Source organism: Micromonospora sp. DT43 (assembly GCF_049841645.1).
In the GTDB taxonomy this organism is placed as follows: Bacteria; Actinomycetota; Actinomycetes; order Mycobacteriales; family Micromonosporaceae; genus Micromonospora.
Map to the genome: position 1 here is coordinate 169,770 of NZ_JBNCKR010000007.1, position 57,671 is coordinate 227,440.

Annotated in this window: 50 protein-coding genes (2 of these 50 cut by a window edge); 18 read left to right on the forward strand and 32 right to left on the reverse strand. The window is 71.7% G+C overall.

Going from position 1 to position 57,671, the window contains the following annotated elements:
* Positions 1-272, forward strand: partial view of a nuclear transport factor 2 family protein gene (locus tag ACLQ26_RS18900; protein ID WP_425745655.1) — the 3' portion only. It extends 196 nt beyond the left edge of the window; the window shows 272 of its 468 coding nt (coding positions 197-468); its start codon lies off the left edge, out of view; it ends in the stop codon at positions 270-272.
* Between the two features lie 143 nt (positions 273-415).
* Here ACLQ26_RS18900 and ACLQ26_RS18905 read toward each other — a convergent pair whose 3' ends face one another.
* The 3 genes from ACLQ26_RS18905 to ACLQ26_RS18915 all read right to left on the reverse strand — a co-directional run bounded on the left by ACLQ26_RS18905 (position 416) and on the right by ACLQ26_RS18915 (position 2,415).
* Positions 416-1,057, reverse strand: a complete 642-nt coding sequence (locus ACLQ26_RS18905) for a DUF7003 family protein (protein ID WP_425745656.1) — start codon at positions 1,055-1,057, stop codon at positions 416-418.
* Positions 1,058-1,121: 64 nt separating this feature from the next.
* The gene (locus ACLQ26_RS18910; RefSeq protein WP_425745657.1) at positions 1,122-1,991 is read right to left on the reverse strand and encodes a maleylpyruvate isomerase family mycothiol-dependent enzyme; all 870 of its coding nucleotides are present in this window, start codon (positions 1,989-1,991) and stop codon (positions 1,122-1,124) included.
* An 85-nt stretch (positions 1,992-2,076) separates the two neighbouring features.
* A complete protein-coding gene (locus ACLQ26_RS18915; protein WP_425745658.1) occupies positions 2,077-2,415 on the reverse strand; it encodes a winged helix-turn-helix transcriptional regulator in 339 nt (112 codons plus the stop codon).
* 85 nt (positions 2,416-2,500) lie between these two features.
* On the opposite strand from ACLQ26_RS18915, the gene ACLQ26_RS18920 reads away from it, so the two are divergent.
* The gene (locus ACLQ26_RS18920; protein WP_425745659.1) at positions 2,501-3,277 is read left to right on the forward strand and encodes a group II truncated hemoglobin; all 777 of its coding nucleotides are present in this window, start codon (positions 2,501-2,503) and stop codon (positions 3,275-3,277) included.
* Between the two features lie 158 nt (positions 3,278-3,435).
* On the opposite strand, the gene ACLQ26_RS18925 is transcribed toward ACLQ26_RS18920, so the two are convergent.
* The 4 genes from ACLQ26_RS18925 to ACLQ26_RS18940 all read right to left on the reverse strand — a co-directional run bounded on the left by ACLQ26_RS18925 (position 3,436) and on the right by ACLQ26_RS18940 (position 7,653).
* On the reverse strand, positions 3,436-4,686 hold the full coding sequence (locus tag ACLQ26_RS18925; protein ID WP_425745660.1) for a cellulose binding domain-containing protein: 1,251 nt from the start codon (positions 4,684-4,686) through the stop codon (positions 3,436-3,438).
* 201 nt (positions 4,687-4,887) lie between these two features.
* A complete protein-coding gene (locus ACLQ26_RS18930) occupies positions 4,888-6,141 on the reverse strand; it encodes an RNA polymerase sigma factor (RefSeq protein WP_425745661.1) in 1,254 nt (417 codons plus the stop codon).
* A complete protein-coding gene (locus ACLQ26_RS18935) occupies positions 6,141-6,515 on the reverse strand; it encodes a YciI family protein (protein ID WP_425745662.1) in 375 nt (124 codons plus the stop codon). Before ACLQ26_RS18935 ends, ACLQ26_RS18930 begins: the two co-directional genes overlap by 1 nt.
* Before the next feature lie 205 nt (positions 6,516-6,720).
* Positions 6,721-7,653: a LysR family transcriptional regulator gene (locus tag ACLQ26_RS18940; RefSeq protein ID WP_425745663.1), complete on the reverse strand. Its 933-nt coding sequence runs from the start codon at positions 7,651-7,653 to the stop codon at positions 6,721-6,723.
* A 122-nt stretch (positions 7,654-7,775) separates the two neighbouring features.
* Between ACLQ26_RS18940 and ACLQ26_RS18945 the strand changes: the two genes are divergently transcribed.
* From ACLQ26_RS18945 to ACLQ26_RS18960, 4 genes are all read left to right on the forward strand, one after another.
* Positions 7,776-9,017 carry an MFS transporter gene (locus ACLQ26_RS18945; protein ID WP_425745664.1) on the forward strand — a complete coding sequence of 414 codons (1,242 nt, stop codon included), beginning with the start codon at positions 7,776-7,778 and terminating at the stop codon, positions 9,015-9,017.
* Positions 9,018-9,145: 128 nt separating this feature from the next.
* A complete protein-coding gene (locus ACLQ26_RS18950) occupies positions 9,146-10,177 on the forward strand; it encodes a pectinesterase family protein (RefSeq protein ID WP_425745665.1) in 1,032 nt (343 codons plus the stop codon).
* The gene (locus tag ACLQ26_RS18955) at positions 10,174-11,652 is read left to right on the forward strand and encodes a cellulose binding domain-containing protein (RefSeq protein ID WP_425745666.1); all 1,479 of its coding nucleotides are present in this window, start codon (positions 10,174-10,176) and stop codon (positions 11,650-11,652) included. Before ACLQ26_RS18950 ends, ACLQ26_RS18955 begins: the two co-directional genes overlap by 4 nt.
* A gap of 35 nt (positions 11,653-11,687) precedes the next feature.
* On the forward strand, positions 11,688-12,947 hold the full coding sequence (locus ACLQ26_RS18960; protein ID WP_425745667.1) for a cellulose binding domain-containing protein: 1,260 nt from the start codon (positions 11,688-11,690) through the stop codon (positions 12,945-12,947).
* A gap of 87 nt (positions 12,948-13,034) precedes the next feature.
* Here the strand turns inward: ACLQ26_RS18960 and ACLQ26_RS18965 are convergent, their stop codons facing one another.
* Entirely contained in the window at positions 13,035-13,988 is a 954-nt protein-coding gene (locus ACLQ26_RS18965; protein WP_425745668.1) for a hypothetical protein, read from the reverse strand.
* A gap of 68 nt (positions 13,989-14,056) precedes the next feature.
* On the opposite strand from ACLQ26_RS18965, the gene ACLQ26_RS18970 reads away from it, so the two are divergent.
* Complete coding sequence (locus ACLQ26_RS18970; protein WP_425745669.1) at positions 14,057-14,521, forward strand: hypothetical protein; 465 nt, start codon at positions 14,057-14,059, stop codon at positions 14,519-14,521.
* Here the strand turns inward: ACLQ26_RS18970 and ACLQ26_RS18975 are convergent.
* The gene (locus ACLQ26_RS18975) at positions 14,500-15,063 is read right to left on the reverse strand and encodes a GNAT family N-acetyltransferase (RefSeq protein ID WP_425745670.1); all 564 of its coding nucleotides are present in this window, start codon (positions 15,061-15,063) and stop codon (positions 14,500-14,502) included. The genes ACLQ26_RS18970 and ACLQ26_RS18975 overlap by 22 nt on opposite strands.
* A gap of 70 nt (positions 15,064-15,133) precedes the next feature.
* Positions 15,134-16,690, reverse strand: a complete 1,557-nt coding sequence (locus tag ACLQ26_RS18980; protein WP_425745671.1) for an NAD(P)/FAD-dependent oxidoreductase — start codon at positions 16,688-16,690, stop codon at positions 15,134-15,136.
* Positions 16,691-16,855: 165 nt separating this feature from the next.
* Between ACLQ26_RS18980 and ACLQ26_RS18985 the strand changes: the two genes are divergently transcribed.
* The 4 genes from ACLQ26_RS18985 to ACLQ26_RS19000 all read left to right on the forward strand — a co-directional run bounded on the left by ACLQ26_RS18985 (position 16,856) and on the right by ACLQ26_RS19000 (position 19,783).
* Positions 16,856-18,217 (forward strand): hypothetical protein, encoded by a 1,362-nt coding sequence (locus ACLQ26_RS18985; RefSeq protein WP_425745672.1) that lies wholly within the window; start codon positions 16,856-16,858, stop codon positions 18,215-18,217.
* A gap of 33 nt (positions 18,218-18,250) precedes the next feature.
* On the forward strand, positions 18,251-18,691 hold the full coding sequence (locus ACLQ26_RS18990; protein ID WP_425745673.1) for a hypothetical protein: 441 nt from the start codon (positions 18,251-18,253) through the stop codon (positions 18,689-18,691).
* 76 nt (positions 18,692-18,767) lie between these two features.
* Positions 18,768-19,340 carry a GNAT family N-acetyltransferase gene (locus ACLQ26_RS18995; protein WP_425745674.1) on the forward strand — a complete coding sequence of 191 codons (573 nt, stop codon included), beginning with the start codon at positions 18,768-18,770 and terminating at the stop codon, positions 19,338-19,340.
* Between the two features lie 29 nt (positions 19,341-19,369).
* The gene (locus ACLQ26_RS19000; RefSeq protein ID WP_425745675.1) at positions 19,370-19,783 is read left to right on the forward strand and encodes a type II toxin-antitoxin system Phd/YefM family antitoxin; all 414 of its coding nucleotides are present in this window, start codon (positions 19,370-19,372) and stop codon (positions 19,781-19,783) included.
* A gap of 99 nt (positions 19,784-19,882) precedes the next feature.
* Here the strand turns inward: ACLQ26_RS19000 and ACLQ26_RS19005 are convergent, their stop codons facing one another.
* The 6 genes from ACLQ26_RS19005 to ACLQ26_RS19030 form a co-directional block, all read right to left on the reverse strand.
* Positions 19,883-20,950: an ABC transporter ATP-binding protein gene (locus ACLQ26_RS19005; RefSeq protein ID WP_425745676.1), complete on the reverse strand. Its 1,068-nt coding sequence runs from the start codon at positions 20,948-20,950 to the stop codon at positions 19,883-19,885.
* On the reverse strand, positions 20,947-21,762 hold the full coding sequence (locus tag ACLQ26_RS19010) for an ABC transporter permease (protein ID WP_425745677.1): 816 nt from the start codon (positions 21,760-21,762) through the stop codon (positions 20,947-20,949). The genes ACLQ26_RS19005 and ACLQ26_RS19010 overlap by 4 nt, the downstream gene beginning before the upstream one ends.
* Positions 21,759-22,547 carry a molybdate ABC transporter substrate-binding protein gene (gene modA, locus ACLQ26_RS19015; RefSeq protein WP_425745678.1) on the reverse strand — a complete coding sequence of 263 codons (789 nt, stop codon included), beginning with the start codon at positions 22,545-22,547 and terminating at the stop codon, positions 21,759-21,761. The genes ACLQ26_RS19010 and modA overlap by 4 nt, the downstream gene beginning before the upstream one ends.
* The gene (locus ACLQ26_RS19020; protein WP_363681724.1) at positions 22,544-22,969 is read right to left on the reverse strand and encodes a TOBE domain-containing protein; all 426 of its coding nucleotides are present in this window, start codon (positions 22,967-22,969) and stop codon (positions 22,544-22,546) included. The genes modA and ACLQ26_RS19020 overlap by 4 nt, the downstream gene beginning before the upstream one ends.
* A gap of 91 nt (positions 22,970-23,060) precedes the next feature.
* Positions 23,061-23,552 carry an SsrA-binding protein SmpB gene (gene smpB, locus ACLQ26_RS19025; protein ID WP_266243180.1) on the reverse strand — a complete coding sequence of 164 codons (492 nt, stop codon included), beginning with the start codon at positions 23,550-23,552 and terminating at the stop codon, positions 23,061-23,063.
* 25 nt (positions 23,553-23,577) lie between these two features.
* Positions 23,578-25,833, reverse strand: a complete 2,256-nt coding sequence (locus ACLQ26_RS19030; protein WP_425745679.1) for a hypothetical protein — start codon at positions 25,831-25,833, stop codon at positions 23,578-23,580.
* A gap of 149 nt (positions 25,834-25,982) precedes the next feature.
* Here ACLQ26_RS19030 and ACLQ26_RS19035 point away from each other — a divergent pair, with 149 nt between their 5' ends.
* The 3 genes from ACLQ26_RS19035 to ACLQ26_RS19045 all read left to right on the forward strand — a co-directional run bounded on the left by ACLQ26_RS19035 (position 25,983) and on the right by ACLQ26_RS19045 (position 31,130).
* A complete protein-coding gene (locus tag ACLQ26_RS19035) occupies positions 25,983-27,641 on the forward strand; it encodes an FAD-dependent oxidoreductase (protein ID WP_425745680.1) in 1,659 nt (552 codons plus the stop codon).
* Positions 27,638-29,077 (forward strand): ATP-binding protein, encoded by a 1,440-nt coding sequence (locus tag ACLQ26_RS19040; RefSeq protein ID WP_425745681.1) that lies wholly within the window; start codon positions 27,638-27,640, stop codon positions 29,075-29,077. The genes ACLQ26_RS19035 and ACLQ26_RS19040 overlap by 4 nt, the downstream gene beginning before the upstream one ends.
* A 106-nt stretch (positions 29,078-29,183) precedes the next feature.
* Positions 29,184-31,130: an ABC transporter ATP-binding protein gene (locus ACLQ26_RS19045; RefSeq protein ID WP_425745825.1), complete on the forward strand. Its 1,947-nt coding sequence runs from the start codon at positions 29,184-29,186 to the stop codon at positions 31,128-31,130.
* A gap of 38 nt (positions 31,131-31,168) precedes the next feature.
* Here ACLQ26_RS19045 and ACLQ26_RS19050 read toward each other — a convergent pair whose 3' ends face one another.
* The 12 genes from ACLQ26_RS19050 to ACLQ26_RS19105 all read right to left on the reverse strand — a co-directional run bounded on the left by ACLQ26_RS19050 (position 31,169) and on the right by ACLQ26_RS19105 (position 43,802).
* Positions 31,169-31,684: an NUDIX domain-containing protein gene (locus ACLQ26_RS19050; protein ID WP_425745682.1), complete on the reverse strand. Its 516-nt coding sequence runs from the start codon at positions 31,682-31,684 to the stop codon at positions 31,169-31,171.
* A 48-nt stretch (positions 31,685-31,732) separates the two neighbouring features.
* The gene (locus tag ACLQ26_RS19055) at positions 31,733-32,056 is read right to left on the reverse strand and encodes a hypothetical protein (protein WP_425745683.1); all 324 of its coding nucleotides are present in this window, start codon (positions 32,054-32,056) and stop codon (positions 31,733-31,735) included.
* Entirely contained in the window at positions 32,049-34,235 is a 2,187-nt protein-coding gene (locus ACLQ26_RS19060; protein WP_425745684.1) for an EAL domain-containing protein, read from the reverse strand. Before ACLQ26_RS19060 ends, ACLQ26_RS19055 begins: the two co-directional genes overlap by 8 nt.
* Before the next feature lie 200 nt (positions 34,236-34,435).
* The gene (locus ACLQ26_RS19065) at positions 34,436-35,077 is read right to left on the reverse strand and encodes an SRPBCC family protein (RefSeq protein WP_358100147.1); all 642 of its coding nucleotides are present in this window, start codon (positions 35,075-35,077) and stop codon (positions 34,436-34,438) included.
* Positions 35,077-35,442 (reverse strand): ArsR/SmtB family transcription factor, encoded by a 366-nt coding sequence (locus ACLQ26_RS19070; RefSeq protein WP_007460905.1) that lies wholly within the window; start codon positions 35,440-35,442, stop codon positions 35,077-35,079. Before ACLQ26_RS19070 ends, ACLQ26_RS19065 begins: the two co-directional genes overlap by 1 nt.
* 28 nt (positions 35,443-35,470) lie before the next feature.
* Positions 35,471-37,561: a xanthine dehydrogenase family protein molybdopterin-binding subunit gene (locus ACLQ26_RS19075; protein ID WP_425745685.1), complete on the reverse strand. Its 2,091-nt coding sequence runs from the start codon at positions 37,559-37,561 to the stop codon at positions 35,471-35,473.
* A complete protein-coding gene (locus tag ACLQ26_RS19080) occupies positions 37,558-38,541 on the reverse strand; it encodes an FAD binding domain-containing protein (protein WP_425745686.1) in 984 nt (327 codons plus the stop codon). Before ACLQ26_RS19080 ends, ACLQ26_RS19075 begins: the two co-directional genes overlap by 4 nt.
* Entirely contained in the window at positions 38,538-39,062 is a 525-nt protein-coding gene (locus tag ACLQ26_RS19085) for a 2Fe-2S iron-sulfur cluster-binding protein (RefSeq protein WP_425745826.1), read from the reverse strand. The genes ACLQ26_RS19080 and ACLQ26_RS19085 overlap by 4 nt, the downstream gene beginning before the upstream one ends.
* A 140-nt stretch (positions 39,063-39,202) precedes the next feature.
* Positions 39,203-40,579, reverse strand: a complete 1,377-nt coding sequence (locus ACLQ26_RS19090; protein WP_425745687.1) for a GH1 family beta-glucosidase — start codon at positions 40,577-40,579, stop codon at positions 39,203-39,205.
* Positions 40,580-40,608: 29 nt separating this feature from the next.
* Complete coding sequence (locus ACLQ26_RS19095) at positions 40,609-41,448, reverse strand: carbohydrate ABC transporter permease (RefSeq protein WP_363681702.1); 840 nt, start codon at positions 41,446-41,448, stop codon at positions 40,609-40,611.
* On the reverse strand, positions 41,441-42,433 hold the full coding sequence (locus tag ACLQ26_RS19100; protein WP_425745688.1) for a carbohydrate ABC transporter permease: 993 nt from the start codon (positions 42,431-42,433) through the stop codon (positions 41,441-41,443). The genes ACLQ26_RS19095 and ACLQ26_RS19100 overlap by 8 nt, the downstream gene beginning before the upstream one ends.
* 70 nt (positions 42,434-42,503) lie before the next feature.
* On the reverse strand, positions 42,504-43,802 hold the full coding sequence (locus ACLQ26_RS19105) for an extracellular solute-binding protein (protein ID WP_425745689.1): 1,299 nt from the start codon (positions 43,800-43,802) through the stop codon (positions 42,504-42,506).
* A gap of 235 nt (positions 43,803-44,037) precedes the next feature.
* Between ACLQ26_RS19105 and ACLQ26_RS19110 the strand changes: the two genes are divergently transcribed.
* Both ACLQ26_RS19110 and ACLQ26_RS19115 read left to right on the forward strand, forming a co-directional pair.
* Entirely contained in the window at positions 44,038-45,237 is a 1,200-nt protein-coding gene (locus ACLQ26_RS19110; protein ID WP_425745690.1) for an ROK family protein, read from the forward strand.
* Between the two features lie 228 nt (positions 45,238-45,465).
* Entirely contained in the window at positions 45,466-48,102 is a 2,637-nt protein-coding gene (locus ACLQ26_RS19115; protein WP_425745691.1) for a discoidin domain-containing protein, read from the forward strand.
* Positions 48,103-48,215: 113 nt separating this feature from the next.
* Here ACLQ26_RS19115 and ACLQ26_RS19120 read toward each other — a convergent pair whose 3' ends face one another.
* Positions 48,216-49,538 carry a flavin monoamine oxidase family protein gene (locus ACLQ26_RS19120; RefSeq protein WP_425745692.1) on the reverse strand — a complete coding sequence of 441 codons (1,323 nt, stop codon included), beginning with the start codon at positions 49,536-49,538 and terminating at the stop codon, positions 48,216-48,218.
* A 133-nt stretch (positions 49,539-49,671) separates the two neighbouring features.
* On the opposite strand from ACLQ26_RS19120, the gene ACLQ26_RS19125 reads away from it, so the two are divergent.
* Both ACLQ26_RS19125 and fxsT read left to right on the forward strand, forming a co-directional pair.
* A complete protein-coding gene (locus tag ACLQ26_RS19125; protein WP_425745693.1) occupies positions 49,672-50,913 on the forward strand; it encodes a TIR-like protein FxsC in 1,242 nt (413 codons plus the stop codon).
* A gap of 12 nt (positions 50,914-50,925) precedes the next feature.
* The gene (gene fxsT, locus ACLQ26_RS19130; RefSeq protein ID WP_425745694.1) at positions 50,926-54,837 is read left to right on the forward strand and encodes an FxSxx-COOH system tetratricopeptide repeat protein; all 3,912 of its coding nucleotides are present in this window, start codon (positions 50,926-50,928) and stop codon (positions 54,835-54,837) included.
* Positions 54,838-54,990: 153 nt separating this feature from the next.
* Here fxsT and ACLQ26_RS19135 read toward each other — a convergent pair whose 3' ends face one another.
* The 3 genes from ACLQ26_RS19135 to ACLQ26_RS19145 form a co-directional block, all read right to left on the reverse strand.
* A complete protein-coding gene (locus tag ACLQ26_RS19135; RefSeq protein ID WP_425745695.1) occupies positions 54,991-55,479 on the reverse strand; it encodes a hypothetical protein in 489 nt (162 codons plus the stop codon).
* Between the two features lie 140 nt (positions 55,480-55,619).
* Positions 55,620-57,335 carry an aKG-HExxH-type peptide beta-hydroxylase gene (locus tag ACLQ26_RS19140; RefSeq protein WP_425745696.1) on the reverse strand — a complete coding sequence of 572 codons (1,716 nt, stop codon included), beginning with the start codon at positions 57,333-57,335 and terminating at the stop codon, positions 55,620-55,622.
* A protein-coding gene (locus tag ACLQ26_RS19145) for an FxsB family cyclophane-forming radical SAM/SPASM peptide maturase (protein WP_425745697.1) crosses the window boundary here: on the reverse strand, positions 57,332-57,671 show its end. It continues 890 nt past the right edge of the window; the window shows 340 of its 1,230 coding nt (coding positions 891-1,230); its start codon lies off the right edge, out of view; it ends in the stop codon at positions 57,332-57,334. Before ACLQ26_RS19145 ends, ACLQ26_RS19140 begins: the two co-directional genes overlap by 4 nt.

Here is a 57,671-nt window from a genome sequence, read left to right on the forward strand (position 1 = left end):
ACCGTAAGCCGGTCGGCGTGACGATTCACGAAACGGCGGACCCGGAGGTGATTGTCGCCGAGTTCGCCTATCAGGGGCGGGTCGCCGAGACGGGTGAGGAGTTCACGGTGCCATGCGTCTTCGTGATGCGTATCCGCGATGGGCTCATCATCGAGTCCCGCGACTACATCGACCACGTCGCCAGCGCGCGGGCCTGGGGCCAACTCGACAGTCTGTTGACCGCGCTCCGTCCGCAGGAGAGCACCACCAGCGGGGGCGCGGCCCGACCCTGATGTCACGCCCGACGCCCCGCACACTCATCCACCGGCGACAGCGGGTCGACTCAGTCGCCCCAGTCGAGTTGGTGTGGGGGCACGCCGGCACATGACGGCATGATGGGACCGAGGTCCGACAGTCTGCCGGTCGAGGCGGGCGCTTACAGGCTCCCGGACTCCGGCCAGTGGGACCAGTGCGTGTTGGGTGGCAGGTGTGGTGCGTACCGACTCGCATCTCCCGTCGTCAGCACATCGGCGAGCTGGCGGAAGGTCACTGATTGACTGGGCAGGGCGTCCTGGGCGGGGTCCGGGTGGTGCCACTGATCCAACCGCAGGATCTCCGGGAGGTCGGCCGGGATGCGCCGCCGCAGCTCGACCTCGTCGGCCAAGAGCAACTCCCGGTGCTCCGGAACGAGCCGGCGAAGCACGTCGACCAGTTCCTCGCCCGCCTCGGCTGCTACCGGCATTCGCCGACCTCGTACGACAATCGGGTTTCCGCAGTAGATCTCGGGCTCGTCGATGTCCTCGATATCGTTCCAGTTGTCGACACGATCGAGGAAGTCCACGTTGCCGTGGCCTGGCTGCCCCTCGGTGAGACAGTTGCCGAAGACATACAGGACGTCGACGAGGTTGCCGGCCCTGGGCGAGTAGCCCACCGCCTCGACGACGAGCGCCCACCGGTCCGCGTCGCGGTAGGCGTGCAGCCGTGCATCCACCGCGTAGGAGTAGCCGTTGCCCAGGTCCGGGAACCTGAAGTCACCGGCCGCGGCGTCGAGCTGGTCGAGGATCTCGCCGGAGCGCATGGTCGCGCAGTCTAGCCGCGGACTCTCCAGCATGATCAGGTGCACGCTCTGACGCGACGCAAGATCATGTCTTCGGCGCGAGCCGACCGTTGGGCATGTGCACCACCCGGAGGAAGGCGGGGAGCCGCCACGGCCTCGGCCCGCCGATGACGACGTCGCGCCGCAGCACCGCCTGAGCGATGCTGATCCGGCCGAACATCATCAGGTTGAACCGGGCGGGCCGGAACCGCACGCGCACGTCGAACGGGTCGTCGGGCGGTGCGATCCACACCCTGCGGTCGCCAAGCGTCAGCGTCGTGGTCGCTGTGAACCCCGATTGGAACTGCACCGACACGTGGTGGCGAGGCATCGGCAGCGCGGTGTTGAGCAGCACCCCGTACGAGTCACGCAGCATGTCGAACATGAACAGGTCCCAGTAGAGCGCGGCGTGCGCGTCCGGCATCGGCCACGGCCGGCGCAGCGCCCGCGCGATGTCCCAGCCGTGTACGAGTAGCTCGTTTGTCAGATGGGCGAACAGGCCGCCGACCGTCACCCGTGCGTTGCCCAGCCAACTCACCGTCGACCGCGGATCGGCGGTCGTGGCCAGGAGGCGGGCGACCGCGGTGTTGAGCTGCGACAGCAGTACCTCCGGATCGCGCTCGGTGAAGTGGGCGAGCACGTGGTTGTTGACGTCGGCGACGGTGTCGACGTTCGTGACGGCGAGCATGTCCTCCAGGCCCGGCACCGGGATGGCGACCTCGGGGCCCTCCAGTCTGGACACGTACAGCATCGCGATCGACACCACGTGCGCGACGGTGTCGGCCAGGGTCCAGTCGGCGGTGACCTTGACCGTTGACGAGGGTGCCGTGCCCACCATGGCGGTGAACCGGTCGGTAGCCGTCCGCAGTGCCGTGTTGGCCAGACTCCAGCGGTCCGGGCCCGCCGTCTCACTCACGTCGAGCAGTATCGAGCATTCGCTCCGCCGGAGACTTCTTCCAACGTGCGCTCATTCGGCACGGCAGCAGAGCCGGTGGAACCGCTCACCCGGGTTCCTCGATGGTGGTGCCGGTACGTGCCGCCCGCGCGGCGCCCCAGTCGTAGAGGGCCTGCAACACCGGGACCAGGCTGAGGCCCTCCTCGGTGAGCCGGTACTCCACGTGCGGTGGCGTGGTTTCGTGGTCGTGTCGCAGGATCAGCCCGTCGGCCTCCAGCTCGCGCAGCCGCTGGGTCAGCATCTTCTCGCTGACGTCGGGCATCCGGCGGCGCAGCTCGCCATAACGGTGCACGCCCTCCTTGAGGTGGGCCAGGATCACCGGTCGCCACTTGCCGCCGATGACGTCGACGGCGAACTCCACCGGGCAGTGGTAACGCTTGGCCATCGTGGCCCCCTTCGGTACACACCGAATGGTACGCACCAGATGGTGCGTACTTGATCATCGTCGCCGCGGGTGTTGGGCTGTACCCATGGTCATCGAGTACATCAGGTACCGCGTGCCGCCGGCGCGGCTGGAGGGGTTCGAGGCGGCGTACGAGCGGGCCGCTGCCGCGCTGCGGGCGGCGCCGGAATGCGTGGACTACGAGTTGAGCCGTTGCCTGGACGACACCGCCTGTCACATGCTGCGCATCACCTGGACTTCGGTCGACGGGCACCTGCAGGGGCTCCGGGGCGGCCCGGTGTTCGGGCAGTTCTTCGCCGCGATCAGGCCGTACGTCGAGGACATCGAGGAGATGCGGCACTACGCCCGAACCTCGGTCGCTGGCCCCGGTGGCGCCGCCCCGCCGAGCCTGTACGAGTGGGCCGGTGGCGCCGACGCGTTCACGAAGCTGTGCGACGCGTTCTATCGTCTGGTCCGCTCGGACGACCTCCTCGCCCCGATGTTCGCCCGCATGGATCCCGACCACGCCCGGTACGTGGCGGTCTGGCTCGCCGAGGTCTTCGGGGGGCCGGCTGCCTACACCACCGGTCGCGGTGGCTACCGCCACATGGTCGGCAAGCACCTGGGCAGGGCGATCAGCGAGGCGCAGCGTCGACGGTGGGTCAACCTGATGATGGACGCCGCCGACGAGGTCTGCCTGCCCGACGATCCGGAGTTCCGGGCCGCCTTCACGAGCTACCTCGAGTGGGGCACCCGGCTGGCCGTACACAATTCGCAGCCGGACGCGGACCCGGTCCGGCAGGCGCCCGTACCGCGTTGGGGTTGGGGTGTGGCCCCGCCTTACCAGGCCCCGAAGCCCTCCTGAGTGCGTGCCAGCCCCGCTGGCGGGTGGCAGCCTCCGCCGCGTGATCCACTCGGCTTCCGTGAAACCGGTCTATCCCCGGTCAGCGGACACCCCGACTTCCTGGAAGCCGAGTGGATCTCGGCGGGCCGGCGCGGAGGCGGCGGCCCGCCGAGCTGGTGTCAGCTGCCGGTGCAGGTGGCGGTGGTGCCGCTGCCGTTGCCGGTGCCCTGGAACCCGAAACTCGTGGTCTGGCCCGCCGCCAGTCGTCCGTTGTAGCTCTGGTTGGCGACGGTGATGGTGCCGCTGCTACCGCTGGCGACGCCGTTCCACAGCGAGCTGACCGACGCCCCGCTCGGCAGGGTGAGGGTGACCCGCCAGCCGGTGAGCGCGGAGGTTCCCGCGGTGACGGTCACGGTGGCGACGAATCCGCCGTTCCACTGGTCCTGCACGGCATAGACCGCGGTGCAGGCCGGGGTGCCGCTGGGCGGAGGCGTGGTCGGCGGGGGTGTGGTCGGCGGCGGCGTCGTGGGTGGTGGCGTGGTCGGCGGGGGAGTGGTGGGTGGTGGCGTGGTGGGCGGGGTGCCGTCGTCGAGCGTCAGGTTCTTCTGTTGGACGGTCCACTGGCTGTGGCACAGCCCGCAGTTCGAGCCGACGAAGTTCGCGCCAGCCGTGGTGTCACCCTTGAGGCGCCACTTGAGGTAGAGCACCGCGACGCGGCCGAACTCGCCGCCGTTGGGCTGGTCGTAGGTGCCGCCGTGGCCGACGTTGAGGTTGCCCATGAAGGCGGGCAGCCCGGCCGGCAGTTTGCCCCAGTCGTCGATGGCGTTCGGGTAGGCGATGTCGCTGGGCCCGCCGACGAAGTAGGCGATCGGCTTGGTCAGCCTCCTGAGCTGGTAGTCGTCGGCGTCGTTCAGCAGGCCGCTGCTGAAGATGCCTGTCGTGGTGACGCGCGGGTCACCGGAGACCGCGTACGCCTCCAGCCCTCCGCAGGAGAAGCCCGCGACGGCGAGCTTTGTCGTGTCGAGCTTGTTGAAGTACTTGCTGCCCTGCCGGGAGTTCTCCGCGACGGCCCAGTCGATGGACTGGGTGAGCATCTGGGAGGTGGTGGAGCCGGACCCGTTCGGGGCGCCGTTGGCGATGGCCAGGAAGCCGTGCGAGGCGATCTCGCGCAGGAAATTACCCTGGGACAGACCGTTGGCCGAGCACCCGCCGTTGCCCCAGACGACGATGGGCAGGCGCTCGGACGGGAGCGTCTGCGGCCGGAAGATGGTGTGGTTGGCCAGGCTGGCAGAGGTCTCGTAGTCGGCCGGATAGGGTCCGGAACCGCCGACGGCGGCATCAGCCGGCGTCGCGCCGAGCGCCATGATCACCGAGGCGACCGGGACGACGACTGCCACCAGCCCGGCGTAGATCTTCGATCTCCTTCTCATGCACCCTCCAACGGATGTCACGGGGGCTCCCTGCGGCGGCGGTGGCGGCTGGTCGTTCGCGCTGTGACCGCAGGGGTCAGCGCAGGCCACGGGCCAGGTCGAGGCGAACGCGTCGACCACCCGGCGGGGTCCCCACAGGCGATCCGATGGGAGCGGTACGCAGTTACTATCACCGCCGTAACGAAAAGTGTCAATATAACGTCAACCCAGCGTGGCCGCCTTGCGCAGGAGCACCGAGCGTTCGGGCTGGTTGGCGCACAGTCGGGCGGCCAGCTCCAGCTCGGCGCGCGCCTCCGGTCGCCGTCCGAGCCGGGCCAGCAGTTCGCCGCGTACGGTCGGGACCAGGTGGGATCCGGGGAGCCGGTTCGCGGCGATCAGCTCGTCCACGATGGCCAGAGCCGGCGCCGGGCCCGAGGCCATGGCCACGGCGACGGCCCGGTTGAGGTCGACGACCGGGGAGGGCGCGACCCGGCCGAGCGCCTCGTAGAGCACGACGATCCGGTCCCAGTCGGTCGCCTCGACCGACGGCGCCGACGCGTGGGTGGCGGCGATCGCGGCCTGCAGGCCGTAGGGGCCGAGCCCGCGTGTCGACGCCGCCCTGCCCAGCGCGGCCAGCCCGCGACGGATCGCGGAGATGTCCCATCGCCGCCGGTCCTGGTCCTCCAGCAGGACCGGCGAGCCGTCCGGGCCGGTCCGGGCAGGGAAGCGCGCGGCCGTCAGCTCGCACAACGCGAGCAGACCGTGCGCCTCCGGCTCGTCCGGCGCGAGCGCGGCAAGCGTACGGGCAAGCCGGATCGCCTCGTACGCGACGTCGGGGCGGACCAACCGGTCGCCCGACGTGGCCGTCGACCCCTCGGTGAAGATCACGTACAGGACGCTGAGCACGCCTGCCAGCCGTTCCCGACGCTCGGCGGCCGGTGGCAGCTCGAACGGCACCTGGGCCGCCGCGATGGTCTTCTTGGCGCGGGTGATGCGGGCCTGCACCGTCGGCACGGGCACGAGGAACGCGCGGGCGATCTCCTCGCTGGACAGGCCGGCGACCACGCGCAGGGTCAGCGCCACCCGGGCCTCGGGGGAGAGCACCGGGTGGCAGCTCACGAACATCAGCGCCAACACGTCGTCGTCGATCCGGTCGGGGTCGATGTCCTCGTCGAGCACCGAGCCCGCCGCCCAACCGACCGCCGAGTCGACCGCCGCGTCCACCGCCAGCAGGGCGTACCGCTCCCGGAGCGCGCTTCGGCGGCGGATCGCGTCGATGGCCCGCCGTCGGGCCGTGGCCATCAACCAACCGGCCGGATTGTCCGGCACGGCACGCCGCCACGACACCAGCGCCTCGGCCACCGCCTCCTGGGCGGCGTCCTCGGCCAGCCCGAAATCGCCTGTGAACCGGGTCAGCGCGGCGACGATCCGCGCCGACTCGATCCGCCAGACGGCCTCGACGTCGGCCGTGCCCATCAGGGCCGACCGTCGCCCGGGACCTCGTCGGCCCCGGCGACCCGGCGGACCTCGATCTTGGATCCGCGGACCGCCGGGAACCTCCTGGCCCACTCGACCGCCTCCTCCTTCGAGGCGACATCGAGCAGGAAGTAGCCCCCGAACAGTTCCTTGGTCTCGCCGTACGGCCCGTCCGTGACCACCGGGACCTCGCCGCCGAAGTCGACAACGACGCCCCGGGCCGGATCGTCAAGCCCCTCGGCCGCGAGGAGGACGCCGGCCTTCACCATCTCCTCGATGAACGTGCGGGTCGTGGCCATCGCCTCGTCGATCGAGGCCATCATGGCGGCGTTCGACTCGTCGGTGCCTCGCATGATCAGCATGTACGTCGACATCGCGTTCTCCTCATCCGGCCGGGCCGCCTCTCGACCCGCGCACCCACCTGTCGAACGGGCGGCCGGCGTATCGACACGGCCCCGGAAGATCTTTTGTCGCCGCCACCGAGACGAGCCCCGCTGCGTGGGCCCGAACGCGCATTGTCGCAGCTAGGCAGTGGGCGGAGTCCACACCGACCGGCACCGGATCTGCCAGCGCGCCGGTTCACCGCGTCGGCGCCCAGGACGGTCGCCAGGTCGTCGCGGGCAGCGGCGCCAGGCTCGCGCAGTGGTCGATGACCGCCCGCAACCCCGGGTGCGGGTTCGCTCGCGGCAGGATGAGCGAGAGCGGGTACGCGAGCGTCGGCTCCACGATCGGGATGCGACGCAGGTCGTGGTGCGTCGGCCAGACGTACCTGTCGCGTGAGCCGACCAGGGTTGCCACGTCGGCGGAGTCCGCCAGGATGTCGAGGAGCACCTCGTCGCCGAAGTGCGGGCCCGCGGCGTCGACGCGCAGGTCGAAGTTTGTGACGAGTTGGTCGTAGAAGTCCGCCCACTCGCTGCCTGGTGCGATGCCCGGCACCCAGATCCGGTGCCCGCGCAGCTGGGCCGGTGTCAGGGTTCGCGCGGAGGCGAGTGGGTGTCGCGGGCCGACGAGGAGTTCCGACGGGGAGTCGAACGCGTGGATCATCCGCACGTCGCGCGGCAGCGTGGCCGGGTCGGTGACCGAGCGGAACGAGGCGTCGACGTCGCCGGCCTGGACGGCGGCGACCGCCGCGCGCGGGTCGTCGACCCGCAGGGTCACCACGTCGAGCGGGCTCTCCGGATGTGACCGCCAGTAGTCGTGCAGGACGACTGCCTGCGCGGACCGCAGGCCGAGAACGTCGATCCGCAGGGCCCGAGAGCCCGGTCTGATCGCGGCGAGGGCGCGGTCCACCCCGGCCACGACGCCCCGGGCGTGCGGGAGGAACGCCTGGCCGTCGGGCGTGAGCTCGACCCCTCGGGGAGTACGCGTGAACAACCGCACGTCGAGCGCGCGCTCGAGAGCCGCGATCCGCTTCGACACGGCCTGCTGCGTCACGCCCAGCTCCTCGGCAGCGAGCTGCAACTGGCCGAACTCGGCCGCCCGGACGAACGATCGCACCGCCTCGGTATCCACCCGACCATTCTCCACCGTACAACCGGTGGTTGTGACACGCCCGAGCGTCGGTTGTTTGCGCCCAGGTCGCCGGCGCTGGTGTGCTGCCCGGACCCGAACGTCGGTTGCCACGAGGGGGGCGGATGCGCGCGCGGTTGGGGTCCAGCTTCGGTTGGCTGTGGTCGGCCTACGCCGTCAGCACGTACGGCACGTGGTTCGCCTTCGGCGCGTTCCCGCTGATGGCGGTTCGCGTGCTGCACTCGCCGGCGTTCGCCGTGTCGATCCTGGCGGCGGCCGGGCCCGCCGTCGCGGCGGTCGTGGCGTTCTCGCTCGGGCCGTGGGTCGAGCACCGGGCGAAGCGGCCGGTGCTTGTCGCCATGGACCTGGTCCGGTTCGTGGCCATGGCGAGTGTCCCGCTCGCGTACGCCCTCGGTCTGCTGTCCTACGGTCAGTTGCTTGTCGTCTCGGTCATCTCCGGGACCGCGAGCATCGCCTTCACCGCCGCGACCGGCGCGTACCTCAAGTATCTGGTCCGTGGCGATCACCTGCTGGTGGCGAACGGGCGGTTCGAGGCCACGACCTGGACGGCGACCGCGGTGGGCCCACCCCTCGGCGGCGCGCTCGTCGGGCTGCTCGGCCCGGTCGTCACCGTCGCGGCCGACGCCCTCAGCTACCTGCTGTCGGCGCTCGCGGTCCTGCGCATCCGTGGCGGCGACGTCGCGTCACCCCGGGCCGGCCGGCTGCGTGCCGCCGACCTGCTGGTCGGCTGGCGGTTCATCCTCCACGACCGCGTCCTGCGGGGGCTGTTCCTCAACTCGATCCTGGTCGGCGGCCTCATCATGGCCACCGCGCCGCTGCTGGCCGTCCTCCTGCTGGACCAGTACCACTTCCCGGCCTGGCAGTACGGTCTCGCCTTCGGCGTTCCGGCGCTCGGCGGCCTGGTGGGCGCCCGCGTGTCCGCGCACCTGGCGGCCCGCCACGGCCGGCACCGGGTCATGATGGTCTCCGGATGGCTGCGCTCGCTCTTCCCCCTCGGTCTCGCGTTCGTCCAGCCCGGCACTCCCGGCCTCGTCACCGTGATCGTCGTCGAGGGCCTGCTGATCACCTGCGTGGGTGTCTTCAACCCGATCTACGCGACCGAACGACTGCACCGCATCCCGCTGGGCCACACCGCCCGTGTCCTGAGCACGTGGAGTGCCGTAGGCAGGCTCGTCCAGGCCGCGCTTGTGGTGATCTGGGGCGTCCTCGCGACAGTCACCAGCCCTCTCGCGGCGATCACCATCTCCGGCGTGCTCCTGCTCGCCACCCCCCTCCTGCTGCCCGGGCGGACACCATCGTCGGCCACCGAGCCCGTCGCATCCGGGAGAGATGTGCAGGTCGAATGAGTGCTTTATATTTTAGATCGTCGATGTTAACGTTAACTTAACGTCGTCGTCTTCCGGTCGGCATGATCTTCGGCGGACGCCCGGTGGATCGGAGAACGCTCATGACCACATCCGGCAGGATCCTTGGCGTGCGCTCGGTCGCGGTGGTGACCGTGTGCGCTCTCGCCGCCGCAGTCCCGATGACCTCCGCCGCGTCCGCGTCCGCCACCATCACCGTGGCCGCCGACGGCAGCGGCACCTACACGACAGTGCAGGCGGCGATCGACAGCGTCGCGGCGAACAACAGTGTTCCGGTCACCATCACCATCAAACCCGGCACCTACCGGGGCGTGGTCACCATTCCCGCCAACAAGCCCCACCTCACGTTGGCCGGCGCCGGCGGCTCCGCCGCACAGGTGGTGATCGTCGAAGGGCACGCGTCCGGCCAGACCAAGCCCGGTGGCGGCACGTACGGCACGTCCGGCAGCGCCTCGGTCTTCGTCAACGCCAACGACACCACGATCAGCAATCTGACCATGTCGAACGACTTCAACGAGGCCGCCAACACCCTCGACGCCGAGCAGGCAGTCGCCGTCAACACCTCCGGCGACCGGGTGCAGTTCGACAACGTCCGCATCCTCGGCAACCAGGACACGCTGCTGGTCAACGCACCGAGTGTCAGCTCGGTCCGGCGTCTCTACGTCCGTAACTCCTACGTGGAGGGTGACGTCGACTTCGTCTTCGGGCGGGGCACCATGGTCTTCCAGAACGGCACCGTGCACTCGCTCACCCGGGGCTCGTCGTCGAACAACGGCTACATCACCGCCGCGGCCACCGACATCAACAACAAGTTCGGCTTCCTGTTCTGGGGAACCACGCTTACCAGCAACGCCCCCGCCAGGACCGTCTATCTGGGCCGGCCCTGGCACCCCAGCGGCGACGTCAACGCCCGCGGTCAGGTCCTCTACCGGGGCGTCACGATGGGCGCACACATCCGCACCGACCCCTGGACCGACATGTCCGGCTTCTCGTGGAGGACCGCCCGGTTCGCCGAGTACGGCAGCACCGGCGCCGGCGCCGTCATCAACGCCAACCGGCCCCAGATGAGCGCCTCCACCGCCACCCAGTACACACCCACCGCCTATCTGGCGGGTAACGACGGCTGGAACCCCATCCGATGACGAAGATCCGTTCCCTGCGTACCGCGGCCCTCATCGCCGTCGCCGCCGGGGTGCTCGCCGCAGGTCTACCGGTCCTCAGCGCCGAGGCCGCGGTCGGTGACGGCACGCCTGCCGACTCGAACATCAGCTTCGTCGGCCGGTGGAACAAGGCGAACTCCTCGGCGTACGTGCCGTACTGGGCCGGCGCGTACCTGCGGGTCGGGTTCACCGGCAGAACGGTGAAGCTCCGGCAGCGCAACACCATCCAGCTGTGGGCCAGCATCGACGGCAGGGCGTTCACGTCCTTCACCGGCTCCGGCACGATCAACCTGACACCGACCGCGTTGGCGGCCGGCAACCACACGTTGATCGTCAGTTACCGGCAGGTGGCCGGCTCCTACACCGGCGACGCTGTCTTCCAGGGGCTCACCCTGGATTCGGGCGCGAGCACGTTCAAGCCGCCGGCCCGCCCCAAGCTTGTCGAGTTCGTCGGTGACTCGATCACCGCGGGCGCCACGAGCAGTCAGCTCGCCGTGACGGACTATGCCTTCAAGGTCGGTGAGAGGCTCGGCTACGACCACACCCAGATCGCGATCGGTGGCATGTGTCTGGCCGAGACGACCGATGGATGCTGGGCGCAGACGACGCGCTACTGGATGTCCTCCGGTGGCCAGGTCGGCACCGACCAGTGGGACTTCTCCCGCTACACGGCCGACGGCGTGGTGATCAACCTGGGGACCAACGACAAGAGCCACGGCGTGAGCGCAGCGGCCTTCCAGGCGACGTACACCACCTTCCTCACGAAGATCCGGGCCAGGTTTCCGAACGCGAAGCTCTTCGCAATGCGGACGTTCATCGGTCGCTACGGGACCGAGACGGAGGCGGCGGTGCGGGCACGCAACGCCGCTGGTGACGCCAACGTGTTCTACGTGGACACCACCGGCTGGCTGCCGTCCGGCGGCCTGAGCGACTCGGTGCACCCGAACGACGCGGGCCACCAGGCCATCACGGACAGGCTGGCCCCGATCCTCAGTGCAGCGCTGACCACGACGCCGCCCCCGACGACGCCGCCCCCGACGACGCCGCCCCCGACGACGCCGCCCCCGACGACTCCCGCGCCGACGACTCCCGCGCCGACGGCTCCCGCGCCGACGACTCCCGCGCCGACCACTCCGGCGGGCGAGGGCTGTGCGGTCACCTACCGCAAGACCGGTGACTGGGGTACGGGTGCCCAGTTCGACGTGACGCTCAGCAACACCTCCACCGTCCCGGTCAACGGTTGGACACTGACCTGGACGCTGCCCGGCAGTCAGCGGATCACGCAGTCCTGGAATGCCACAGTCACCCAGTCCGGCGCGGCGGCCACCGCGGTGAACGCCTCCTGGAACGCGGTGATCCCGGCCGCCGGTTCGACAAGCTTCGGATTTGTCACCGACAGCCCGCTCGGCGGAGCGAACGGTTTCGCCCTCAACGGCTCCCCGTGCGCCGCCACGTGATGGTGAGCGTCTCCGATCAAGGCAGGAGCAACCCGATGATGGTTCGCCGATCGCGTCTCGTGGTCCTGGCGGCAACGGCCCTGACCGTCGTGGCCAGCGGGTTCGGCATCGCCACCGCGCAGGCCGCCACCCCGGCGTGCGGTGTCGCCTACCGGATCACCAGCCAGTGGACCGGCGGGTTCGGAGCCGATGTCGTCGTCACCAACCTCGGTAACCCGGTGACCAGTTGGGCCCTGGGTTGGAGTCTCTCCCCGGGGCAGGGCGTGACGCAGGCGTGGAACGCAGCCGTCACGGTCACCGGCACGGCGGTGACCGCCACCAACGTGAGCTACAACGGTGCCGTCGGCTCTGGCGCATCGGTCAGCTTCGGCTTCACCGGCTCATGGAGCGGCAGCAACCCGGTGCCGTCGTCGTTCTCGTTCAACGGCACCACCTGTGCCGGCCCACCGGCAGTGACCCCCACCGGGCCGACGCCAACCCCGTCGCCGACGTCAACGCCAACGTCAAACCCGACGCCGGACCCGACGCCCTGCACTGGACCCAGCACACCGCCGGTGACGCCTTCCACGTCGCCGACGCCCGCGCCGATCAGGGTGTGGATGGCAGGTGATTCCACGATGATGAACGCCAGCACCTGCCCGATCGGCTGGGGCAGCCAGATCGCGTCCTACTTCACGTCGAACGTCACCGTGCAGAACAGCGCCGTCGGCGGTCGCAGCATCCAGACGTGGCTGTACGAGGGCAACGTGACATCCGCCAAGAACTCGGCAGGCGAGTGCACGCTCAGCTCGACCGCCTACAGCGCGCGGTGGTCGGCGATGCTGGACACCAGCAGCGGCTTCAAGCCCGGTGACTATCTGATCATCCAGTTCGGCATCAACGACGGTGACTCGGCCTGCCCGCGACACGTCGGCATCAACCGCTTCAAGGAGCTGCTCGGCGTCATGGCGACGGCAGCCAAGGCCAGGGGTGTGAAGCCGATCTTCGTCACCCCCGTCGCGGCAATCACGTGCAGCGGCAGCACCGCCGTCGGCAACCGCGGTTTCGTCGCCGAGACGACGGCTGCTGCGGCCGCCAACGGCGTCCCGGTCATCGACCTGCACGCGAAGAGCGTGGCGCTCTACAACACGCTCAGGCTGTGCCCGAACAACGGTGACTACTCGACGGGCGCGGTCGGTGCGTTCTTCTGCAACGACCACACCCACTTCGAGGCCGCCGGCGCCAGACAGATCGCCGGCCTGATCGCCACCGCCCTCAGGGCGCAGAACATCCCGCTCGCCGCCCACCTGAAGTGACAGCCACCGTCCGGCCGCGCTGCCCGACGACAGGAGCCAGACTGCTCGGCCAATCCCGGATCGCGCGAGTGGAACACTGGCGGGGAATCAGCTCTGCTGGTAGTTCACCGCCGCGAACCCGCACGGCTGGTGCAGGTGCAGGTAGTAGGCGCCCTCGCCGTAGTCGTCCAGGTCCGCGCCGGCGATCAGACCCACGTAGTCCATCGGATCGCCGCAACCGGGGCAGTCGGCGTGCTCGGCATCCTGGATCCACTCGGGCCGGCCGCCCAGCGTCGATCCACCCCGGTCCCAGGCGCTTACCTGATACGGGCTCGCCAACGCCTGCCCGAGCACCGGCGTCAGCGCCGGCGGGTCCTCCGGTTCGTCATCGTCCGGGAGATAGTCCGGGCGGGTGTTGCCGGCCCACCAGGTGCTGCCACCGGCCGGAGTGACGTGGCTGTACAGCGTCGTGAAACAGGCGCAGAAGTGGCAGGTCTCGATCACCAACCGCCCCGACCAGCCGGTGTGGGCCAGCGCGGCGGCGATGGCGGCATCCGTGGTGTCGAGGTCCGCGGCGACCCACAGCGGCGAGGCGCACCACGGGCACGTGGGCCGGTCCGCGCCGGGCGCCGTTTCGCGCATGACCCACCGGTACGCGGTGTCGCCGCACAGGTCTCGTCGCCGGCCGTCCGAGCCGACCGCCCAGCCGCCCTCGTGGGCGTAGCCGAGCGCGTTGACGTGCAGCTCTTCCGAGCCGGCCGGAGGCTGCGTCGACCAGCGGCGCATGGCGCTCTCGGCGGACGGGTGGGCACTGTGCGCCAGGATCATGAGCAGGTCGTTCAGCTCGTCGGGTGTCCGACCGCTGTCGATCTGCTCGATGACCCGGCGCACCAGGTCGGCGTCCGCAGCACGGTACAACTTCGCCGGACACAACACGTCGAGGTCGAGCAGGAGACCCAGATGCGGGGCCAGCCTGCGGGGGTCGGTGTCCGCGATCGCGGACAACTCCTCGATCGCGTCGTCGTCCTCGGCGGCAGCACGCCTGATCAAATCCTCGATCACGGGGGGATGGTATCCATCCACATCGGGCTCGTTGCGTAGTAGCCGGGCTGCTACGGTCCTGCAGCGGAATGACGATCATGATGAAGGCCGGGGAGTTGACGCGGATGCGGATGAAGACGAAGACGATGCGCCGGGCCGGCGCGTTGATCATGGTGCCGACGACTGTGGCCCTCGTTCTGGTCGGAACCGCCTCGGCGGCGTCGGCGGCCACGGGCACGCCGAGCGGATCGCCGCCGGCCGCGAACGGCATTGACGTCTGGTGCGTGTCGACGACCGGCGCGAAGGCGTGCTTCGCCGCGTACGGGGACCGGGTCTGGGTGAAGGACACCAAGGCGAACGGCGCGCCCGCCGCCGGCACGATCCAGGGACCGGACTGGAGTCGTCAGTGCATCAACAACAGCGGAGCGGACGCCGGCTGGGTCCTGTGCAACTTCGACGTGCCGGAGTACGACGACGGCCTGCTGTGGGCCGTCAACAACCCGTTCATCGGCAACGAGAGCAGCACGGAGATCTACACCAGCGGCCCGATCTGATGCCGGAGCTCGGCCGGGTCCGGGGACTCAGCGTGATCGGGCACCTCGACGTCGTCCAGCAGTAGCCACGTGTCCGCGGGGATGTGCGGCTTGCCGGGAACGGCACGCCGTTCCTCGCGGTGGCCCGTCGGGCAGAGCTCGGCGGCGAGTCGACGCCAGAAGCGGGCGGCGCCGGGGTTCTCCTCCTGGAAGGGAATCTCCCAGGCGCCCGGGTGCGCTGTGAAGAGTTGCCGGGCGGCGAGTCGACCCACGCCCGAGCGGCGCACGGCTCGCACGACGAAGAACTCGGCGACACACAACGGCTGGATCTCCACGCCGGAGACGAAGGTGAAGCCCACGGGCCGGCTGCCCCGGCAGATGAGGTAGCCAGAGGTGTTCGGGTCGTTGAGGTAGGTCGGAAGGCGGCCCAGGGTGAACAGACCCGTATCGTCCGGCAGACTGTCGCGGAACTCGGACAGGTCGTGTCGGTACAGCTGCCACAGCCGCTCCACGAGGGACTTGTCATCGGGCTGGATCGACCGGAGGGTGACGGGGTTCAGCACACCGTCATCCTGCCCGATCCGCAGGGCAGGAAGGCTCGCAGGCCCACTGACGCCGGTGAACGCCATCCCCTCACACCAGTGGCGCCCTCGTGGATCGGCCGCCGTCGCCGGCTGCGTGGACGCCCTCCCGAGCGGCGATCGGGGCGGTGATGATCCGGCGGGGCAGCACCGGCGCGTCGCGGCCCGTGCCTCGTCGATCGTCCCCGGTCGACTGCTCGTGGTAGTCCTGCTCGACGTTCACCGACCACACGTCGTGCGTACTGCCGGTGGCGATGTTCTCGACAGTCAGCATCGCGGTCAGCATCGAGTGGTCCTGGTTGTTGTAGCGGTGCATGCCGTTGCGCCCCACCGGGTGCACGTTTGGCACGGCCTCGGCCAGCCAGGCCCGGATCACCGCCACGTTGTGCTGGTAGCGCTCGTCGTACACCGGGTATGCCTTGGGCATCCGCACCACGTGGCCGGCCTTTACCACGCCGGGCCGGACCAACCCCAACCGCTCCAGCTCCCCGGTGGCCAGGGCCACGAGGCCGGCATCCGGGGTACGCCACATCTCGTCGTCCTCGAACACGAAGTACTCCAGGCCCAGGCAGGTGCGGCCGTCCTTGACGAGGTACGGCGACCAGGAGCCGAAGTTCTGGATCCGGCCCACCCGCACCGCCGGGTCGTGCACGTAGATCCAGTTGTCCGGGAACGAGAACTCGGCCGGCACCACCAGGGCGACGGTCAGGAAGTCGCGGTAGCGCAGGTCGGCGGCGCAGGCCAGCACCTCCGGGGGCGCCGGCGGGCGCAGCGCGGCGACAAGCTCCGAGATCGGCATCGAGGAGATCACGTCGTCGGCCGGCTCGGTGCGCTGCCCGCCCGCGCCGTTGAGCGTCACGCTTATCGCCCGTCGTCGTCTCGGGTCGCGGTGCACAGCGGTCACCCAGGTGCCTGTGGACACCGCCCCGCCGCGTTGGCGCACCTGCTCGGCGCAGCGTTCCCACATCATCCCCGGCCCGTACTTGGGGTACTGGAACTCCTCGATCAGGCTTGTCACGTCGGTGCGACGGCGTCGGGGCAGCACCGCGTTGCGGATGGCCGTGGCCAGCGACAGGTTCTTGATCCGCTGCGCCGCCCAGTCGGCCTGCAACCGGTCCGCGGGCATGCCCCAGACCTTCTCGGTGTACGTCTTGAAGAAGATCGAGTACAGCCGCCAGCCGAACCGGGCCGACACCCACCCCTCGAAGTGCGACTGGTCCTTCGGCGGGCGCAGTCGGGCCCGGGCGTACGAGCCCAGGCAGCGCACCGCCTCGGGCAGTCCCAGGTTGCGCAGGGCGTTCGCCGCGTTCAGCGGGTAGTTGAACAGCGCGCCGCGGTAGAAGATCCGGCTCATCCGGGGGCGGGTCAGAAAGTCCTCGTCCGGCAGGATCTCGTGCCAGAACGCCTCCACCCGGGGCACCTTCGTGAAGAACCGGTGCCCGCCGATGTCGAAGCGCCACCCGTCGCGCTCGACGGTCCGGCTGATCCCGCCGACCACCTCGTCGGCCTCGAAGACCCGGACCGGCAGGCCGTGCCGGAGCAGCTCGTACGCCGCCGTGAGGCCCGCCGGCCCCGCGCCGATGACCACCGTGCCGTGCTGCTCGCTCATGCCGCCGTACCTTCTCCCGGTTGAGGGGCGGCGCATACCCGTCATGTCGGGGATATCGCCTGTTGGCCGTGTCGTTTCGCTCCGGCGGGCCCACCGGGGCGTACAACGAGAGGGAGCGGCACCCCGATGCGGCGGGTGGGTCGGCGAACCGGGGGAGCGGGGCGGATGCACCGGTGGCGAAACGGCCGGCGGCACGCGGCGATGACGGCTGCCCGGCCCGCCGGGGTGACGGCTGCCCGGCCCGCCGGGGTGACGGCTGCCCGGCCCGCCGGGGTGACGGCTGCCCGGCGCGCCGGGGTGACGGCTGCTCGGCCCGTCAGAGTGACGGTGGCGGCCCGGCTGGCCGGGGCGGCCGAAGCGGCCACGCGGCTGGCTCGCCGCGTGCCGGCGCCCTGGCCGTACCTCATCGGGCTCTTTCTCGGCGCGAAGCTGCTGCTGACCCTGCTCGGCCTGCTGGTCCTGCACGCCTGGGACGGCATCCCGGGCGCGCCGCCGGCGGACGAGGCGATGATGTGGGCGCAGCAGCGGGAGATCTCCGGCCACCGGTGGATCTCCTTCTGGTTCGCCTGGGACGGGCTGCTCTACCTGCGGCTGAGTGAGCTGCCACTGACCGGGCAGCCGTGGGGGGACTTCGGGTTCCCCCTGCTCTACCCCTTCCTCGCCCGGCCGGTCGGCGCGCTGCTCGGCGGCGACAACGCGCTGGCCCTGCTGGTGATCAGCAACGTCGCGTTCCTGGGGGCCCTCGCGTACGCCTACCGGCTGGCCGAACTGCTGCTCGGCGACGCGGACGCGGCCCGGCGGTTCACCCGTTACCTGGTGCTGCTGCCGACGGCGTTCCTGTTCCAGGCCGCGCTCACCGAGTCGCTGTTCGTCTGCCTCGCGCTGGCCGCGTTCTACTACGCCGAACGGCGGCGCTGGCTGCTGGTCGGCGTGCTCGGCTACTTCCTGGCGATGAGCCGGTCGGTCGGGCTGCTCGTCGCGCTGCCGCTGGCCCTGGTGCTGCTGCGCCAGCACGACTGGCGGCTCGGCCCACGAGCCCTGCTCGGGTACCTGCGGATCGGCTGGCCGTTGCTGCTGCTGCCCGCCGGATGGTTCACGTTCATGGCGTTCTGCCGGTGGCGGGGCGGAGACTGGTTCGCCTACCAGCATGCCCAGGAGGTCGGCTGGGGGATCAGGGTGCAGAACCCCGTGCCGGTGGTGCTCGACGGTCTGGCCGGAGAGCCGCGCGACGCCGTACGAGTCCTCTTCGCGCTCATCGTGCTGGCCGTGCTGGTCGCCGGGTTCCGTCGCCGGGAACTGCCGTATCTGGTCTACGGCGTGCTCATGGTGGCGGTTCCGCTGTCGATGGGCCCGGCGGTCTACAAGAGCCTGCTGCGTTACCTGCTCGCCGTGTTCCCGGTGGCGCTGGTGCTGGCCCGCTGGGCCCGTCACGCCGGTGTCGACGTGTGGCTGACGGCGACGCTCGCCGTGGTGCAGGGAGCGCTGTTCGTGCTCTGGCTCACCTACTGGACTCACATGATCATCTGATTGGGTGCCTGTCGGGCGGGGCAGGATGAGGCGATGACCGAGCCACGGGTGCGCCTCGACGATCTCGGCGCCTGGCTGATCAAGGGCAATGCGGACACTGTCGACCTCACCGCCCGGTTCGCCCGCGAGCCGCTGGTGACGAGCTGGTGCGTACGTCCCGGCTACCGGGCCCGGTTGATGCGCGCCGGGCAGCAGGTCGTCTTCTGGGCCAGCGGCAGCCGCGCTCGCCTGCCGTACGGGGTGTGGGGCATCGGGCGCGTCACCGGTGTGGCCGAGCCGGGGCCACCGGGACAGCCCTGGTCGGTGCCCCTGGAGCTGCCCATCCTTCCCGAACGGGACCGGGTGCCCCGGCCGGCGTTGCGCGCCGACGACCGGCTCGCCGCCCTGGAGGTGTTCCGTCAGCCGCAGGCGGCGAACCCCTCGTACCTGACCGTGGCCCAGTTCGCCGCCCTGCGGACGCACCTGCCGACCTGAGACCCGGCCGGGGCGAGCCGGCGGACCTGTGCGAGCCTGCTACCCGTCGTCGTGGACCCAACCGTCGGGAGGCCCGGTGTTCGCCCTGCCGCTGACCGAGGACGTCGAGCTGCGCCCGCTGGACCCCTGGCGGGCCGAGGAGTTCCTCGCCCACCTGGACCGCGCCCGCGAGCACATCCGCCCCTGGGTGTCGCCGTCCTTCGTCGCCACCGACCTGCCGTCGGCCCGCGCGGTGTTGCAGCGCTACGCCGACCGCTGGGCTACCGACTCCGGCGGCATCTGGGGGCTGTGGTGGCGCGGCAGCCTTGTCGGCGGGGTCATGTTCGTCTCGTTCGACGTCACCCTCGGTGTCTGCGAAGTCGGCTGTTGGCTGGAACCGGCGGCGCAGGGCCGGGGGATGATCGCCCCCGCGATCCGCCGGATCGTCGACTGGGCGGTCCGCGAGCGCGGCATCCAGCGCGTGGAGTGGCGGACCAACGCGGCCAACACCCGCAGCATCGCCCTGGCCCGCGGGCTCGGCCTGCGCCACGACGGCACGCTGCGCCAGGTCTACCCGAGCCCGCGCGGGCGCATCGACCTGGAAATCTGGTCGGTGCTGGCGGACGAGTGGCGGGAGGCGCACGCACCGTCCACAGACGACGGCGAATAGTTGTCGTACCCCGGCGGCACCATGCATTCATGGCCGCCCCCGCGCTCACCCCGCATACCGACCCGCCGCGCTCCGTGCCGCTGCGTGAGGCGCGCACCCGGTTCAGCCAGCTCGTCGCGCTGGCCGAGCTGACCGACGCCGTCACAGTCGTCACCCGCGACGGCGACCCGCGCCCGGTCGCCGCGATCGTCCCCGCCGCCGCAGCCCGCAGTGGCGCGCAGGCCCGCGCCGACGCCGACCGGCTCGCCACGGTCACCGCCGGTTGGGCCCGCCGCCTCGACGAGCAGCACCGGCGCAGCGGCCAGCGGCACGCCGCCGAGCTGGGGGCTGTCCGCGCGGCGCTGGCCGAGGTGTGGGCCGAGTTGGACCGCCGCGTCGTTCCGGGCAGCGATCCGGCCCTGTCCCGGCTGCGCGCCGCGCACGCCGACCTGCTCAGCGACTGACCGCCGCTCACCGGCTGACCGCCGCTCACCGGCTGACCGCCGCTCAGCGACTGGCCACCGCTGGTCGAGGGCCGCCGCCGGCACCGCGCGGTGGAGGTGTCAGGGCGCGGCCGGATAGGCGTGGGTCTCGGTCGCCTTGACCGCCACCCAGACCCGCTGGCCGGGGATCAGGCGCAGGTGCGCCGCGGCGGCCGGCGTGACGTCGGCGGCCACGCCGATCGGCCCGTCCACCTGCACGCGCACGTTGTCGCCGTGTCGCTGCACGCCGGCCACTGTGCCCGCCCAGGTGTTGCGAGGGCTCCCGTCCGGCCGGGCCGGATGCAGGGCCACCGCCGCCGGGCGGAACGCGACGAAGGCGTCCCCGTCGAGCCGGTCGGCAACGGTGAGGGTCAGCTCCGGCGCGACGCGTACCCCGTGGCCCGCTGCCCGGCCCCGATAGAGGTTCAACCCGACCAGGCGGGCCACGTAGTCGGTGCGCGGGCGGGCGGTGACGCTCGGCCCGTCGCCCTCCTGCACCACCCGCCCACCCTCGACGATGACCAGACGGTCGGCCAGCGCCAGGGCGTCCAGCGGATCGTGGGTGACAAGCACCGTGGCACCCGGGTGGGCGGCCAGGTGGCGGTGCAGCTCCGCGCGGGTGTCCAGGCGGGTGCGGGCGTCCAGGGCGGCGAGCGGCTCGTCGAGCAGCAGCAGCGACGGCCCGACGGCAAGCGCGCGAGCCAGCGCCACGCGCTGCGCCTGCCCGCCGGAGAGCTGCCGGGGCCTGCGGTGGGCCTGGCCGGCCAGGCCCACCCGGTCCAACCAGGCGCGTGCCGTGGCCCGCGCCGCCCGCCTGTCGACGCCGTGGCGACGCGGCCCGAAGGCAACATTGTCCAGCGCGTCGAGGTGCGGAAAGAGCAGGTAGTCCTGGAAGACCACGCCGATCGGCCGGCGCTCGGTGGGCACCCAGCCCCGGCCCGCCGGCCGATCCAGGTCGACGCCGTCGAGGGTGACGTGCCCGGCGGTGAGCGGATGCAGCCCGGCCAGCCCGCGCAACGCGGTGGTCTTGCCGGCACCGTTCGGCCCGAGCAGCGCGACGACCTCGCCGGACGCGACCCGCAGCGGCACGTCCAACCGGAAGGCGCCCCGGTCGACGACGAGCCGGGCGTCGAGCAGCGGTGCGGTCACGGGCCGGCCATCCAGCGGTCCCGCAGCGCGGCCAGGATGCCCACCGAGACGATCAGCAGCACCAGGCTGAGCACGATCGCGGACTCCAGGTCGGTCTCCAACGCCAGGTAGACGGCCAGCGGCATCGTCTGCGTACGCCCGGGATAGTTGCCGGCGAAGGTGATGGTGGCGCCGAACTCGCCAAGCGCCCGCGCCCAGCACAGCACCGCGCCGGCGGCCAGACCCGGTGCCACCAGGGGCAACGTGACGTGGGTGAAGGTGGTCCAGCGGCCGGCGCCGAGCGTCGCGGCGGCCTCCTCGTAGCGGTGGTCGGCGGCACGCAGGGCACCCTCCACGGCGATGACGAGGAACGGCATGGCGACGAACGCCTCGGCCAGCACCACGCCCGCGGTCGTGAACGGCAGGGTGACGCCGAACGTGGCGTCGAGCCAGCCGCCGAGCAGCCCGCGCCGGCCGAAGACCAGCAGCAGCGCCACCCCGCCGACCACCGGCGGCAGCACCAGCGGCACGGTGACCAGGGCGCGGACCAGCCGACGGCCGGGAAACTCGACCCGGGCCAGCAGCCAGGCCAGCGGCACCCCGAGCAGCAGGCAGAACAGGGTTGCCAGGGTCGCGGTCTGCACCGACAGCCGCAGCGCGGTCAGCGCCCCCGGCGCGGTGAGCCGTTGCGGCAACGTCGTCCACGGCGCCCGGACCACCAGCCCGGCCAGCGGCAGGACGAGGAAGAGCAGGCCCAGCCCGGCCGGAATCAGCAGCGCCGCCGGCACCCGCCCCCGTCGGCGCGGCGCGGAGGCGGGAAGAGCACCGCTCACGGCGACTGGAAGCCGGCCCCGGCGAGGACCGCCTGTGCCGGCGCCGAGTGGACGTACGCGACGAAGGCCCGTGCGCCGGCTGGATTCGGCGCGTCCCGCAACGCGACGATCGGATAGTCGTTGATCGCCCGCGCCGACTCGGGAAACTCGACACCGGCCACGTCGGCGCTCGCCGCCCGGGCGTCGGTGCGGTAGACGAGGGCCGCGTCGACCTCGCCGAGCTTGACCTTGGCGAGCGCGCCCCGGACGTCCTGTTCAAGGGTGACCGGGGTCAACGCGACGCCGGCCGCGGTCAGGGCGGTACGCGCCGCCGCTCCGCAGGGCACCTGCTCGGCGCAGAGCGCCACCTGCACCCCGGGGCGGGCCAGGTCGGGCAGCCCTCTCACGCCCGCCGGATTGCCGCGCGGCACGGCGATCACCAGTTGGTTGCGGGCGAAGACGCTCGGCGTGCCCTCGGCGTTGCCCGCCTCGGTCACCGTGGCCATGTTCTTCGGTGCCGCCGAGGCGAAGACGTCCGCCGGGGCGCCCTGGTTGATCTGATTGGCCAGGGCGGAACTGCCGGCGAGGTTGAGGGTGACGGTGACGCCCGGGTTGGTGGCCTCGAAGTCCCTGGCGATCCGGGTGAACGACTCGGTGAGTGAGGCGGCGGCGAACACGGTCACCGTGCCGGTGACCCGGCCGTCGGCGCCTGTCGTCGGGGTGTCGCCCCCGCCGCAGCCGGTCAGCGCCAGCAGGGCGGTCGCGACCCCGGCGGTCAGCGTCGCGAGCCTGCTCCGGCCGCTCATCCGCCGGTCCTTGCCCGGGTGGGCGTGGCGGGCGCGGCCCGCTCCACCACCACAGTCGTCGACTTGATCACGGCGACGGCCATCGACCCGACCCGCAGGTCGAGATCGTCCACCGCCTCGCGGCTCATCAGCGACACCACCCGGAACGGCCCGGCCTGGATGTCGACCTGGGCCATCACCGTGTCCTTGCGGACGTCGACGACGATGCCGCGCAGTCGGTTGCGGGCGGAGGAGAACTCCGCGCCTGCGTCCGGGTCGGCGGCCTGCGCGCGGGCGAACGCGGCGAGGTCGACGCCGTCGATGACGCGGTGGCCGTGCTCGTCGCGCCCGGCGGGCAGCCGCCCGGCATCCACCCAGCGGCGGATCGTGTCGGCGCTGACGCCGAGCAGGTCGGCGGCCTCGCCGATGCGGAACATCGTCACCGGGCCACCCTAGCCCTCGCATCTGCGAGCGGGGAAGAGTGCAACGTCTAGCTTCTGCGACGTGCTGACGGTCACGTGGCCGCAGATGCGGTCAGGGGCGACGGGGGTGGCCCTTGAGGTGACGGCCCAGCTCCCGGGCAATCTCGCGGTTGGCGTCGCGCTCGGCGAGGGTCTGCCGCTTGTCGTACGCGCGCTTGCCCTTGGCCAGGGCCAGCTCGACCTTGGCCCAGCCGTTGTCGAAGTACATCGACAGGGGCACCAGCGTCACGCCGCCCTCGCGCACCTTCTCCAGGATCCGGCCGATCTCCGAGCGGTGCAGCAGCAGCTTGCGGTTGCGGCGCGGCGCGTGGTTGGTCCACGTGCCGTAGCTGTACTCGGCGATGTGCAGTCCGTACAGCACGATCTCGCCGTCGCGTTCGTGCGCGAACGCGTCCACCAGCGACGCCCGCCCCTCGCGCAACGACTTCACCTCGGTGCCGACAAGCACGATCCCCGCCTCGTACGTGCGCAGCACGGTGTACTCGTGCCGGGCCTTCTTGTTCGAGGCGATCAGTCGACGCTCGGGGGGTTTGGACGGGCTCACCCGACGACGATATCCGGCCGCCGCCTCAGTCGGTCGTCCGGCGCTCGGCCAGCAGCCGAGCGGTGAGGTCCCGCACCGCCTGCGTGAACTCGTCCTGCCCCTCGCACGGCCAGTGGCCCAGGATCGGCGGCGGCACGCTGTCGCTGGGCGGCGGCAGCACGCCCTGCGGGTCGGTCAACCGGCGGTCCACCGCCGCCTCCGGCCCGGTCGGCGTCCAGGTGTCCCCGGGCCGGCGCCCGGCGAACATCCACCCACCGATCGGGTCGGTGTCGCGCCACAGGTTCACCCAGCGCCAGCCGACCCGCTCACCGATCTCGCGCAGCGACGACTCGTCGACGTAGGCGGGGAACAGCCGCGAGTAGAGCCGGCTCAGCGGCGACCCGTAGGTGAGCAGGGCCACCCGGTCGGTGACCCGGGCCGGCAGTTGCAGCAGCGTCGCCGCGAGCAGCACCGAGCCGTGGCTGTGCCCCGCCAGCAGCACCCCCGCGCCCTGGTCCACGAGGTAGGTGATCCGCTTGGTCAGCTCCGGCACGGCCCGTTCGGCGTAGCAGGGCGGGGCGAAGGGATGGGCCCCCCGGGGCCAGAACGTGCCCAGATCCCACAGGACACCCACGTACCGGCGGAACCCGGCCGTCCGGTACGCGAAGATGCCGCCGATCACGAGCCCGACCAGGATCGCGGCGATCGCGTAGCTGCCCGCTCCGATGAGAAAGTTGACGAGGCTCTCGGGCACGCCGACGTACCGCTGGAACACGTCCCCGGGATAGAGCTGGAGCAGGCCGAGCAGGCTGGTTGCCAGTCCGAGCGCGGCGGATGCGGCGTAGACCACGGTGAGGGGTTCCAGCCGTTCGGTGAACCGGGCCCGGGCGACCGCCTGCTCGACCCGGCGCAGCCGCCCCGCCGCCTCCGGCGGCGCGTGCGGGAAGTCGGCGGCCACGATCGCCCGCGCGGCCCGCCACCGGCTGCGGCGGGTGGCAACTGTGACAAGCGCGCCCACCAGCAGCGCGGCCAGCACCGCCAGGAAAAACCCGAAGATCGCCCACTTGTACGCCAGCGGCGGGCCGAACGCCTCCTGCGCATTGCGCCCACCGTCGCGGTCCAGCACGTCGGCCATCCGGTAGACCAACTCGGCGGAGAACGCCACCGCGAGCCCGGCGCCGATCGTGACGAAGACCGGAGCGCCCATGGCGCGCAGCCGCGGGAGCCGCTGCCCGTCGGCGCTTCGCCCGCGGCCGCGCCCCCAGATCACCACCGCCGCGAGGATCACCAGCAGCACGGTCTGGCTGACGAAGAGCCAGGCCACCGTGGCGCTGTACCCGGGCAGCATCCTGCTTCGCGGCCACGGCTCGTGGCTGGTAAGGGTGTACGCGATCACCAGGATCGTCAGGCCGCAGGCGACCGTGCGGAGCCCACGCGTGACCGCCTCCAGCCGGGGTACCGGGCTGGGCCGATCCATGTCCCGCACCTTCGTCAGCAGGACCACGCAGGTGAGCAGCACGGCCCCGGTCGCGACCGCCAGCGCGGCCCGCACCACCGACTCGTTCTGGCTGTCCCAGGCGGCCAGCAGACTGCCGTCCAGCGTGGCGAACGCGGCCGCGACGTGCACCGAGCGCAGCCGCCCCACCACCGGGCTGCCGTCCCACTGGCCGACCGCGCTCAGGTGCTGGACGGAGGTCTCCTGAGTCGCCCCGGTGCGAAAGGCGTCGAACGAGTGACTCGGCCGCGCGCCGAGCCACCACACGATCCCGATCGCGGCGACCGGCACCAGGGCCGACACGCCCAGCCGTATCCCGGGCGGGCGACCGCCGAGCCAGGAGAGCCAGCTCCGTCCGGCCGTGCAGGTCGGGGCGCCCATGCAGCGCCAGGCGATGAGGTCCACAGCCATCCCGACGATGGAGAGCACGTAGAGCATCGTGAGGGTGAGCGCGAGGACCCGGCACAGCGCGACGATGACGTGCTTCCCCGAGAGGCTCGACGGGCGCATCCAGAGCGCCACGTTGCAGAGCATGAACGGCAACAGGAACACCAGCGAGAGCGTCCGCACGGCCGTTCCGGACGGCAGATCGCTCCAGCGGTACGCCTCCAGCGTGATCCCGTCCGTGCCCGTCGAGTCCGGGTAGCCCGGACGCGGGCGGAAGAACCCTCCGCTGCGGTCCCCGGCGACCTGGTGCACGTGTGGCCGGTTGAGCACCTGGTCGGCGCTCGCCCCGGAGACGCCGTGCACCCGCAGCTCCACGACCCGACCCGACGTCGTGGGTTCGGTCGGCGACGCGTCCGCCATGGGCCCCCCGAGGTGTGCGACCGCCGGCCGGTCGGCGGTGCTGGCCGCCCGCGCGGCGGTGCGGCTTACCCGTCTCGGGCGCTGTCAACCATGCGTCGCCGCCCACGTGGTGGTGCGACCGGGCCCCGGAGGGTGGTTCTATTGGCGCCATGGCAAACCCGGTGATCCTGACCGTCGACGACGATCCCGCGGTGTCCCGGGCGGTGGCCCGGGACATCCGGCGCCGCTACGGCGACCGCTACCGGGTGCTGCGCGCCGCCTCGGGGCCGGAGGCCCTGGACGCGCTGCGGGAGGTCAAGCTGCGCGGCGAGCAGGTGGCGCTGCTGCTGGCCGACCACCGGATGCCGGAGATGACAGGCGTCGAGTTCCTCGAGGCAGCCATGGACATCTTCCCGGCCGCCCGCCGGGTGCTGCTCACCGCGTACGCCGACACCGACGCGGCGATCGAGGCGATAAACGTGGTCGACCTGGACCACTACCTGCTCAAGCCCTGGCACCCACCGGAGGAGAAGCTGTATCCGGTGGTCGACGGCCTGCTGGAGGCGTGGTCGGTCACCCCGGACGCGACGAGCACCGAGATCCGGGTCGTGGGGCACCGCTGGTCGGCGCCGTCGTTCAAGGTCCGTGACTTCCTGGCCCGCAACCTCGTGCCGTACCGCTGGTTGTTGTCCGACGACCCGGAGGGCGCCCGCCTGCTCGACGCCGCCGGGGCCACGGAGGCGGACGTACCCCTGGTGGTGACCGCCGAGGGCAAGGCCCTGGTCGCCCCCAACGAGACGGAGCTGGCGGCGCTGGCCGGGTTGACAGTGGTGCCGGCGTCCGACTTCTACGACCTCGTGGTGATCGGCGGCGGTCCGGCGGGCCTGGGCTCGGCCGTGTACGGCGCGTCGGAGGGGCTGCGCACCGTCCTCGTCGAGCGGCGGGCGACAGGCGGGCAGGCCGGGCAGAGCAGCCGGATCGAAAACTACCTGGGCTTTCCCGACGGCGTCTCCGGCGCCCAGCTGACCGACCGGGCCCGACGGCAGGCGGTGAAGTTCGGCGCCGAGCTGCTCAGCGCCCGGGAGGTGGTCGGCCTGAGCGAGGCCGGCGGGGCCCGGCTGCTGCGCTTCGGCGACGGCAGCGAGATCGCCGCGCACACGGTGGTGCTGGCCACCGGGGTCTCCTACCGGGTGCTCGACGCGCCGGGGCTTGCCGACTTCACCGGCCGGGGCGTGTTCTACGGCGCCGCCGCCACCGAGGCGCCCAGTTGTGTCGACCAGGACGTCTACATCGTGGGCGGGGCCAACTCGGCCGGCCAGGCCGCCGTGCACTTCTCCCGGTACGCCGCCCGCGTCCACCTGCTGATCCGCGGCGCGGACCTCACGGCGTCGATGTCGCGTTACCTGATCGACCAGCTGGAACGCATCGACCGGATCACCGTGCACCCGCACACGGCGGTGGTCGGCGGCACCGGGCAGGACCACCTGCAACAGCTCACCCTCTGCGACACCCGTACCGGGCAGGCCCGCTCGGTCGACACGTCCTGGCTGTTCATCTTCATCGGCGCCGAGCCCCGCACGGACTGGCTGGACGGGGTGCTCGTCCGCGACGGACGCGGCTTCATCGTCACCGGCCCGGACCTGTTGACCGGCGGCCGGCGTCCGGCCGGTTGGTCGCTGTCGCGCGACCCGTACCACCTGGAGACGAGCGTGCCGGGGGTCTTCGCCGCCGGGGACGTCCGCGCCGAGTCGGTCAAGCGGGTTGCCTCTGCCGTCGGCGAGGGCGCGATGGCCGTCTCGCTCGTGCACCGCTACCTGGAGGCCCAATGACCACCCCGTCGGAGCGGTTGACGCCCGCGCAGCTGCGTGACCTGTTCCTGTTCGAGTCCCTCGACGACTCCCAGCGTGCCTGGCTGGCGGAGCGCGGGCGCGTCGAGCAACGTGCCGGCGGCACCCTGGTGTACGCCGAGGGTGAGCCCGGCACCTGCTTCTTCGTGTTGCTGCGCGGCGCGGTGGCGCTGAGCCGGCAGGTGCGCGGCGACGACATCGAGGTCAGTCGGACCGACCAGCGCGGGGTGTACGGCGGGGCTGTCCAGGCGTACCTGGGGGACCAGGTCGACCAGATCTACCGCAACAGCATGCGGGCGCTTGTCGACTCGGACTTCTTCGTGCTGCCGGCGGAGGACTTCGCGTACGCCCTGCGGTCCTGGTTCCCGATGCCCATGCACCTGTTGGAGGGGCTGTTCCTCGGCCTGCGGAACAGCCAGACGATCGTCGGCGAACGGGAGCGGCTGTTGGCGCTCGGTTCGCTGTCGGCGGGACTTACCCACGAGCTCAACAACCCGGCAGCGGCGGCGGTGCGGGCCACGTCGGTGCTGCGTGACCGGGTCGCGGGCATGCGCCACAAGCTTGCCATGATCGCCGACGGCCGGCTCGACGGTCGGGCGCTGCACGGCCTTGTCTCGTTGCAGGAGGAGGCGGTGGCGCGGGTGGCCACCGCGCCGAAGCTGACCCCGATGGCCACCGCCGACGCCGAGGACACCCTCACCGACTGGCTGGAGGAGCACGGGGTCGGCGGCGCCTGGGACCTGGCGCCCATCCTGGTCGCCGGGGGTCTGGACACGGCCTGGCTCGGGCAGGTGAAGGCGGCCGTCGGTCCGGCGGACCTGGAGGCCGCCGTGCGGTGGCTCTCCTACACCGTCGACACCGAGCTGTTGATGCGCGAGATCGGCGACGCGGTGACCCGGATCTCCGGGCTGGTGGGTGCCGCCAAGCAGTACTCCCAGCTGGACCGCGCGCCGCACCTGGTGGTGGACGTGCACGACCTGCTCGACGCCACCCTTGTCATGTTCAAGGGCAAGATCCCCGCCGAGGTCAAGCTCGTCCGCGAGTACGACAGGTCGCTCCCGCCGATCCCGGCCTACGCGGCCGAGCTGAACCAGGTGTGGACGAACCTGATCGACAACGCGCTCGGCGCGATGGGGGAGAAGGGCGTGCTGACCGTCCGCACCGGCCAGGTCGGAGACCTGCTGGCGGTGGATATCACCGACACCGGTCCCGGTATCCCGCCCGAGGTGCGCCCGCGCATCTTCGAGCCGTTCTTCACCACGAAGCCGGTCGGCGCGGGCACGGGGCTGGGGCTGGACATCTCGTACCGGATCGTGGTCAACAAGCACCACGGCGACATCCGGGTGGAGACGGAGCCCGGGAACACCACGTTCCGGGTGCTGCTGCCGATCACCGAGGACGTCGCGCCGAGTTTGTGAAACACCCGTACGACGCGCCGACTACCTAGAGACATCGGGCAGTCGCACGCAGTAGTCTCGGGCGGCGTTCGTGCTTCCCGCCCCCCGAGGAGCGTCCGTGGACTCGATGGCCCGCCCGCGCACCGCGCCCCACGACGACGACAAGCCGCTCGACCCGCCCGACGACGCCTCCCTGCTGCCGGAGTTGGAGGACGCCGCGTGGATGCACCATGCGACCACGTTCGCGCACACCAGCTTCTGGGCCGTGGCCCGACGACTGCCCCGACTCGTCCGTGAGGCGGTGGCGCTGGCCTGGACCACCAACCGCGTGGACACCGTCGCCTCCATCGGCCTGAACGTCGCCGCCGGGGTGATGACCACCTTCGGCCTGCTCGCCACGACCACCGTGCTGCGGGAACTCTTCGCCGCCGGGCCCACCCCGGACCGGGTCCGCTCGGCCCTGCCGGCGCTTGTCGTGGCCGCGGCGGCGGTCTCGGCGCGCGGCGGTCTGACGATCGCGGCCGGTTGGGCCCAGGCGCGGCTCACCCCGCAGATCAACTACCAGGTGGAGCTGCGGCTGTTCGAGGCCACCACCGCCGTGGACCTGGCCGCGTTCGACGACGCCGGGTTCGCCGAGGAGATGGACCGGGTCCGCGACCGGGGGATGGGCGAGGCGGCGTGGATCGTCGACCACACCGTCAACCTGGTGACCGGTGTGGTCGGGATGCTCGCCACCGCCGTGGCGGTGACAGTCATCCAGCCGCTGTTGCTGCCCTGTCTGCTGCTCGCGGCCGTGCCCCAGGCGATCACGGCGGTGCGGATGGCCCGCCGGGAGTACCTGGCGATGCTGGCGCGCATCACCCGCCTGCGGCGGATGTGGATGCTCGCCCATCTGATGGCCAACCGGCACACCGCCGCCGAGGTGCGCGCCTACCAGATGCGCGACTTCCTGCTCGCCGAGTATCGCGCCGTGATGGCCGTCGAGACCCGCGCCCAGCTGCGGCTGGTTCGCTCGCAGACCGGCACCCGCGTGGCCGGCGCCACCGCGGCGGGCCTGGCCACCTTCGGGGTGTACGCCGTGCTCGGCGGGCTGCTCCTGGCCGGCATGGTCGCCCTCGCCGCCGCGGCCACCGCCCTGCTCGCCCTGCAGTCCGCGCGGACCAGCCTGGGCGTCGCCGTCGTCGCCACCAACTCGCTGTACGAGGACGCCCTCTACTACCAGGACTACCGGGACTTCCTGACCCGGGCGCGGGGCCGGGTACCCGTCGGCGGTGAGCGGACTGTCGACGGCGTCGAGACGATCGACCTCCACGAGGTGAGCCTGCGCTACCCCGACACCGACGTGCCGGCTGTGGACCGGGTCAGCCTGACGATCCGGCGCGGGGAGGTGATCGCGCTGGTCGGCGAGAACGGCTCCGGCAAGACCACCCTGGCCAAGCTGGTCGCCGGGCTCTACCGGCCGACCGGTGGGACGATCCGCTGGGACGACGTCGACGCCGCCGAGCTGGATCCGCGCACGCTCGCCGCGCAGGTGGCCGTGATGACGCAGGAGTACTGGAAGTTCCCGTTCACGGCCGGGCAGAACATCCGCGTGGGCCGGCACGACCGTACGCCCGAGCATCCCGGCCCCGACGTGCAGGAGGCCGCCGCGGCGGCCGCCGCCCACGACATGATCGTCGGTCTGCCGCACGGCTACGACACCCTGCTCGACCGGGAGTTCAAGAACGGTCACGAGCTGTCCGGCGGGCAGTGGCAGCGGCTCGTCGCCGCCCGGGGTCTCTACCGCGACGCCGCACTGCTGATCTGCGACGAGCCGTCGGCCGCCCTGGACGCCCGCGCCGAACACGCCCTGTTCCAGCACCTGCGCCGTCGACCCGACCGGGCGGTAGTCCTGATCACCCACCGGCTGGCCAACGTCCGGCACGCCGACCGGATCTTCGTCATGGACCGGGGTCGCCTCGTTCAGGAGGGCAACCACGACGAGTTGATGGCGGCCGGCGGCCTCTACCGCGAGCTGTTCGAGCTGCAGGCCAGCGGCTACCGGGCCGGCGCCTCCGACGCCGCAAGCCACTGAACCGGGGCCCTGCGACGGCGGTTGGGTTCGGGCTTTCGTCAGACGGGGTGGGCGCCGTTGAGGACATCGGCCAGGACGCGGGTGTGGGTGGAGAACGCCAGCTCGACCGGGTTGGTGAGCACCAACCACTCGGTCGCCTCCTCGGTGGGAGCCGACGGCGGCAGGTCCTCGACAGCCCGCTCGGGCAGCACCCCGAACACCATCATGGTGCCGCCCGTCGGGGCGCCGCGCACGGCGAGGAGCCGGGCATCCTCGGCCGCCGCGACCAGCCCGGTCTCCTCCCGCAGCTCACGCACCAGCGCGTCGGACCACTCCTCGCCGTACTCGATGAATCCGCCGGGCAGCGCGAGCCGCCCGCGGGCCGGTTCGATGTCCCGGCGGACGACCACCACACCCAACCCGTCGGCGGTGCGGACCGGAAGCACCGCCACCGCGACGGGCAGCGGGTTGCGCCAGACGGTCTCGCCGCAGACCGCGCAGACCCGCGGCCATCCGGTCGCCGCCGGGTAGGTGGCGCCGCAGTAGGAGCAGTGCGAGTACGGCGTACCTGTCATGGCGCAGCACGTTACCCGGGCTGCTCGGATCGGCGCGCAGCCGAAGGCTCAGTCGTCCCGGTCGAGCAACGGGCGCAGTTGGTCGAGCAGCTGCGCCCGGCTCACGTTGCGCGGCAGCTCGATGGTGAGGTCCAGGCCCGGGCCGCGCGCGGTCAACGTCACCGTCGGGCGGGGATCGCGCAGCCGCCAACCTCGGATGGCGGAGACCAGCGCCTCGGCCTGCGGTTGCAGGGTGGCCAGTGTGGCCAGATTCGCCAGGACGCTGATTCCTTCGATGGCCAGGGTCACGGCACCCGCGTCCCGAACGCCCTCGTGTGGCAGGCGCAGCTCGGCGACAACTTCGGGCGGCAGCAACAGTCGAACGCTAGTCATCCTCACCCCTCACCAGCGCGGCGATCCGGTCCCGGACGCTCTGCCCGAGCGGACGCAGCGACGTCGACGCGGTCTCGCCGCAGATGAAGCCCTGCACGTGCCGGATCCGCAGGTCGTAGATCTGCTTGAGGGTCACCGGCGCCTGCTCGTCGAAGCCCTCCACGATGACGGCGCGGGGGTTCGGCGCGTGTCCGAGGTCGCTGGCGTAGCGGGCGACCCGGGTCACCAGGTCCAGTTCCTCGACGGCCAGCGGGTGGTGAAGGACGGCCCGGTCCACTTTGATCTGGGTCAACGGAAGCTCCGCCATCCGGGCGAGTGACGAGTAACCGACCCCGAAGTCGTCCACCGCGAAGCTGATCTCCAGGTCACGGGCCAGGCTGGTCAGTCGACGATGGAAGTACGTCAGCGGCTCCTGGGGCCACACCTCGCCGGGAGCGGGCCGGATCGGGTCCTGCTCGGAGATCTCCAGCGTGACCGTGCGCGGATCCAGATTGGCTTCCATGATCGCTGTGCGGACCTGGGCGATGTAGGCGTCGCTGAGCAGCGAGCGGACCGCGACGTTCACCGAGATCGGTTTGGTGACGTCGAAGACGGATGCGACGTCCGCCTCGGCGTACGAGTCGATCGCCTTGGCCAGCAGCAGCGCGTCGCGTTCGATGACGAAGCGGTCACCCCAGGCGTACGCCATCTGAAGGGCCGCGACAGGCGCGCGCACGTCGGTCTCCAGCCGCCTCGCCAGTGCCTCGTAGCTGTGGATGCCCACGCCGGCGGCCCGCCGGTCCAATGACATCACCGGCTGGAACACCATGGTCAGCGACTCGATCAGCTTCTGGTACAGGCTGAACGCGTGCGAGTACAGATCCACCGGCAGTCGGCCGTAGGCCGAGCGCAGGGCGGTGAGCACCTGCATCTCGGCGTGCACCGGGTCGTCGCGGACATCGGAGTTCCAGATGGCCCGCAGCATCGTCGCCAACGGCTCGCCCATGTCCAGTGCGGCGAGTGCGGGATCGACCACCGCGAGGGTGAGGTTCCGGCTGTTCTCCTGCGACAGGGGTACGCAGAGGATTCGTCGGCCGGCGTCGTCGGCCACCACATGCCCGGGGGAGGAGGTGCGGACCAGGGTCGTGTCCGCGGCGCTCAGCTCGAGCAGCGGTCGCAGCTCCTCCTTGTTGAACCGGGCCGTGGAGGTGACCTGGCCGATGCCCGTGGGGCTGGATTCCACGACCGCGACCGAGTCCGCTTCCAGGGCGTACCGGATCACCTCGACCCGTTCGGCGTGCCCTGCCTGTTGGGCGGAACGCGGTGGACGAGACTGCGAGCGGAACACGCGCCCGAGCAGCTGGGTGATCGAGCTGGACAGGTCGTCGAGCGGGTTCTTGCAGGGCCGGATCGTGCCGGAGTTGACCGGGGCCGTCAACGACTGCCGTTCGTGCCGGGACACCGGCGGCTGGGTGAGCACCGTGGTCGGGCCCCACATGTGGACCAGCTGCCCGGGTGCGGGGTGGATGCCCTGCTCGGCGACGAAGGTGGCCATCTGGGCGAAGGAGACTCTCCCGCTGGGGTCGGCGGCCTCGCCGCGCAACGCCCGAAGCAGCTGATGGGTGAGCACACCCTGCCGGTGCTCCTCGCTCTCCCGGGCCGCGGCGCCACTCGGGCAGGCCAGCAGGGCGCTGTGCCGGTCGACCTGGGTGCGGTACGTCTGCATCGCCTCGGTGTGCCGCAGCTCGGAGTCCAGGTAGACGCCCGCGTGGCAGCAGTCGAGGATCAGGAACGAGGTGCCGGCGAACGCCTCGAAGACGTCCCGCTTGAGGAACGCCATCCGCAGTCCGTTGTCCGGCTCGCGGCGCAGCCCGTCGGCCTCCAGGTCAGCTGTCACCAGGTACGCGTCGGACTGCGTGCCCCATTCCGGCACGAGGGCGTGGCCGGCGAAGTAGACCAGCAACACGTCGGAGGGGCGCGACTCCAGCACCCGCTCGCGCAGCCGGGCCTTGATCCCTCGCCAGTTGGCGCCCTCGCCGATGAACAGGTCGACGTCGCCGTCGTCGAACGTGCCGATCCGCTCGTCCAACAGCACCGCCCGCACCGCCCGCGCATCGTCCTCGGCATAGCGCAGGCTGGGCAGGTTGACGTCGTACCCGCAAGCGTTGGCTCCGATGAGGATCGCCCACCGTCGGCTCATCACAGCACCCCCAGGTGATCCAGTGGGCAATTACGTTGCGACAGCACAGCAACGCTTTGCGTGACCCTACCGGATCTAGGACGGAGGGCTGATCCACCGGTGAGTCGGATTCACGTCAGGTTCGAACCGGAGCCGGGTGCGCCGGAGGGGCTGGGTGCGCCGGACGACGGCGGCGGGCCGGCCGCCGTCGTCGGAGCTGCTCAGGCTTGCGGGACGCCCGTGTAGAAGGCGGTGGTGCGCTCGGCGGCGGCCTTGGCCTCGTCGGCGTCGGTGCCGGCGGCGATGCTCGCCTCGCACCAGAGCTGGCTGCTCAGCTCCATGGCGCGTCGGCCCTCGGCGGAGGCGACCCACTCGGCGCTGTCCTCCGGTCGGACACCGCTGCCGTCGCCGGAGAGGTACGTGGCCAGACCGAGCAGGCCCAGGTCCCAGCCGACGCCGACGGCGCCCGGCCCGAACTGCGCCCACCGGTCCTGGTCGACGTGCGCGATGTGGTCCAGGTCGAGGCGGGCCCGCTCGTCGCCGACCGGCGTGACCCGCACCTCGATCCAGCTCACCTCGCCGCCCATCTCCCAGGTGGCGGTGAAGCGGTGCGGGGGCTCGCAGCTCTCGATGGTGCCGCCGGCATTGCCCTGGAGCTGGTACGTCCCGCCCAACCGCAGGTCGCCGCTGATCGGCAGGAACCAGCGCGGGATGCGCTCGGCGTTGGTGCAGGCGTCCCACAGATCCTCGGCCGTCGACTGGTAGGTCTGGCTGATCGTGGTCACCCGGGCCTCGCCGGCCTCCAGGGTGCGGCTGCCGACCTGCCGCTGAACGGCGTTGATCTGCTCGGTCGCGTCGAACATCAGGTGTTCCTCTCGTCGGGTGGGTCGGCGGGCCCACGTAGGCGACGCTCGCGTCGGCCCCGGGCCAGCTCGGTGGCGAGTGCCGCCAGGGGTGGCGCCCAGAACCGGCGGAAGTGCTCCAGCCAGCCGTCGACCTCGCGCAACGGGCGCGGGTCCACCGCGTACAGCCGTCGGGCGCCCTCCGGCCGCACGGTGGCGAAGCCGTTGTCCCGCAACACCTTGAGGTGCTGTGACACGGCGGGCTGGGAGATGCCGAACTCGTCGCGGATGACCGCGCTGACGGCGCCCGCGGTCTGCTCGCCGTCGGCGAGCAGCTCCAGGATGCGGCGCCGGACCGGATCGCCCAGCACGTCGAAGGCGTGCACGGCGACAGTTATATCACCGGCAACTTATTTAAGCCAAGCCTGAAACTCCGACCAGCTTGTCGAGGCGGATCGGCAAGTCCCGCACGCGGACGCCTGTGGCGTGGTGCACCGCGTTGGCGACCGCCGCCGCGGCGCCCACGATGCCGATCTCGCCGATGCCCTTCACCCCGGCCGGGTTCAGCTCGTCGTCGGACTCGTCCAGCCAGTACGCCTCGATGGACTCGACGTCCGCGCAGCCGGTGATGTGGTACGTGGCCAGGTCGTGGTTCACCCAGTCGCCGTAGCGCTCGTCGAGCAGACCCTCCTCGTGCAGCGCCATCGACAGCCCCATCGTCATGCCGCCGATGAGCTGGCTGCGCGCCGTCGTCGGATTCACCACCCGGCCGGCGGCGAACACGCCGAGCATCCGGTTCACCCGCACCTCGCCGGTGTCCGCGTCCACCCGCACCTCGACGAACTGCGCCCCGTACGCGTACCGGGGTAGCTCGGGCTGCCCGCCCACCTCGTCGGTGGTGTCCGCCTCGGCGCTGACCTCGGTACCCGGCGGCACACCGTCGCGGAGCTTGCCCCGCAGCGCCTCGCAGGCCCGGATCACGGCCCAGCTCCACGAGGCGGTGCCCATCGAGCCACCGGCCAGCGGGGCCACCGGGAGGTCGGTGTCGCCGATGCGGATCTCGACCCGTTCGGGCGGCACCCCGAGCGCGTCGGCGGCCACCTGCCAGAGCGCGGTCCGCGCGCCGGTGCCGATGTCGGTGGCGTCGATCCGGGCCAGGAAACTGCCGTCGGGCCGGGCGGTCACCGACGCCGACGACGGCCTCGCCCGGGCCGGGTAGCTCGACCCCGCCACCCCGGTGCCGATCAGCCAGCGCCCGTCGCGCCGGGCCCGGGGGGTCGGATCCCTGCCGGTCCAGCCGAAGCGCTGCGCCCCCTCGCGCAGGCAGGCCACCAGGTTGCGGCTGGTGAACGGTCGCCCCTGGTCGGGGTCGACCGCCGCGTCGTTGCGGATCCGCAGGTCCACCGGGTCGACGCCGGCCGCGATCGCCAGCTCGTCCATCGCCGACTCCAGGGCGTACGCGCCGGGGCACTCGCCGGGCGCGCGCATCCAGAACGGCGTGGGCACGTCGAGGCGTACCAGTCGGTGGGTCGTGCGTCGGTGCGGCGCCGCGTACATGCTGCGGGTGTAGACGGCTATCTGCTCGGCGAACTCCCGGACGGTCGACGTCTGGCTGATCGCGTCATGGCAGACCGCGGTGAGTCGCCCGTCGGCGTCGGCGGCGAGACGGACCCGTTGGATGCTGGGGGTGCGGTAGCCGATCGGCCCGAACAGTTGCTGGCGCGTCAACGCCAGTTTGACCGGGCGGTCCACGTGCCGGGCGGCGAGCGCGGCGAGCACGACTGACGCCTTCGCGTACCCCTTGCTGCCGAAGCCGCCGCCCACGTGCTCGGCGATGACCCGTACCGATTCGCGGGGCAGCTCGAACAGCTCGGCAAGCGTCGCCTGCACCGGCGCGGCGCCCTGGGTGGAGTCGTGCACCAGCAGTCGCCCGTCGCGCCACAGTGCCGTCGTCGCGTGCGGCTCCATCGGGTTGTTGTGGTACGCCGGCGTCCGGTACGTGGCGTCCACCCGCACCGGCGCCGCCGCGTACCCGGCGTCGAAGTCGCCCTCGACGGTGTCCGTCGGGTAGCTGGGGTTGACGTGCTCCGGCTTGTACAGGCCGGGGTGGTCGTCGGTGAGCACCGTGCTGTGCGGCCCGGTGTCGTAGTCGATCCGGAGCAGTCGGGCCCCCTCCCGGGCCGCCTCCAGGCTGGTGGCCACCACCACGGCGACGTACTGCCCCCGGTAGTGCACCGCGGGTTCCTGCAACAGCCACAGCTCCGGCTGCGCGCCGGGCGCGATCCGGGGCGCGTTGCCGTGGTGCAGCACCGCCAGCACGCCTGGTGACGCGAGCGCCTCGTCCGCGTCGACACGTGTGATCCGGCCCCGGACCACCGCCGCCGGCACCACCCAGCCGTAGGTGACGTCGTCGGTCGGGTACTCCACCGCGTACCGGGCCGTGCCGGTGACCTTCTCCCGACCCTCCAGCCGGGGGTACGCCCGGCCGACCGCCCCGGCGCTCACGACGTCGCCAGTTCGGTGAGCACCCGCACCGTGATGGCCCGGGTCAGCGGCAGCTTGAAGCCGTTGTGCCGCAACGGTCGCGCCTCGGCCAGTTCCGCGTCGGCGGCCCGCGCCGCCAGCTCCGGGCTGAACTGGCGACCCCGCAACTCCTCCTCCGCCCGGTACGCCCGCCACGGCCGGTGCGCCACCGCGCCGTACGCCAGGCGGACGTCGCGGATGACGTCGCCGTCGAGGTCGAGGACCGCGGCCACCGAGCCGGCCGCGAAGGCGAACGAGGCCCGGTCGCGCACCTTGAGGTACGCCGAGCGGCGCGCGGCCGGCAGCGCCGGAAGCCGTACGGCGGTGATCAGCGCGCCACGCGCCAGGGTGGTCTCCCGCTCCGGATGCGTGCCGGGGGAGCGGTACAGCGCGGTGAGCGGGACGTCGCGGGCGCCGTCGGCGTCGTGCACCTCCACCACGGCGTCCAGCGCGGCGAGGGCGACCGCCAGGTCCGACGGGTGGGTGGCGACGCACTGCTCGGACCAGTCCAGCACGGCCAGGTCGCGGTTCTGCCCGTGCAGGGCGGCGCAGCCGCTGCCCGGGTCGCGCTTGTTGCACGCCTTGCCGGTGTCCTGGAAGTAGACGCAGCGGGTGCGTTGCAGCAGGTTGCCGCCGGTGGTGGCCAGGTTGCGCAGCTGGCCGGACGCGGCGGCGAGCAGGGCGCGGGCCAGCACGGGGTAGTCGCGGCGGACCGCCGGGTGGGCGGCGAGGTCGCTGTTGCGCACCGTCGCGCCGATCCGCAGCCCGCCGTCGGGCAGCTCCTGGACCGCGTCGAGGGGCAGCCGGGTGACGTCCACCAGCAGCTCGGGTCGCTGCACCCCGAGCTTCATCAGGTCCACCAGGTTGGTCCCGCCACCCAGGTACGCCGCGTGCGGCTCGCCGGCCAGCACGGCGACGGCGTCGGCCACGTCGGCCGGCCGGTGGTAGCGGAACGGCCTCACTGCGTGGCCGCCGTCTCGCGAATGGCCGCGACGATGTGTGGGTACGCGGCGCAGCGGCACAGGTTGCCTGCCATCCGTTCCCGGATCTCGGCGTCGGTCAGCCCGGGCGGCGAGTCGAGGTCGTCGGTGACGGCGCTGGGCCAGCCGCGGGCGACCTCGTCGAGCATGCCCCGGGCGGAGCAGAGCTGCCCGGGGGTGCAGTACCCACACTGGAACGCGTCGTGGGCGATGAACGCGGCCTGCAGCGGGGACAGCTCGTCCGGCCCGGCGAGCCCCTCCACGGTCAGCACCGACCGGCCGTCCACCGTGACCGTGAGGACGAGGCAGCTCTTCACCCGGCGGCCGTCCAGCAGCACGGTGCAGGAGCCGCACTGGCCGTGGTCGCAGCCCTTCTTCGCCCCGGTCAGGCCCAGGTGCTCCCGCAGCGCGTCGAGCAGGGTGGTGCGGTTGTCAAGCGTCAGTTCCCGCCGGTCACCGTTGACCTCGAACGCCACCCGGGACGAGTGACGCTTGTCGGTAATCGTCTCGTTCTCCGGTCCGCTCGGCACCGGCCCAGACTAGCGGCAGTGGCACATAAGCGGGCGAATTACGCATAGAGCCTGCCGGACGTGCCCCGGGCGCCGCCGGATGCGGCGCCCGGGGATCCCCGCCGGCCCCCGTCTCAGGCCACCGGCGCTGTCGCGTCGGTGGTTCGGGCGAGGCGTTGGTGGGCGCGGATCAGCTCCGCGTAGCGCAGGCCGCTGGCCTTCACGGTCCGCTGCTGGGTGGCGTAGTCGACGTGCACGAGCCCGAAGCGCTTGTCGTAGCCGTACGCCCACTCGAAGTTGTCCAGCAGCGACCACACGAAGTAGCCGTCCAGCGGCACGCCCCGGGCCACCGCCGACGCGCACGCCGCCAGGTGCTGCTCCAGGTGGTCGGTGCGCTCCTTGTCCTCGACGGTGCCCTCGGCGGTGACCTCGTCCGGCCACGCCGAGCCGCTCTCGGTGACGATGATCCGGCCCGGCCGGTACTCCTCGTGCACGTCGACAAGCAGCCGCTCCAGGCCCGCCGGGTACACCTCCCAGCCCATCGCCGTCTCCACCGAGCCGGGCACCGGCACCTGCTTCGCGTACGGCGCCGGGCCGGTCGGGTCGTCGACGACCAGTTGGCGGAAGTAGTAGTTCACGCCGAGGAAATCGGTGGGCGTGGCGATCACCGCCAGGTCGTCACCGCGTACCGGCGGCTCGACGCCGTACGTGGCGATCATGTCCGCGGGGTAGCCGCGCCCGTGGATCGGGTCCAGCCACCAGCGGTTGACGTGCCCGTCGGCCCGCCGAGCCGCCGCGACGTCCTCGGGTCGGTCGGTCGCCGGCTCGATCGGGCTGAGGTTGAGCACCAGACCGATGGACGCCTCTCGGGCGGCGTTGGCCCGGATCGCCTGGGTGGCCAGGCCGTGCCCGAGCAGCGCGTGGTGCGAGGCGTGCACGGCGCGGGTCAGGTCCCGCTCGCCGGGGGCCATGTTCCCGTCCAGGTGCCCGATCCAGCACACGCAGAGCGGCTCGTTGACAGTGTTCCAGTCGGCCACCCGGTCGCCGAGGCGGGCGGCGACCACCGCCGCGTACTCGGCGAACGCCTCGGCGGTGGCGCGCTCCGGCCAGCCACCCCGATCCTGGAGAACCTGCGGCAGATCCCAGTGGTAGAGCGTGACGAACGGCCGGACCCCGTCGGCGAGCAGCGTGTCGACGAGCCGGTCGTAGAAGTCCAGCCCGGCGGGGTTGACCCGGCCGACGCCGTCGGGCATCACCCGGGGCCAGGCCACCGAGAACCGGTACGCGTCCACGCCGAGCCGGCGCAGCAGCGCCAGGTCCTCCGGCCACCTGTGGTAGTGGTCGCAGGCCACCGCGCCGGTGTCGCCGTTGTCGACAGTGCCGGGGGTCGCCGAGAAGGTGTCCCAGATGGACGGCGACCGGCCGTCGACGTCGACGGCCCCCTCGATCTGGTACGCCGCCGTGGCGACGCCCCAGAGGAAGTCGGGTGGCAGCTTGGACAGGTCGGGCACGGGTCGGATCTCCTCTGGGTGTGGGTGAGTCACTTGACGGCACCGGCGGTGAGGCCGGCGACGAAGTAGCGCTGCAGGGCCAGGAACCCGGCCACGACCGGGATGCTGACCACAAGCGAGGCCGCCATGATCTGGTTCCAGTAGACGTTGAACTGGGTCGAGTAGCCCTGCAGGCCGACGGCCAGGGTGCGGCTGCCCTCGTCGGTCATCACGGAGGCGAACAGCACCTCACCCCAGGCCGTCATGAACGCGTACACGGTCACCGCGACCACGCCGGGCACGGCGGCCGGCAGGATGACCCGGAACAGGATGCGCAACGGCCCCGCCCCGTCTACCTGCGCCGCCTCGTCCAGCCCGCGGGGAATCGAGTCGAAGTAGCCGACGAGCATCCAGATCGAGAACGGCAGCGAGAAGGTCAGGTACGTGATGATCAGGCCGGTGCGGCTGGCGTACAGCTCGATGCCCGTGGCGTTGCCCAGGTTGACGTAGATGAGGAACAGCGGCAGCAGGAACAGGATGCCGGGGAACATCTGGGTGGACAGCACCGTCACCGAGAAGACTCCCCGGCCGCGGAACCGGTACCGGCTGACCGCGAACGCCGCGAAGATCGCCACGGCCACCGAGCAGACCGCTGCGACGCTCGACACCACCAGGCTGTTGACCAGGTAGCGGGCCAGCGGCACGGTGCTCCACATGTCGACGAACGGTTGCAGGGTGGGCCGGCTGGGCCACCACGTGAACCCGTTCTGCACGTCGCGCAACGGTTTCACCGCCGAGGTGACCATCACGTAGAGCGGAATGACGACGAAGAGGGTGAGCAGGGTCAGCACGATGCGCCGGCCCCAGCGCTCACCTGCGGTCTCACGCATGGTCGTCCCTCCGGCGGTTGGTGATCAGCAGGTACGCGGCAGAGACGACAAGCAGGAACAGCAGCAGCGCCACCGACATCGCCGAGCCCGACCCGAAGTCCCAGGTCTTGAAGGAGCTGCGGTAGATGTGGATGGAGATGAGGTCGGCCTGTTCGGGCGCGGAGCCGCCGAAGAGCACGTACGGGGTGTTGAAGTCGTTGAAGGTCCACAGGAACAGCACCAGCAGCAGCACCAGGTTCACCGGCCGCAGCATGGGCAGGGTGACCGAGCGCAGTCGGCGCCAGAACCCGGCGCCGTCGATCGCGGCGGCCTCGTACAGCTCGCCGGGCACGTTCTGCAGGCCGGCCATGAGGCACAGGAACGCGAACGGCCAGTTGCGCCAGACCGACACCACGAGCAGCGACCAGAAGCTGTTGTCGCCGATCAGCCAGAACGGCCGCTCGTTCAGCAGCCCGAGCTGGTCGACGAGCACGTGGTTGACCAGGCCGGTGTCGCGTTGCAGCAGGAAGCTCCACGTGATCACGGCGGTGTAGACCGGCAGGGCGTACGGGGTGAGGAACAGCGCCCGCAGGATGGCCCGTCCGCGAAACGGCTTCTGCAGCACGACGGCCGCCGCGATGCCGAGCAGCCAGGCGAACCCGACCGAGAGCACGCTGTAGACAAGCGTCACCCAGAACGAGTGCAGCAGCTCCTTGCCGGCGGCGCTGTTCAGGTCGAGCGTGGCGCGGTAGTTCTCCAGCCCGACAAAGGGCGCGGTGGACCAGTCCCGGATGTGGAACTGGGTCAGCTCCAGCAGGCTCATCCAGACCCCGACCACCATCGGGATCACGTGGATGGCGAGTTCCAGCACGATGGCCGGGGCGAGCAGCAGGTACGGCAGGAGCGAGCGGCGGGGGCCGCGCGGCCGGCGGGCGGCCTCCCGGGCGGGTGACCCGGCCCGGGGTGCGCGCCGGTCGGCGTTCGGCGCGGTGGTGCTGGTTGCCATCGGGGTCCTCTCGGAGGCGGTGGCCGTGGCCGGGCTCGTCGCCCGACCACGGCCACCGGCGCTGCGTGGGTCAGCGCATCTTCTGCTGCGCGTCGGTCAGCTTCGCCTTCACCGACTGCTCGGTGACCGGCTTGCCGCTCGCCGCGTCGGCGAACAACTCCTTCATGGCGGTGCCGACCAGGGTCTCGAAGGTGCTCTCGTCGGGCACCTGCGGCAGCGGGGCGGCGGTGGTGACGAGCGTCTCCTGGATGCTCTTTTGCTCCGGGGCGGTGAACGCCGGGTCGGCGCCCGCGGTCTTCACCGCAGGCAGCGAGCCGTACGTCTTGTTGAGGATCGTCTGCTCCTCGTCGCTGGTCATGAACTTGACGAAGCTCAGCGCGCCGTCCTTGTTCTTGGTGTGCTTGAAGACCGCCATGTTGATGCCGGCGACCATGCTGTTGACCTTCTTGCCGCCGGCCGGCGGGCTGGCCAGGAACGGCACCGGGGCCACCCCGTACGCGTCGGCGGGCATGTTCTGCGTCTTCAGGTTCGACCCGGCGGACTGCCACAGCAGCATGGCGGCCTTGCCGTTGGCGAAGTCGGACACCGACTGGTTCTGCGCGTACTCCGCGTTGCTCGGGTTGGTGATCTTGTCGGCGGCCATGAAGTCGATGTAGCGCTTGATGGCCGAGACGTTCTGCGGGGTGTCGAAGGTCGGCTTGCCGGCCGAGTCGAACCACTCCCCGCCGTACTGCTGGCTGAAGGTGAACGCGTGGTGCGCGTTCTCCGACGGGTTGGCGCCCTCGATCGCCAGGCCCCACTTGCCGCCCTTGGTGAGCTTCTTGCCGTCCTCGGCGAGCTGCTCCCAGGTGGTCGGCGGCGCGGTGATGCCGGCGTCGGCGAACGCCTTCTTGTTGTAGTACAGGCTGTACGCCATGCTGTAGAGCGGCACGGCGGCCGGCGGCTTGCCGGGGGCCCCGGCGGCGGCGAGCGCGGAGGGCACGATGCGGTCCTTGCCGCCGACGGCCTGCAGGGTGGCGTCGTCGAACTCGACGAGCGCGCCGGTGGCCTGCAGCGACGCCGACCAGGTGTTGCCGATGTTCACCACGTCCGGGCCCTTGCCCGACGCGGCGGCGGCGAGCAGCCGGTTGAGCAGGTCCGACCAGGGGACCACCTCGAGGTTGACCTTGATGCCGGTCTGCTTCTCGAACTTGTCCAGCTCCGGCTGGAGGGTGGTCTTGTCGGCCTCCAGGCTGGCGCCCTGGTTGCTGGCCCAGTAGGTGAGGGTCTTGGGCGATGCGGCGGAGTCGTCGCCGGAGCCGCCGCAGGCGGTGAGCGATGCGGCGGCCAGTACGGCGGCGGTGAATATCCCGAGGTGTCGTCTCGACACGGTCAGCCCTTCCGGTGCGTGGTGGGGGTCCGCCGACCGTCGTCGTCGATAGGGGTGGCGACGGTGGCCGGCTGCGGACGGGGTTTCTCCGGATGCGCCGTCGGGGGTCCGTCGGCGTTTCCCGGGAGTTACATCACGGCTTAATGAATGTCGTCATTAAAGTTGCTGGCCGGTGGGTCGTCAAGCACGGTGCGGTTACAGTCGCCACCAACGGCCGACGGGAACGAGGGGACGAGTGGAGCTGGCACGAGCCACCAACCGGAGCGTCCGGCTGCGCAACAGATCCGCCCTGTTGACGAAGCTCTTCCTCGACGCGCCGCTCACCCGGCAGGACCTGGTGCGCAGCACCGGGCTGAGCCAGCCGGCGGTGAGCAACGTGGTGGCCGACCTGATCGACGAGGGCATCGTGGCCGAGGCCGGCGCCGCCGAGTCCGACGGTGGCCGCCCGAGCATGCTGTTGCGGGTCGCCCCCCGGTACGCCTTCGTGATCGGCGTGGACGTCGGCGAGACCCGGGTCCGGGTCGAGCTGTTCGACTTCGCGATGAGCCTGCTCGCCAGCATCGACTACCCGCTCGACCCGGCGCGCACCGAGCCCGGTGTGGTCGCCGGGCACGTGCTGGCCGGCATCGAGGCGGTCACCGGCCAGGCGCGGGTGGCCACCGCCGACGTGCTCGGCGTCGGTATCGGCGTCTCAGGCGTGGTCGAGCAGGGCGTCGAGGCCATCGTGCACGCCCAGGCCCTCGGCTGGGACCGGGTGCCGCTGGAACGCCTCATCGGCGCGGGCACCGACCTGCCGCTGCACATCGACAACGGCGCGAAGACCCTCGGCCAGGCCGAGATGTGGTTCGGCGCCGGGCGCGGCGCCCGGCACGCCGTCTTCGCGCTTGTCGGCTCCGGCGTGGGCGCGGCGGTGGTCACCAACGGCGCCACCTACCGGGGCGCGTCCAGCAGCGCGGGGGAGTGGGGGCACACCACCCTGGTGTACGGCGGCCGGGCCTGCCGCTGCGGCGCGCGCGGCTGCCTGGAGGCGTACGTGGGGGCGGAGGCGATCATCGACCGCTACCGCGAGGCGCGTCGGGGTCGTCAGGTGCCGGGCGTGGACGAGGAGTCGCAGCTCTCCGCGCTAGTCACGGCCGCCGACTCGTCGGCCACCGCCCGCCGGGTGCTCGACGACACCGCGGGCTACCTCGGTGCCGGTGTGGCCAACCTGATCAACCTGTTCAACCCGGAGCGGGTGGTCCTCGGCGGGTGGGCGGCGATGGTGCTGGGCGACCTGCTGCCGGCCGTCCGCGAGGCCGCCGGTCGGCAGGCGTTGCGCCAGCCGTACGAGCAGGCGTCGATCGAGCTGTGCCGCCTCGGCGTGGACGCGGTGGCCCTGGGCGCGGCGACCCTCCCGATCGCCCGCTTCCTCACCGAGGGCGGTGTCCGCCGCTGAGCGGGACGACGGCGTCCGCGACGGCAAATTACACAAAACCCGAACCTCGGGATAAATAACGAAGTTATAGATCGATGTCTTGACGCCGCCGCAATCTCGCCGCAACACTCCTACGAGAGCGCTCTCCGACCCGCGGCGCCGCATCGGCGGCACCACCCATGGCACCACGGGCGAAATCCGATCCCCCACCCGCGTGGCGTCCGTAACGCCCTATCGACAGGCGATGTCATGACATCTCGTGCTACATCCGTACGTCCGCGTCCCCGGCGGATCGTCCGGCACCTCCTCGCCGGGCTCGCCGTGACACTTGTCGCGGCCCTGACCCCGGCCGTCGCCACCGCCCCGGCACAGGCCGCCCCCACGCTGCTCTCGCAGGGTCGCCCGGCAACCGCCTCGTCCACCGAGAACGCCGGCACCCCCGCGTCGGCCGCCGTCGACGGCAACACCGGCACCCGGTGGGCCAGCGCCTTCAGCGACCCCCAGTGGCTCCAGGTCGACCTGGGCGCGCGGGCCACCATCAGCCAGGTCAACCTGCTCTGGGAGGGCGCCTACGGTCGCGCCTTCCAGATCCAGACCTCCGACGACGGAGCCACCTGGACGACGATCTCCTCGACCACCACCGGCACGGGCGGCACCCAGAACCTCACCGTCACCGGCTCCGGCAGGTACGTGCGGATGTACGGCACCGCCCGGGGCACCGCCTACGGCTACTCGCTCTGGGAGTTCCAGGTCTACGGCGAGACCGGCGGCGGCACGTCCACCTGCGGCAGCAGCAACGTCGCGCAGGGCAGCCCGGTGACCGCCTCGTCCACCGAGAACGCCGGCACCCCGGCGTCCGCCGCCGTCGACGGCAACACCGGCACCCGCTGGGCCAGCGCCGCCAGCGACCCGCAGTGGCTGCGCGTCGACCTCGGCAGCACCCGCACCATCTGCCGCGTGGTGCTCACCTGGGAGGCCGCGTACGCCCGGGCCTTCCAGCTCCAGACCTCGGCCGACGGGGCCACCTGGACCACGATCTACTCCACCACCACGGCCACCGGCGGCACGCAGTCCCTCACCGTCACCGGCAGCGGTCGCTACCTGCGGGTGTACGGCACCGCCCGAGGCACCGCCTACGGCTACTCGCTCTGGGAACTGGCGGTGAACACGACAGGCGGCGGCACCACCGAACCCCCGGTCGGCACCACCGACCCGTACAACCCCAACCTCGGGCCCAACACGTACGTCTTCGACCCCAGCACGCCCACGTCGACGATCCAGAGTCGACTGAACACCCTCTTCACCCAGCAGGAGACCAACCAGTTCGGCCCGCAGCGCTACGCCGTGCTGTTCAAGCCGGGCACCTACACCGCCGACGTCAACCTCGGCTTCTTCACCCAGGTCGCCGGCCTCGGGCTGAGCCCCGACGACGTCAACCTCAACGGTCACGTCCGCGCCGAGGCGTTCTGGATGGGCGGCAACGCCACGCAGAACTTCTGGCGGGCCGCGGAGAACCTCTCGGTGACCCTGCCGGCCGGGCAGACCGTGGAGCGCTGGGCGGTGTCGCAGGCCGCGCCGTACCGGCGGATGCACCTGCGCGGCGCGCAGAACCAGATCCAGCTCTGGAACGGCGGCGACGGCTGGTCCAGCGGTGGCCTGCTGGCCGACACCCGCGTCGACGGCCTGGTCGTCTCCGGCTCGCAGCAGCAGTGGTACTCCCGCAACAGCGAGTTCGGCAACGGCTGGACCGGCTCGGTGTGGAACATGGTGTTCCAGGGCGTCGTCGGCGCACCCGCGCCGAGCTTCCCCAACCCGTCGCACACAGTCATCGCGCAGACCCCGCAGGTGCGGGAGAAGCCGTTCCTGTACGTCGACGGCACCGGTGAGTACCGGGTCTTCGTGCCCGCCCTGCGCACCAACTCGACCGGCACGAGCTGGTACAACAAGTCGCCGGCCGGCTCGTCGATCTCGCTGTCGCAGTTCTACGTCGTCCAGCCCGGCACCAGCGCGGCGACCATCAACGCGGCCGTCGCGCAGGGGAGGCACCTGCTCTTCACGCCGGGCGTGCACCACGTCACCGAGCCGATCCAGATCAACCGGGCCGACACCGTCGTCCTCGGCCTCGGCCTGGCCACCATCCAGGCCGACAACGGCAGCGTGGGCATGCGGGTGGCCGATGTGGACGGCGTCAAGGTCGCCGGCCTGATGTTCGAGGCCGGCACGACCAACTCGCCGGTGCTCATGGAGGTCGGGCCGTCCGGCTCGTCCGCCAGCCACGCCACGAACCCGACCTCGCTGCACGACGTGTTCTTCCGCATCGGCGGACCGCACGTCGGCAAGGCCACCAACACGCTCACCGTCAACAGCGACAACGTGATCGGTGACCACATGTGGCTGTGGCGGGCCGACCACGCCGCGTCGGGCGTACCGACCGGGTGGACGCTGAACACCGCCGACACCGGGCTCACCGTCAACGGTGACAACGTCACCATGTACGGCCTCTTCGTCGAGCACTACCAGAAGTACCAGACCCTCTGGAACGGCAACGGCGGCCGGACGTACTTCTACCAGAACGAGCTGCCCTACGACGTGCCGAACCAGGCCGCCTGGATGAACGGGTCGACCCGGGGCTACGCCGCGTACAAGGTGGCCGACTCGGTGACCAGTCACCAGGCGTACGGGCTGGGCAGTTACAGCTACTTCAACGTCAACCCCGCGGTGGTCGAGGAACGGTCCTTCGAGGTGCCGGTCAACTCGAACGTGCGCTTCACGAACATGGTCACCGTCTCGCTCGGTGGCGTCGGCACCATCAACCGGGTGATCAACAACGCCGGGGGCACCGCGAACGCGGCCAACCAGCAGGTGTACCTGACCACCTACCCCTGACCGGGGCGCCCGCGCCGGCCCGGTCGACTCATCGGACCGGGCCGGTGCGGGTCGCACCCAGGGCCGAGGCCGGCCCGGTCCCGCCGAAGACCGGGCCGGCCACGGTCACGTCCTCAGGACGCCAGCACCTCGGCCGCCGCGCGCTCCCCGGCACGCACCGCGCCCTCCAGGTAGCCGGCCCAGCGGGTCGCCGTCTCGGTGCCCGCCCAGTGCACCCGCCCGACCGGCGTCCGCAGCCGTGGCCCGTACACGCGCCAGGCCCCCGGGGTGAGCACGCCGCAGAAGCAACCCCGCGTCCACTCGTCGGCCGACCAGTCGTACTCGACGAGCGCGATCGGATCCACCGCCCGCGGCCCGACCACCGTGGCGAAGGCGTCCAACACGTACTCGCGCCGTCGCGCCGGGGACATCTCCCGCAGCGCGGCGGCGTCGCCGGCGTAGCTGAACCCGGTGAGCACTCCGCGCGGCGAGGTTGGCGTGGAGTTGTCCACGGTCTCGGTGAGCGGGCCGGAACTGCTGGTGGACACGCCGGAGCGCCCGTCCGCTCGCCAGAACGGCTCGGAGTAGACGGCGTGCACCTTCCACGCCGACCCCATCGGCATCCGCTGCGTCAGGCCGTCGCGCAGCGGCGGCAGTGGCGGGTCGTACCGGATCCGGCCGGCCAGCGCCGGCGGCAGCGCGACCACCACGGCGTCGCCGTCGACGCGCCCGGCGTCGGTGTACACCGTCACCCCGTCCACGTCCTGCCGGATCGTGTGCGCCGCGGCGCCCAGCCACAGCGTCCCTGGTGGCAACCCGGCAGCCATCCGCTCGGCAAGCGCCGGCGGACCGCCCACGATCCGGTCCTGCTGCGCGCCGCCGGCCATGCCCAGCAGCGCCCCGCTGCCGCCCGCGCTGCGCAGGTAGAACAGCAGGTGCAGCAGGGACACCTCGTCCGCGCCGGTGGCCAGCAGCCCACCGGCGAGCAGTCGCCCCAGGTAGTCGGCCGTGTCGGCGTCCCCAGCCGTGGCGCGTAGCCAACCGCCGAGGGTCGTCGCGTCCCACCGCCCGGCCTCCGGCGCCTTCCACGGCGCGGCCGGGTCCACCACGGCGGCGTATCCGTCGAGCACGCCGAGCACCCGCGCGACAGGCGCCGGCGGGTCGGGCCGCCGCGCGCCGCCCCACAGCAGTGTGGACGCGCCGAACGCCGCCGAGGCGAAGGTGACCAGCCCGTGCTCGGCGACCAGCGCGTACATCCGGTCCTGGGTCGGGCCGATCCACTGGGCGCCCAGGTCGAGCTGCGTCCCGTCGGGCAGCCACCGGGTCAGCGCCCGCCCGCCGACGCGGTCGCGGGCCTCCAGCACCCGCACGCGCGCACCGGCCCGGTGCAGCGCCGCCGCTGCGGCGAGACCAGAGAAGCCGGCGCCGACCACGACCACCCGAATGCCGTCGGACACGGCCCCGTCTACCCGAAAGCGTCGGGCATATGACTCTTCGCGCGCTCACCCTGATGATCGCGGTCCGGCTGGGCTGGCATCGACGGTCTTATACTGTGCCTACCGGTCGTGGAACCCGTGAGCGGAGGCGGGCGTGCCACTCTTTTTCCTGAGCTACGCCCAGGAGGACAACCGCAACGGTCAGATACAGGCGTTCTTCGGCGATCTCAGTGAAGCGGTGGCCGGGCTGGCCGCCGTCCACTGGGACGAGGCGGGGTTCATCGACGGGCAGATCCTGCTCGGCAGCACCTGGACGGACGCGCTGTCCGACGCGCTGTCCAGCAGTGCCTGCCTGATCGCGCTCACCTCCCCCCGGTACGTGGTCAGCGACTACTGCGGTCGGGAGTTCCGGGTCTTCGCCGACCGGATCGACGAGCACGAGCGGCAGTTCCACATCCGTCCACCCGCGATCGTGCCGGTGCAGTGGATCCCGTGCGACCGGCTGCCGAAGGCTGTCGCCGGCTTCCAGTACCGCAACTTCCCGACCGGCACCGCCTACGCCCAGGACGGCCTGCTCACCCTCAAGCAGCGCCGTCGGCACGAGGACGAGTACAAGGACTTCGTCGACGCGCTCGCCAAGCACATCGTGCAGACCGCCCGCGACCACACCCTGCACCGGCCGGCGCAGCGTCCCGTGCTGTCCAAGGTGACAAGCGCCTTCGACCTGCCGGCGCGGCCACAGGCCCACCACGGCCAGACCGCCTCGACGGCGGTGCAGCGGGCGACAAGCGCCCGGCACGTGCACATCGTGCTGGTCGCCGGCAGCTCCGCCGAGCTGGCCGACAGCCGGCCCGGCGCCGAGGACCGCTACGGCGCGGTCTCGCGGGACTGGCGTCCGTACCGGCCCGAGCTGGAGGTTCCCATCGGCAGCTGGGCCGGGGCCATCGCCACCACCAAGAGCTACGGCTGGACGGTGGAGGACGCCGAGGAGTTGGCCGCCGTGCGGGAGTGGGCGCGGGCGCACAACCAGATCGTCGTGCTGGTGGTCGACGTCTGGTCCGCCGACCTGCCGCGCTACCAGGTCAGTCTGATCCGCCACGACGGTGACGTGGACTCGCCGCGGGCGCCGGTGCTGGTGCCGTGGACGGCCGCCGACGACGCGGCTGCCGGCGGCAACCGCAAGATGTGGGACACCCTGGCCCGGGTGCTCCCGCACCACGTCCTGCACAACACCCGCGACGTGTGGCGCACCCAGATCGCGACGTCCGCACGCTTCCAGGAGGAACTGGAGGACGTGCTGGTGGTCGAGCAGGGCCGGATCTACCGCACGGGCACGGTCTACCAGGAGCCGCCCACCGACGGCTCGCCTCAACGCCCGATCCTCGAAGGTCCCTAGGAGAGGCACGCCATGGCGGTGAACGAGACGGCACGCGGCCAGATCGTGACCTTCTACTCGTACAAGGGCGGCACCGGCCGCACGATGGCGCTTGCCAACGTGGCCTGGATCCTGGCCAGCCAGGGTCTGCAGGTGCTTGTCGTCGACTGGGACCTGGAGTCTCCGGGTCTGCACCGCTACCTCCACCCGTTCCTGCGCGACAAGGAACTGCGCGCCACCCCCGGCGTCATCGAGATGATCTGGGATTACTCGATCGCCACGATGCAGCGCAACCGCGACGAGGACTCCCAGGAACTCCTCACCGGCCATGCCAAGATCCAACGACGGGCGGTCTCGCTGAACTGGGACTTCAGCCACGGCGGCGTGATCGACTTCGTGGCCGCCGGTCAGCAGGACTCGGCGTACTCCCGGCTGGTGAGCACCTTCGACTGGGCCAACTTCTACGAGCGGCAGGGCGGCGCGTCGTTCATCGACGCGGTTCGGGCACAGATGCGCGCCGAGTACGACGTGGTGCTGATCGACAGCCGCACCGGCCTCAGCGACGTCGCCGGCATCTGCACCGTGCAACTGCCCGACCTGGTCGTCAACTGCTTCACCATGTCCACCCAGAGCATTCGCGGTGCGGCGGCGGTGGCCCGCTCGATCCGCAGCCAGCGCCCGGACGACCCGCCGCTGCTGCTGCCCGTGCCGATGCGCGTGGAGGACGCCGAACTGCGCAAGCTGGAGACCGGCCGCGACCTGGTCCGCGCCGAGTTCGCCCCGTTCCTCGATCACCTCTCCGACGCGGCGGCCGCCCGCTACTGGAACACCATCGAGGTGCCGTACCGCACGTTCTACGCCTACGAGGAGATCCTCGCCGCGTTCGGCGACCGGCCCGAGCAGGTCGGCACCCTGCTGGCCGCGTACGAGCAGCTCGCCTCGGTGATCACCAACGGGCGGATCACCCAGCTGCACCCGATGCGCGAGCCGGACCGACGCCGCTCGCTCACCGAGTTCGAACGCAGCCGGCTCACCGCCGAGCAGGCAGTGCTGCTCAGCTACGCCTCGGCCGACCGGCTCTGGGCCGAGTGGATCACCGACCAGTTGGAGGACGCCGGGCTGCGGGTGGATCGCCGTGCGCTGGACGTGCCGCTGCACTCCGGCGGGCGGGCCGAGTTCGACAGGGCCGCCAGCGGCGCCAGCCGGGTGCTGGCCGTGCTCACCCGGCACTACGCGGGCACCTCCCTCGCCGGTGAGGTGTGGAAGACCGCCACCGGCCGCGACCAGCTCGGCGGTGGGGGAGTGCTCGTGCCGCTGCGGGTCGACGAGTCGCGGCTCACCGTCCCGTACAGCGATCACAGCCCGGTGGACCTCACGGACGTCGACCCGTCCACCGCGCGGACCCGGCTGCTGGAGGCGGCCGGAGCGCCCACTGTCACCGTCGGCGGCCGTGCGGTCGGCCGCTTCCCCGGCCCGTTTCCGGCGATTTCCAACGTCCGCCAACACGGCACCCCGTTCGTCGGCCGCGCCGCACAGCTCGAGGCGTTGCGTGACCGGCTCACCACCTCGCCGGACTCGGCCACCCAGGTCATACACGGCCTCGGCGGTGTCGGCAAGACCCAGCTCGCCGCCGAGTACGCGCTGCGCTTCGCCCGCGACTACGACCTGGTCTGGTGGATCCCGGCGGACAGCGAGGACCGCATCCGCGGCGGCCTCGGCGACCTCGGCCAGGCGATGGGTCTGGGCACGGGCGGCGGCGCCGAGGCGGCCCGCCGGGTGCTCGACACGCTGCGCCGCGCCGGCTCCGACCGACGCTGGCTGATCATCCTGGACAACGCCGACAAGCCCACCCACGCCACCCGGGCGCTGCTGCCGCAGGGTCCCGGCCACGTCCTGCTCACGACCCGAGACCAGAGCTGGAGCGAGTACGCCACCGCGACCGAGCTGACAGTCTTCGACCGCGCCGAGAGCGTCCAACTGCTGCGTGACCGGGTCCGCGGGCTCACCGAGGACGAGGCCGCCCAGGTGGCCGAGAAACTCGGCGACCTGCCGCTCGCGGTCGAGCAGGGCGCGGCGTACCTGCGGGCCAGCGCCATGCAGGTGGAGAAGTACCTCAGCTCGCTGGACACTCCCGGCCTGCTGCGCATCCTCGACGGCCGGCAGTCCGCCGGCTACTCCAAGGCGCTCGCCGCCACCTGGCTGTTCACCCTCGGCCAGTTGCGCGAGGAGAAGCCGGCGGCGGCCCGCCTACTGGAGCTGTGCTCGTTCTACGCACCGGAGCCGATCCCAGTCGCCATGCTCACCGGTGACCGCTTCGCCAGTTTCATGGCCCCGATCGACCCGACGCTCACCGACCCGATCCTGCAGGGCCTCGTCACCGCCGAGCTGGGCCGCTACGGCCTGGCCCAGGTCGACGCGGAGAACAACTCCGTGCGGATCCACCGGCTGGTCCAGCTCGTCATCCAGGACCAACTGGCCGACCCCGAGGAGGCCCGCCGGGAGGCCCAACTGCTGCTCGCCGCCGCCAGCCCCCGCGACCCCGACAAGCCAATCAACTGGCCCCGGTACGCGGAGCTGTGGCCGCACGTCCGTCCCAGCGGTCTGCACCTGTCCACCCTGGACGAGGCGCGGCAACTGGTCGTGGACATCGTGCGCTACCTCTACCGTCGGGGCGACTACGACACCAGCCGCGCCCTGGCCGAAGAGTCCCTGGCCGGGTGGCGCGACACCGACGCGGACGACCCCACCCAGCTGCGGATGCGCTTCCACCTGGCGAACGTGCTCCGCGCGCAGAGCCACTTCGACCGGGCGTTCGAGATCGACCGGGACGTCTACGACCGGCAGCGGCGCATCTTCGGCGAGGAGCACCTCTACACCCTGATGACGGCGCGCAGCCTCGGCGCGGACCTGCGCGCCCAGGGCCTCTACCACGAGGCCGAGGCGCAGGACCGGCGCACCCTGGAGCTGAGCGTGCGCAGCTTCGGCGACGACAGCGGCCGTACGCTGACCGCCGAGAACAACCTCGCCGTCTCGCTGCGCCTGGTCGGTGACTTCCGTGGCGCCGCCGCCCTCGACCAGCACATCCAGGAGCGGCGGCGGGACCGCTTCGGGGAGGAGGACCCGTCCACTCTCGCCTCGGCCAGCAACTACGGGCGGGGCCTGCGCGACACCGGCGAGCTGTGGCGCTCGCACAGCGTCCTGCAACGCACCTACACCATCCAGCAGAAGGTGATCGGCGCGGATCATCCGGAGACCCTGCGGACGGCGAAGGAGTTGGCGCTCACCCTGCGTCAGCTCGGGCGCTTCGCCGACGCGCACCGGCTGATCGAACGGACCGTGGTCCGTTACCAGCGCACCCTCGGCAGCGAGCACGCCGACACGCTCTCCGCCGAGATGGCCCTGGCCACCACCTGGTCGGCGGTGGGCGACAACCAGACCGCCCTGCGGGTGGCACGTCGCCTGCGCGACGCCTACAACGAGGTGCTCGGCGAGTCGCACGCCATCACCCTCGCCTGCCTGAACAACCTCGGTGTGCTGCTGCGCAAGCAGGGCGACCACACCCAGGCCCGGGAGCTGTCCCAGCGCGTCCGCGACCAGTTGCTGGCCAGCCTCGGCGAGCGACACCCGCACACCCTGCTGGCCACCCTCAACCTGGCCAACGACCTGTTCGCCCTCGGCGACCGGGACAACGCGTTGCTGCTGGACACCACCGCGTACGTGGAGCTGACCCGGGCGCTGGGCGCCGAGCACCCGGACACGCTCTCCGCGTCGGTAAACCTGGCGTTGAGCCGGCAGGCGACCGAGAGCGAGGCGGACGCCGGTCGGGCCCTCTACGACGAGGCGTTCGGTCAGTTGGTGCAGCTCTTCGGCGGGGACAACCCTCGGGTGATGCAGGCCCGCCAGCGGGAACGCTCCAACGCCTACATCGAACCGGCGCTGCTCTGACCCATCCCGCGACTGCCTCCTGCGGCGGATGCCCAGATCCCGAGGTTCACACCCAGGGCAAGCAGCACACCGGCCCTGCTCCGCCTCGCACGAGGCCGGGCCGACGTCCTGTTCGCCATGCTCCGCGACGGAACCTTCTACGAACCGCGAACGTCACCTGACCGGCGGCTCCGCCATCACAACGACACGGTCCGCCTCAACATCGAAGCCGAGTACCGGATGGCTCCCGTCGCCGCCCTCGGAATCCATCAGCACGGCTTTGCCCAGGCACCTTCCGATCGCCGTCAGGAAACCGCAGAACACATTGAGCCGCTCCTGCCCCTGGAGCTCTCGCAGATCGACATCGAAGTCGATCTCGTTCGCCGCATAGAACCGGAAGATCGCCTGGACATCCGCCGACGGCCAGACCCGCAGTTCCGGGCACTCGGCGTCGGCCGGGCGGGACAACACGGCCGCCGCAGTGGGCAGCGGCAGCACCGCCGCGCCCTCGCAGTACTGGAACGTCCAACGTCGAGCGACGACGAGATCGAGGACCGACTGCCAGTCCTCCGGTGAGGCGCCAAGCACGTAGACGTCCGGCAGCGACCCCATCAGCCCGGGATCGAAGCACCACCTGACGCCATCCCACAGCAGATCCGGCACTACGCCATCCTGCCCTCACCACAGCCCCGACGCCGACCCGATTGCTTGACGAAACCCATAGCGGCCCCGCGTGGCCGCGGGTGTTGGGCCGGTGGAAGGAGGCAACCGACCCTTGGCCGTGAAACCCGGTCGGGTCGGCGTTACTGTCCGCGGCCGACCGGTGGGGTGGGTTGTGCCAGCCAGGCCGCGAGCGCGAGCGGGTCGGCGTCGGGCAGCGTCTGGCTCAGCGCCCGGACCAGCTCGGGTCGGCGGGTCAGCGCCTCGGCCGCGGCCGGCTGCCCGGTGTGGTGGGCGCTCAGAGCCAATCCCACCCATGCGTCGACGTCCCCGCAGTCGGCCGCGACACGTCGCCGGTACCCGGCCAACGCGTCCTCCCGGTTGCCCGCCGCGTACGCCTGGTCGCTCGGGCTCGACCCGGGCAGCCCGCCCGAGCCCAGGAGCCGATGGCGGACGGCGGCCTCGGGGCCGGTGCCGACAGTGAGGGCCGGGCGGGGAGCGGCCGCCGCGACGGTCGGCGCCGATCCGTCGGGCGTCGGTGGCACGCCCTGTCGCCAGGCACGCGCCAGGCGGTCCACCTGGGCCGGGTCGGGCACCAGGTTGGCCAGGCCCCAGCGCACCGCGCCGCCATCGGCCACGTCTCGCACCGCCGCCTCGACCGGGCCGCCGACGGGGTCGCGCCAGCCGCGCAGGCTGCCCGCCATGCCGGCCACGAAGGACCGGCCAGCGTCGGTCAGCTCGCTCGCGTCGGCGAGCTGCCGGACCGCGCGGGTGGTCTGCTCCCGCCAGTACGCGTACTCGAAGGCGGCCGCGACCCCCTCGTGCCGTCGGCAGCGCCACACCTCTGCCACTCCCAGATGTGCGTAGGCGCCCTGGAGCAGGGCCCCGACCGGGCGGGGGTCGAGCCGCCACGGCGCGCGGTAGCGGGACGGCCCGCCCGCCCGGTACAGCGGCACCAGGTCCAGCAGGGCACCGAGTTTGGTGTGTTGCAGCTCGTGCACCAGCAACAGCGCGAGGGTCTGCGCGTCGGCCGGCACGGAGAGCGCGATGGCGCCCAGCGCGTCAGTGCTGGTGGCGCTCACCGGGTTCCCGGAGGGCGGCGGACGCAGCGGCACGAGTGTCCGCAGCAGCCCGGCCAGCGCGTCGGCGTGCGCCGGAAGGTGGGCCCGCAGCCACTGCCAGGCCTCGGCGGTGAGCCGGTGCAGCCGGGCGGCCGACACGTCGTCCAGTCGGGGCGCGGACGGCCGGTGGTAGCAGCCGCGCCACGGGTCCTGGTCGTCGATGAGCACCTCGACCGCGTCGAACGGCCTCATCCGGCGCACCGGCAGCCAGCTCATCCCGCCGACGCCCGCGTCGAGCAGCCGGCCACCGCCCGCCTCGATCCGTACTCCGTCATCGTGGGCGGCGTCGATCCGCAGCGTGCCCCCCTCGCCGCGCATCCGCACCGAGCCGTCGGCGGGCAGGCCCGTCGCCGTGCCGACGGTGGGCAGCGGTAGCACCCCGTCGGCCGGGCGCGGCAGCGTCAGCGTGAACGTCAGACCGGCGCGGCTCGCCGCCGTCGCCGCGAGCGCGGCGAGGTAGGCGGGGCCGGCGGAACCATCGAGCGCGGCGCGGGCCCATCCGGTGACGGGGGGATGGGCCAGTACCGCGGCCACCGTCGCCGGGTCGGCGTGCTCGGCCCGGGTGAGCAGCTCGAGACTCCGCCCGACAAGTGGCTCGTCGTGGCAGGCGCGGGCCGCGGCGACGGTGAGCAGTCGACGGCGACCGAGCTGGCCACCGCGCAGCACGGCGATCGTGGCGGCGTCCCCCTGGCCGCTGGCCAGCCCGGCGAGCTGTGCCGCCGACAGCGGGGCCGTCACGGCCGCGCCGCCGGCGTCGGCACGCTCGCCGCGGCGACGCGACGGCGCAGCGCGTCCAGGTCGGCGGTCACCACCGTCCGTACGTGCCCGATCAGGCGCAGCAGGTCGACGCAGTAGACCGACGGGTGGACGAAGCCGGCGCCGTCGCGGAAGCGGTGCGCGTACAGGCCGCCGCCGCAGACGTCGACGACCGGGCAGGCACGGCAGGCCGGCGCGAGCGCCGCGATCCCGGTGGGACGCCCGGCCAGTGACGGGTGCCGCAGCGCGTCGTCGATGCTGTGCCGGAAGACGTCGAAGCCGGTCCGCATCGCCGACGCGGTGGTCGTCTTGAGCGTG

Bases quoted from the DNA above. Each gene is read 5' to 3' on its own strand.
- ACLQ26_RS18930 (WP_425745661.1), bottom strand. From the start codon at position 6,141: ATGGGCACGGCCGACGTCGAGGCCGTCTGGCGGATCGAGTCGGCGCGG.
- ACLQ26_RS18945 (WP_425745664.1), top strand. From the start codon at position 7,776: ATGCGCGCGCGGTTGGGGTCCAGCTTCGGTTGGCTGTGGTCGGCCTAC.
- ACLQ26_RS19095 (WP_363681702.1), bottom strand. From the start codon at position 41,448: ATGCGTGAGACCGCAGGTGAGCGCTGGGGCCGGCGCATCGTGCTGACC.
- ACLQ26_RS19040 (WP_425745681.1), top strand. From the start codon at position 27,638: ATGACCACCCCGTCGGAGCGGTTGACGCCCGCGCAGCTGCGTGACCTG.
- ACLQ26_RS19000 (WP_425745675.1), top strand. From the start codon at position 19,370: ATGGCCGCCCCCGCGCTCACCCCGCATACCGACCCGCCGCGCTCCGTG.
- fxsT (WP_425745694.1), top strand. From the start codon at position 50,926: ATGGCGGTGAACGAGACGGCACGCGGCCAGATCGTGACCTTCTACTCG.
- ACLQ26_RS19065 (WP_358100147.1), bottom strand. From the start codon at position 35,077: ATGTTCGACGCGACCGAGCAGATCAACGCCGTTCAGCGGCAGGTCGGC.
- ACLQ26_RS18970 (WP_425745669.1), top strand. From the start codon at position 14,057: ATGACGATCATGATGAAGGCCGGGGAGTTGACGCGGATGCGGATGAAG.
- ACLQ26_RS19100 (WP_425745688.1), bottom strand. From the start codon at position 42,433: ATGGCAACCAGCACCACCGCGCCGAACGCCGACCGGCGCGCACCCCGG.
- ACLQ26_RS18980 (WP_425745671.1), bottom strand. From the start codon at position 16,690: ATGAGCGAGCAGCACGGCACGGTGGTCATCGGCGCGGGGCCGGCGGGC.
- ACLQ26_RS18935 (WP_425745662.1), bottom strand. From the start codon at position 6,515: ATGTCGACGTACATGCTGATCATGCGAGGCACCGACGAGTCGAACGCC.
- ACLQ26_RS19030 (WP_425745679.1), bottom strand. From the start codon at position 25,833: ATGGCGGACGCGTCGCCGACCGAACCCACGACGTCGGGTCGGGTCGTG.
- ACLQ26_RS18915 (WP_425745658.1), bottom strand. From the start codon at position 2,415: ATGGCCAAGCGTTACCACTGCCCGGTGGAGTTCGCCGTCGACGTCATC.
- modA (WP_425745678.1), bottom strand. From the start codon at position 22,547: ATGAGCGGCCGGAGCAGGCTCGCGACGCTGACCGCCGGGGTCGCGACC.
- ACLQ26_RS18985 (WP_425745672.1), top strand. From the start codon at position 16,856: ATGCACCGGTGGCGAAACGGCCGGCGGCACGCGGCGATGACGGCTGCC.
- ACLQ26_RS18990 (WP_425745673.1), top strand. From the start codon at position 18,251: ATGACCGAGCCACGGGTGCGCCTCGACGATCTCGGCGCCTGGCTGATC.
- ACLQ26_RS18905 (WP_425745656.1), bottom strand. From the start codon at position 1,057: ATGCGCTCCGGCGAGATCCTCGACCAGCTCGACGCCGCGGCCGGTGAC.
- ACLQ26_RS19115 (WP_425745691.1), top strand. From the start codon at position 45,466: ATGACATCTCGTGCTACATCCGTACGTCCGCGTCCCCGGCGGATCGTC.
- ACLQ26_RS18925 (WP_425745660.1), bottom strand. From the start codon at position 4,686: ATGAGAAGGAGATCGAAGATCTACGCCGGGCTGGTGGCAGTCGTCGTC.
- ACLQ26_RS18960 (WP_425745667.1), top strand. From the start codon at position 11,688: ATGATGGTTCGCCGATCGCGTCTCGTGGTCCTGGCGGCAACGGCCCTG.
- ACLQ26_RS19055 (WP_425745683.1), bottom strand. From the start codon at position 32,056: ATGACTAGCGTTCGACTGTTGCTGCCGCCCGAAGTTGTCGCCGAGCTG.
- ACLQ26_RS19060 (WP_425745684.1), bottom strand. From the start codon at position 34,235: ATGAGCCGACGGTGGGCGATCCTCATCGGAGCCAACGCTTGCGGGTAC.
- ACLQ26_RS19045 (WP_425745825.1), top strand. From the start codon at position 29,184: ATGGCCCGCCCGCGCACCGCGCCCCACGACGACGACAAGCCGCTCGAC.
- ACLQ26_RS19035 (WP_425745680.1), top strand. From the start codon at position 25,983: ATGGCAAACCCGGTGATCCTGACCGTCGACGACGATCCCGCGGTGTCC.
- ACLQ26_RS19050 (WP_425745682.1), bottom strand. From the start codon at position 31,684: ATGACAGGTACGCCGTACTCGCACTGCTCCTACTGCGGCGCCACCTAC.
- ACLQ26_RS18920 (WP_425745659.1), top strand. From the start codon at position 2,501: ATGGTCATCGAGTACATCAGGTACCGCGTGCCGCCGGCGCGGCTGGAG.
- ACLQ26_RS18955 (WP_425745666.1), top strand. From the start codon at position 10,174: ATGACGAAGATCCGTTCCCTGCGTACCGCGGCCCTCATCGCCGTCGCC.